This is a genomic window from Xanthomonas sp. LMG 12461, assembly GCF_009192935.1.
GTDB classification, from domain to species: domain Bacteria; phylum Pseudomonadota; class Gammaproteobacteria; order Xanthomonadales; family Xanthomonadaceae; genus Xanthomonas_A; species Xanthomonas_A sontii.
Map to the genome: position 1 here is coordinate 1 of NZ_NQYT01000033.1, position 56,679 is coordinate 56,679.

At 69.0% G+C, this 56,679-nt stretch carries 49 protein-coding genes (1 of these 49 only partly in view); 10 read left to right on the forward strand and 39 right to left on the reverse strand.

The features are described from left to right. Window positions 1-357 precede the first annotated feature (357 nt). The 5 genes from CEK68_RS08915 to CEK68_RS08935 all read right to left on the reverse strand — a co-directional run bounded on the left by CEK68_RS08915 (window position 358) and on the right by CEK68_RS08935 (window position 5,274). Window positions 358-1,872 (reverse strand): hybrid sensor histidine kinase/response regulator, encoded by a 1,515-nt coding sequence (locus CEK68_RS08915; protein WP_043094740.1) that lies wholly within the window; start codon window positions 1,870-1,872, stop codon window positions 358-360. 6 nt (window positions 1,873-1,878) lie between these two features. Beyond that, complete coding sequence (locus CEK68_RS08920) at window positions 1,879-2,319, reverse strand: response regulator (protein WP_010343137.1); 441 nt, start codon at window positions 2,317-2,319, stop codon at window positions 1,879-1,881. Further along, a complete protein-coding gene (locus CEK68_RS08925; RefSeq protein WP_152239171.1) occupies window positions 2,316-4,127 on the reverse strand; it encodes an ATP-binding protein in 1,812 nt (603 codons plus the stop codon). Before CEK68_RS08925 ends, CEK68_RS08920 begins: the two co-directional genes overlap by 4 nt. Window positions 4,128-4,326: 199 nt before the next feature. Further along, a complete protein-coding gene (locus CEK68_RS08930) occupies window positions 4,327-4,671 on the reverse strand; it encodes a hypothetical protein (RefSeq protein ID WP_226975011.1) in 345 nt (114 codons plus the stop codon). A gap of 186 nt (window positions 4,672-4,857) precedes the next feature. Further along, window positions 4,858-5,274 carry a BON domain-containing protein gene (locus CEK68_RS08935; RefSeq protein ID WP_017908374.1) on the reverse strand — a complete coding sequence of 139 codons (417 nt, stop codon included), beginning with the start codon at window positions 5,272-5,274 and terminating at the stop codon, window positions 4,858-4,860. A 144-nt stretch (window positions 5,275-5,418) separates the two neighbouring features. On the opposite strand from CEK68_RS08935, the gene CEK68_RS08940 reads away from it, so the two are divergent. Then, complete coding sequence (locus CEK68_RS08940; RefSeq protein WP_152239172.1) at window positions 5,419-6,459, forward strand: oxidoreductase; 1,041 nt, start codon at window positions 5,419-5,421, stop codon at window positions 6,457-6,459. Window positions 6,460-6,469: 10 nt separating this feature from the next. Here the strand turns inward: CEK68_RS08940 and gnd are convergent, their stop codons facing one another. Continuing rightward, window positions 6,470-7,414, reverse strand: coding sequence for a phosphogluconate dehydrogenase (NAD(+)-dependent, decarboxylating) (gnd, locus tag CEK68_RS08945; RefSeq protein ID WP_152239173.1), 945 nt, complete (start codon window positions 7,412-7,414; stop codon window positions 6,470-6,472). Between the two features lie 69 nt (window positions 7,415-7,483). Then, on the reverse strand, window positions 7,484-8,794 hold the full coding sequence (locus CEK68_RS08950) for a hypothetical protein (protein WP_152239174.1): 1,311 nt from the start codon (window positions 8,792-8,794) through the stop codon (window positions 7,484-7,486). A gap of 184 nt (window positions 8,795-8,978) precedes the next feature. Between CEK68_RS08950 and CEK68_RS08955 the strand changes: the two genes are divergently transcribed. Beyond that, a complete protein-coding gene (locus CEK68_RS08955; RefSeq protein ID WP_152239175.1) occupies window positions 8,979-9,869 on the forward strand; it encodes a TIGR01777 family oxidoreductase in 891 nt (296 codons plus the stop codon). 137 nt (window positions 9,870-10,006) lie between these two features. Here the strand turns inward: CEK68_RS08955 and CEK68_RS08960 are convergent, their stop codons facing one another. The 6 genes from CEK68_RS08960 to CEK68_RS08985 form a co-directional block, all read right to left on the reverse strand. Next, window positions 10,007-10,375: a glycine zipper 2TM domain-containing protein gene (locus CEK68_RS08960; protein ID WP_026143726.1), complete on the reverse strand. Its 369-nt coding sequence runs from the start codon at window positions 10,373-10,375 to the stop codon at window positions 10,007-10,009. 131 nt (window positions 10,376-10,506) lie between these two features. Beyond that, on the reverse strand, window positions 10,507-11,241 hold the full coding sequence (locus CEK68_RS08965; RefSeq protein WP_152239176.1) for a DUF2242 domain-containing protein: 735 nt from the start codon (window positions 11,239-11,241) through the stop codon (window positions 10,507-10,509). Window positions 11,242-11,366: 125 nt separating this feature from the next. Further along, the gene (locus CEK68_RS08970; RefSeq protein ID WP_152239177.1) at window positions 11,367-12,416 is read right to left on the reverse strand and encodes a DNA methyltransferase; all 1,050 of its coding nucleotides are present in this window, start codon (window positions 12,414-12,416) and stop codon (window positions 11,367-11,369) included. After that, window positions 12,409-13,515 carry a hypothetical protein gene (locus tag CEK68_RS08975; RefSeq protein ID WP_152239178.1) on the reverse strand — a complete coding sequence of 369 codons (1,107 nt, stop codon included), beginning with the start codon at window positions 13,513-13,515 and terminating at the stop codon, window positions 12,409-12,411. The genes CEK68_RS08970 and CEK68_RS08975 overlap by 8 nt, the downstream gene beginning before the upstream one ends. 9 nt (window positions 13,516-13,524) lie before the next feature. Continuing rightward, window positions 13,525-14,949 (reverse strand): nicotinate phosphoribosyltransferase, encoded by a 1,425-nt coding sequence (locus tag CEK68_RS08980; RefSeq protein ID WP_152239179.1) that lies wholly within the window; start codon window positions 14,947-14,949, stop codon window positions 13,525-13,527. A 61-nt stretch (window positions 14,950-15,010) separates the two neighbouring features. Further along, window positions 15,011-16,066 (reverse strand): bifunctional nicotinamide-nucleotide adenylyltransferase/Nudix hydroxylase, encoded by a 1,056-nt coding sequence (locus CEK68_RS08985; RefSeq protein WP_017909091.1) that lies wholly within the window; start codon window positions 16,064-16,066, stop codon window positions 15,011-15,013. 285 nt (window positions 16,067-16,351) lie between these two features. Here CEK68_RS08985 and CEK68_RS08990 point away from each other — a divergent pair, with 285 nt between their 5' ends. Beyond that, complete coding sequence (locus CEK68_RS08990) at window positions 16,352-17,350, forward strand: arabinogalactan endo-1,4-beta-galactosidase (protein ID WP_152239180.1); 999 nt, start codon at window positions 16,352-16,354, stop codon at window positions 17,348-17,350. A gap of 86 nt (window positions 17,351-17,436) precedes the next feature. Then, window positions 17,437-18,318, forward strand: coding sequence for an endonuclease/exonuclease/phosphatase family protein (locus CEK68_RS08995; RefSeq protein WP_152239181.1), 882 nt, complete (start codon window positions 17,437-17,439; stop codon window positions 18,316-18,318). A 451-nt stretch (window positions 18,319-18,769) separates the two neighbouring features. Here CEK68_RS08995 and CEK68_RS09000 read toward each other — a convergent pair whose 3' ends face one another. After that, entirely contained in the window at window positions 18,770-19,669 is a 900-nt protein-coding gene (locus CEK68_RS09000; protein ID WP_152239182.1) for a LysR substrate-binding domain-containing protein, read from the reverse strand. An 86-nt stretch (window positions 19,670-19,755) separates the two neighbouring features. Between CEK68_RS09000 and CEK68_RS09005 the strand changes: the two genes are divergently transcribed. Then, window positions 19,756-20,499 (forward strand): sulfite exporter TauE/SafE family protein, encoded by a 744-nt coding sequence (locus CEK68_RS09005; RefSeq protein ID WP_193314143.1) that lies wholly within the window; start codon window positions 19,756-19,758, stop codon window positions 20,497-20,499. A 181-nt stretch (window positions 20,500-20,680) separates the two neighbouring features. Here the strand turns inward: CEK68_RS09005 and CEK68_RS09010 are convergent, their stop codons facing one another. From CEK68_RS09010 to CEK68_RS09025, 4 genes are all read right to left on the reverse strand, one after another. Beyond that, window positions 20,681-22,858, reverse strand: coding sequence for a carboxy terminal-processing peptidase (locus tag CEK68_RS09010; RefSeq protein WP_043094714.1), 2,178 nt, complete (start codon window positions 22,856-22,858; stop codon window positions 20,681-20,683). Between the two features lie 232 nt (window positions 22,859-23,090). Continuing rightward, entirely contained in the window at window positions 23,091-24,101 is a 1,011-nt protein-coding gene (gene lipA, locus CEK68_RS09015) for a lipoyl synthase (protein WP_043094712.1), read from the reverse strand. A 22-nt stretch (window positions 24,102-24,123) separates the two neighbouring features. After that, entirely contained in the window at window positions 24,124-24,831 is a 708-nt protein-coding gene (gene lipB / locus CEK68_RS09020) for a lipoyl(octanoyl) transferase LipB (RefSeq protein WP_150409630.1), read from the reverse strand. Further along, window positions 24,819-25,097 (reverse strand): YbeD family protein, encoded by a 279-nt coding sequence (locus tag CEK68_RS09025; protein ID WP_017908125.1) that lies wholly within the window; start codon window positions 25,095-25,097, stop codon window positions 24,819-24,821. The genes lipB and CEK68_RS09025 overlap by 13 nt, the downstream gene beginning before the upstream one ends. Window positions 25,098-25,430: 333 nt before the next feature. On the opposite strand from CEK68_RS09025, the gene CEK68_RS09030 reads away from it, so the two are divergent. Further along, window positions 25,431-26,486 (forward strand): lipid A deacylase LpxR family protein, encoded by a 1,056-nt coding sequence (locus CEK68_RS09030; RefSeq protein ID WP_152239184.1) that lies wholly within the window; start codon window positions 25,431-25,433, stop codon window positions 26,484-26,486. Window positions 26,487-26,680: 194 nt separating this feature from the next. Here CEK68_RS09030 and CEK68_RS09035 read toward each other — a convergent pair whose 3' ends face one another. From CEK68_RS09035 to CEK68_RS09130, 20 genes are all read right to left on the reverse strand, one after another. Then, complete coding sequence (locus CEK68_RS09035) at window positions 26,681-29,449, reverse strand: zeta toxin family protein (protein ID WP_152239185.1); 2,769 nt, start codon at window positions 29,447-29,449, stop codon at window positions 26,681-26,683. Continuing rightward, window positions 29,446-29,787: a hypothetical protein gene (locus tag CEK68_RS09040; protein ID WP_152239186.1), complete on the reverse strand. Its 342-nt coding sequence runs from the start codon at window positions 29,785-29,787 to the stop codon at window positions 29,446-29,448. Before CEK68_RS09040 ends, CEK68_RS09035 begins: the two co-directional genes overlap by 4 nt. An 88-nt stretch (window positions 29,788-29,875) precedes the next feature. After that, window positions 29,876-30,208: a zeta toxin family protein gene (locus tag CEK68_RS09045; RefSeq protein ID WP_152239187.1), complete on the reverse strand. Its 333-nt coding sequence runs from the start codon at window positions 30,206-30,208 to the stop codon at window positions 29,876-29,878. Next, window positions 30,205-30,546: a hypothetical protein gene (locus CEK68_RS09050; RefSeq protein ID WP_226977819.1), complete on the reverse strand. Its 342-nt coding sequence runs from the start codon at window positions 30,544-30,546 to the stop codon at window positions 30,205-30,207. The genes CEK68_RS09045 and CEK68_RS09050 overlap by 4 nt, the downstream gene beginning before the upstream one ends. A 41-nt stretch (window positions 30,547-30,587) precedes the next feature. Further along, a complete protein-coding gene (locus CEK68_RS09055; protein WP_152239188.1) occupies window positions 30,588-31,388 on the reverse strand; it encodes a zeta toxin family protein in 801 nt (266 codons plus the stop codon). Further along, window positions 31,385-31,738, reverse strand: coding sequence for a hypothetical protein (locus tag CEK68_RS09060; protein WP_226977820.1), 354 nt, complete (start codon window positions 31,736-31,738; stop codon window positions 31,385-31,387). Before CEK68_RS09060 ends, CEK68_RS09055 begins: the two co-directional genes overlap by 4 nt. A 310-nt stretch (window positions 31,739-32,048) precedes the next feature. Further along, entirely contained in the window at window positions 32,049-33,260 is a 1,212-nt protein-coding gene (locus CEK68_RS09065) for a D-alanyl-D-alanine carboxypeptidase family protein (protein WP_152239189.1), read from the reverse strand. 149 nt (window positions 33,261-33,409) lie between these two features. Beyond that, window positions 33,410-34,897, reverse strand: a complete 1,488-nt coding sequence (locus CEK68_RS09070; protein WP_152239190.1) for a septal ring lytic transglycosylase RlpA family protein — start codon at window positions 34,895-34,897, stop codon at window positions 33,410-33,412. Continuing rightward, window positions 34,894-36,030 (reverse strand): lytic murein transglycosylase B, encoded by a 1,137-nt coding sequence (mltB, locus tag CEK68_RS09075; protein ID WP_017914484.1) that lies wholly within the window; start codon window positions 36,028-36,030, stop codon window positions 34,894-34,896. The genes CEK68_RS09070 and mltB overlap by 4 nt, the downstream gene beginning before the upstream one ends. Window positions 36,031-36,226: 196 nt before the next feature. Continuing rightward, on the reverse strand, window positions 36,227-37,618 hold the full coding sequence (locus CEK68_RS09080) for an NAD-dependent succinate-semialdehyde dehydrogenase (RefSeq protein WP_152239191.1): 1,392 nt from the start codon (window positions 37,616-37,618) through the stop codon (window positions 36,227-36,229). 65 nt (window positions 37,619-37,683) lie between these two features. Beyond that, window positions 37,684-39,090: an NAD(P)(+) transhydrogenase (Re/Si-specific) subunit beta gene (locus CEK68_RS09085; RefSeq protein ID WP_152239192.1), complete on the reverse strand. Its 1,407-nt coding sequence runs from the start codon at window positions 39,088-39,090 to the stop codon at window positions 37,684-37,686. A 4-nt stretch (window positions 39,091-39,094) separates the two neighbouring features. Next, complete coding sequence (locus tag CEK68_RS09090; protein ID WP_017909700.1) at window positions 39,095-39,409, reverse strand: NAD(P) transhydrogenase subunit alpha; 315 nt, start codon at window positions 39,407-39,409, stop codon at window positions 39,095-39,097. A 3-nt stretch (window positions 39,410-39,412) separates the two neighbouring features. After that, entirely contained in the window at window positions 39,413-40,552 is a 1,140-nt protein-coding gene (locus CEK68_RS09095; protein ID WP_152239193.1) for an NAD(P) transhydrogenase subunit alpha, read from the reverse strand. 274 nt (window positions 40,553-40,826) lie between these two features. Beyond that, window positions 40,827-42,257 (reverse strand): glycosyl hydrolase family 28 protein, encoded by a 1,431-nt coding sequence (locus tag CEK68_RS09100; RefSeq protein WP_152239194.1) that lies wholly within the window; start codon window positions 42,255-42,257, stop codon window positions 40,827-40,829. Further along, the gene (locus tag CEK68_RS09105) at window positions 42,254-43,594 is read right to left on the reverse strand and encodes an AcvB/VirJ family lysyl-phosphatidylglycerol hydrolase (RefSeq protein ID WP_152239195.1); all 1,341 of its coding nucleotides are present in this window, start codon (window positions 43,592-43,594) and stop codon (window positions 42,254-42,256) included. The genes CEK68_RS09100 and CEK68_RS09105 overlap by 4 nt, the downstream gene beginning before the upstream one ends. Before the next feature lie 325 nt (window positions 43,595-43,919). After that, the gene (gene rodA, locus CEK68_RS09110; protein WP_017911558.1) at window positions 43,920-45,026 is read right to left on the reverse strand and encodes a rod shape-determining protein RodA; all 1,107 of its coding nucleotides are present in this window, start codon (window positions 45,024-45,026) and stop codon (window positions 43,920-43,922) included. Next, window positions 45,023-47,083: a penicillin-binding protein 2 gene (gene mrdA, locus CEK68_RS09115; RefSeq protein WP_017911559.1), complete on the reverse strand. Its 2,061-nt coding sequence runs from the start codon at window positions 47,081-47,083 to the stop codon at window positions 45,023-45,025. The genes rodA and mrdA overlap by 4 nt, the downstream gene beginning before the upstream one ends. A 1-nt stretch (window position 47,084) precedes the next feature. Next, window positions 47,085-47,570, reverse strand: coding sequence for a rod shape-determining protein MreD (gene mreD, locus CEK68_RS09120; protein ID WP_010343694.1), 486 nt, complete (start codon window positions 47,568-47,570; stop codon window positions 47,085-47,087). Continuing rightward, window positions 47,567-48,679, reverse strand: a complete 1,113-nt coding sequence (mreC, locus tag CEK68_RS09125; protein ID WP_152239196.1) for a rod shape-determining protein MreC — start codon at window positions 48,677-48,679, stop codon at window positions 47,567-47,569. The genes mreD and mreC overlap by 4 nt, the downstream gene beginning before the upstream one ends. Window positions 48,680-48,849: 170 nt before the next feature. Beyond that, on the reverse strand, window positions 48,850-49,896 hold the full coding sequence (locus CEK68_RS09130; protein WP_010343692.1) for a rod shape-determining protein: 1,047 nt from the start codon (window positions 49,894-49,896) through the stop codon (window positions 48,850-48,852). A 260-nt stretch (window positions 49,897-50,156) separates the two neighbouring features. Between CEK68_RS09130 and CEK68_RS09135 the strand changes: the two genes are divergently transcribed. The 4 genes from CEK68_RS09135 to CEK68_RS09150 all read left to right on the forward strand — a co-directional run bounded on the left by CEK68_RS09135 (window position 50,157) and on the right by CEK68_RS09150 (window position 56,196). Further along, window positions 50,157-51,089: a carbohydrate kinase family protein gene (locus CEK68_RS09135; RefSeq protein WP_017911561.1), complete on the forward strand. Its 933-nt coding sequence runs from the start codon at window positions 50,157-50,159 to the stop codon at window positions 51,087-51,089. Window positions 51,090-51,636: 547 nt separating this feature from the next. Next, on the forward strand, window positions 51,637-52,107 hold the full coding sequence (locus tag CEK68_RS09140) for a hypothetical protein (protein WP_226977821.1): 471 nt from the start codon (window positions 51,637-51,639) through the stop codon (window positions 52,105-52,107). A 43-nt stretch (window positions 52,108-52,150) separates the two neighbouring features. Further along, on the forward strand, window positions 52,151-53,896 hold the full coding sequence (locus tag CEK68_RS09145) for an XVIPCD domain-containing protein (protein ID WP_152239197.1): 1,746 nt from the start codon (window positions 52,151-52,153) through the stop codon (window positions 53,894-53,896). A gap of 317 nt (window positions 53,897-54,213) precedes the next feature. Beyond that, on the forward strand, window positions 54,214-56,196 hold the full coding sequence (locus tag CEK68_RS09150) for a sigma-54-dependent Fis family transcriptional regulator (protein WP_193314144.1): 1,983 nt from the start codon (window positions 54,214-54,216) through the stop codon (window positions 56,194-56,196). A gap of 444 nt (window positions 56,197-56,640) precedes the next feature. Here the strand turns inward: CEK68_RS09150 and CEK68_RS09155 are convergent, their stop codons facing one another. Next, window positions 56,641-56,679 carry the 3' end of a TonB-dependent receptor gene (locus CEK68_RS09155; protein ID WP_017912441.1) on the reverse strand. 2,358 nt of this gene lie beyond the right edge of the window, so the window shows 39 of its 2,397 coding nt (coding positions 2,359-2,397); its start codon lies beyond the right edge, outside the window; it ends in the stop codon at window positions 56,641-56,643.

A 56,679-nucleotide genomic window follows, 5' to 3' on the forward strand; every position in this document is an offset into this window, starting at 1 on the left:
GGGATTGGGGAATCGGGATTCGGGATTCGCAAAAGCGGGTTTCTGGGAACTGACACCGCGCGCTCAGAGCATCGCTGCGCTTCGCGCGCGAAGCGGAGACGGCCGTTGCTGTTGCCTCCAACGAATCCCGAATCCCGACTCCCGAATCCCCGCTTCACAGTGAAAGGCCGGGATTAGGGAGTCGGGATTGGGGATTGGCAAAAGCGGATTGCTAGGACTGAAACAACGCGCTTAAAGCGTTGCTGCGCCTCACGCGCGAAGGGGCCGAGGCTGTTGCCCTAAGCGAATCCCGACTCCCGACTCCCCAATCCCCGCTTCACAACGAATCCCCAATCCCGACTCCCGAATCCCAGCGCCTCAACCACTCTCAAGGGCATGCGCCACCGCGCGGAACACGCGCTGCATTTCCAGCGGCTTGCGCAGGACGTGCACGGCGATGTCGGCGGGGAAGTGGTCGCGCTCCAGGGTGGTGCCGGTGTCCTCGAGCACGATCGCCGGGCCCTGGTAGCCCAGGTCCTGCAGCGCCAGCAGCAGGCGTACCGCCGACAGCAGGATGATGTCGCTGTCGACGATCACCAGGTCCGGCAGACCGTGCTCTTCGACGTCGCGCAGCGCGGCGGCGCCGTCGGACGCCAACTGCGGACGGTAGCCCTGGCTGGACAGCGCATTGCCGAGCAGCGACAGCCGCGTGGCCTCGCCGTCGACGAGGAGCACGCGCTGGCCCTTGCCCATCGGCAGCGACGGCTCCGGCTCGAACGACGGCACCGGCGCGCGCAGCGGGATCAGCAATTCGAAGCAGGTGCCCTGGCCCGGCGTGCTGTCCACGCCGATCCGGCCGCCGTAGCTTTCGACGATGCGCTTGCACGAGATCAGGCCCAGGCCGGTACCGTCCGGCTTGGTGGTGAAGAAGGGGCTGAACAGCCGCGCCTGGGTCTCCGCGTCCATGCCCATGCCGCTGTCGCGGACCAGGATGCGCACCTGCTCGCTACCGTCGGCGCCGATCGCCGGCGCCGCCGAGAAGCTCAGCTGGCCGCCGTCGGGCATCGCCTGGATCGCGTTGAGGCCGAGGTTGAGCAGGCACTGCTGCAGTTCGGTGTAGTTGGCTTCGATCGACAGCGCCGGATCGGCCACGTCCGCCTGCAGCGTGACCCGCTCCGGCAGGCTGCTCTTGAGCAGCATCTGCACCGCCTGGAACAGCTCGGCGATGCGCACCGGCTCGCTGGGCGTGCGCGAGCCGCGCACGAACGAGAGCATCGACTCGGCCATCTCGTGGCCGCGCCGGCCGCACTCGGCGATGACGTCGGCCAGGTGCCGCAGTTGCGGATCGTCGCTGCGACCGACGATCAGTTCCGGCACGATCAGCAGCGGCTGCAGGATGTTGCGCAGGTCGTGGCTGAGCCCGGCGGCGAGCAGGGCCAGGCTCTCCAGCCGCTGCGCGCGCATCAGTTCGCGCTCCACCCGCTGCCGCTCGCGCTCGGTGCGGGCCTCGCGGATCGCCCGCGCCACCGCCGACGGCAGGCGGGTCGGGTTGTGCTTGATGATGTAGTCGTTGGCGCCGTCGCGCAGCGCCTCCACCGCGGTCTCCTCGCCGATGGTGCCGGAGACGAAGATGAAGGGCACGGCGTTGCCGTCCTCGCGTACCACCCGCAGCGCCTCGTGCCCGGAGAACCCGGGCATGCTCAGGTCCGACAGCACGATGTCCGGCGCGAACTCGCCCAGCGCCTCGCGCAGGGTCGGCTCGCTTTCCACGCGGCGGAAGGTCGCCTCCAGGCCGGCGTCCAGCAACTGGTCGGACAGCAGCTCGGCATCCTCCGGCGAATCCTCGACCATGAGGATCCGGATCGGGCCAAGCCTGGGGCCGGTGGTGGGCATGCGCGCTTACTCTTTGTCCGGCGCCTGGTTGATCAGCGCCCAGAAGGTGCCCAGGGTCTTCACCGCGGTGAAGAACTGGTCCACGTCCACCGGCTTGACCACATACGCGTTCACGCCCAGATCCCAACTGCGGGCCAGGTCGCTTTCCTCGCGCGAGGACGACAGGATCACCACCGGCAGGCGCTTGAGCGACTCCTCGCTGCGCACCAGCTTGAGCACTTCCAGGCCGTCCATGCGCGGCATCTTGATGTCCAGCAGCAGCACCGCCGGCAGGCCTTCCTCGCGGTCGGCATAGGCGCCGCGGCGCAGCAGGTAGTCCATCGCTTCCACGCCGTCCTCGACGTGCACGATGGGATTGGCCAGACGCGCGTCGCGCAACGCATCCACCGCCATTTCGGCATCGGCGGGGCTGTCTTCGGCAAGCAGGATGGTGCGGATGGCGGTCATGCGATGAACTCGGTAGTGGGCGCTTCGGGCGCCGGGGGCAAGACGAAATGGAAGGTGGCGCCCTGGTCGGGGGCGGACTCGGCCCAGATATGGCCGCCATGGCGGGTCAGCACGCGGCGCACGCTCGCCAGGCCGATACCGGTGCCGGAATACTCGCTGGCCTTGTGCAGGCGCTGGAACACGCCGAACAGCTTGGCCGCGTAGGTCATGTCGAAGCCGGCGCCATTGTCGCGCACGCTGAAGTGATGGCTGCCGTCCGGCTGCACCTGGTAGCCGACCTCGATCTGCGCGACCTCGCGCTTGGCGCTGTACTTGACCGCATTGCCGAGCAGGTTCAGCCACAGCTGGCGCATCATGTTTTCGTCGGCGACCAGGATCGGCAACGGCGCGATGCTCCATTCGATGCGATGCCCGCTGTCGCCATGGTCGGACTGGTAGTTGGCGTCGAGCACCGAACGCGTCTCCGCCACCAGCGACTGCATGTCCACCGCCTGCAGGCGCAGCGCACTGCGGCCCAGGCGCGAGTACACCAGCAGGTCGTCGATCAGCGAGGCCATGCGCCGCGCCGAGGTGCCGATCACCTCCAGGTAGTGCCGGCTCTTCTCGTCGGCGCCATCGCCCAGGTGCCGCACCAGCTTGTCGGCGAAGCCGGCCACGTGGCGCAGCGGCGCGCGCAGATCGTGCGAGACCGAGTAGCTGAACGCCTCCAGTTCGCGATTGACTTCGGACACCTGCTCGACCTTGCCCTCCAGCTGCCGGTTCAGCTCCTGGATGCGCTGTTGCGCGGTTTTCTGCAGGGTGATGTCGCTGACCGTCATCAAGACCACTTCGTCCTCGCTGTCCGGCAGCGGCATGCGCCGCGCATTCAGCAGCATGGTCCTTCGTACGCCGTCCGCGCCAAGCTGTTCGTGCTCGAAATCCCACAATTCGCGTCCGCGCAGCAGCACGTCGGCCAAGCGCTGCACGATCACCGGATCCTGCCAGACGCCGTCGCCGACGTCGGCGAGCAGCTTCGGCGGATCCGCCAGGTCCATGCCGTACAGTTCGGCGAAGGCGGTGTTGTGCATCAGCATCCGCTGCCCGTTGTCGAGCAGCACGATCGGCTCGCGCACGGTCTGCAGCACCGCCGCGGCGCGGCCGTTGGCGCGCAGCATGTGGCGCTCGGCATCCAGGCGCCGGCCGATCTGCCGTTGCAACAGCCAGATCACCAGGCCCAGCAACAACAGCTGCACCACCAGCGAGGTCCAGCTCATCATCGAGGCGAGCATGCGGCGCTGCTCGGCGTCGGCGGTCCGCTCGCTCAGCAGTTCGTCCTCGCGCCGCTGCAGCTCGGCGATCAGGCCGCGCACTGGATTGTCGGCGGTCATGTCCTGGATCAGCGCGCGGATCCGCTCCGGATCGCGGGTCTGCGCGATCCGCTCGGCGATCAGGCCGCGTCGCTCCAGCGTGCTCTGCAGGCGGCCGACGCGGATCTGCTGGTCCGGGTTGTCGCGGGTCAGCTCGGCCAGGTGCGCCAGCGTCGGCTGCATCGAGTTGCGCGCCTGCTGCAGGCGCGCGGTCAGGATCGGCGACTGCACGCCGTGCGACATCGCCATCGCCGCCGATTCCATGTCGCGCATGTCCGCTTCCATCGCGTTCAAGGTGGCGGTCACTTCCTGGCTGTGGCCGACCCAGTCCGCCGCACGCAGGGTGCTGGCATTCATCTGCCGCAGCAGCAGCGAGGGCAGGATGACGATCAGGACGACGGCCAGCGCCAGCAACGGCAGCCGCCAGCGGTCCCAAGCATCGTGTTTGGCGATGGTCTGCATAGCTGGTGCGTCAAAAGAAGGAACGGCTGCGGCCATCGCGGGCGCGCATTGTCGCCCATCTTCCCCGGCAGCAGATGAATTGTTCAGCGGAAGCGCGACACCCCGATCGCGGTACCTGCAAGGACTCTATCCCAGGCCGCGCGCACGACGAAACGGGCGGCCTGCGGCCCCCCGCGGGAGTGCCACGCGCGCGCCGCGCTCAGGGCCGGCGCGCCGGGGGCGGAATGGAACCGGCGGTGGCGCCGATCAGGGTCCAGGCCGGCATGCCGGCGCGGACCAGCAGGAAATCGGCGTGGCTGCGCAGGCGCCGGCGCTCGGATTGGCTCAGGCCCTGATCCAGTTCCTGCATCAGCACGGAGAACGCCGGCCAGAACCCGGTGTCGTCGTGAAACGTGGTCAACAGCATGCTCAACTGCGCTTCCAGCCGGCGCACCGCCGGCAGCAGCAGTGACGGCTGCGCGCCATGGCCGGACAACGCGGCGCCCAGCGCCTCGGCAGCCGCGGCCGCGTGCCCCGCAGCCGGGTGGGGTTGGGTCTCCAACATCGCGCGTGATCCGTTGACGAACATGAAGGCATGATGTCTGAGCGGGTGTCAATGCGACGCGAAATGCGATTTCCGTCGCGAATTTGCCCCCCCAAAAAAAACGCACCCCGCAGGGTGCGTCGCAGACCGGCTGTCGCGGGTGGGGCGCCTCGTCGCATCCCCACCCGCGGCGGCGGATCGCAATGCTTACTTCTTGGCGGCGGCGCTGACCTTCAGGTCGGCCGCATCCACCTTCTTGACCCCGTCGATCTTCTTGGCGACCGCCACGGCCTTGTCCTTCTCGGCCTTGGTCGCGACCGCGCCGGACAGCTTGACCGTGCCGTTGACGGTGTCGACCTTGATCTCGGTGCCCGACACGTTCTTGGTGGCCAGCAGATCGGCCTTCACCTTGGTGGTGATCCAGGTGTCGGTGACCGGCTCCTTGGAGTCGTGGCGAGTCGTGTCATGGGCCATGGTGTCGTGCTGCATCGTGTCCTGCTGGCCCATGGTGCCGTGGTCCTTGGCGCTGGTGGCCTGGCCGGCTGCGAACGCCTGGCCCGCGCCGAACGCGAAACCGGCCACCAGGGTGGCGCCAAGCAGGGTGCGTGCATTGATCGTCTTCATCGTGTCTTCCTCCGCTGAATGTGCGCGCAGTCTCCGCCAGGCCGTCGTACAGGCGGCGTGACCGAAGAATCGCCGCAGCGTGAATGCGCAATCCGCCCACGCAGCCCAGGCGATACTGGCGTCCCGCCGCTGCTGCCTGCGCCCATGTCCGACTTCAATCTCGCCCTGCTCGGCTTCGGCTACGTGGGCCGCACCTTCCATGCGCCGCTGATCGCACACACGCCCGGCCTGCACCTGCACACCGTGGTCTCGCGCCAGGCCGAGGCCGTGAACGCAGCCTGGCCGCAGGCGCGCGTGGTCGCCGATGCGGCGCAGGCCTTCGCCGATCCGCGGATCGATGCGGTGGTCATCGCCACGCCCAACCAGACCCACGCGCCGCTGGCGCTGGCTGCCCTGGCCCAGGGCAAGCACGTGCTGGTGGACAAGCCATTCACCCTGGACGTGGCCGAGGCGCAGCAGGTGCTCGACCAGGCGCAACGCGCCGGCCGCATCGTCAGCGTGTTCCAGAACCGGCGCTGGGACGGCGACTTCCTCGGCGTGCGCGCCTTGCTGGAGGCGGGCACGCTGGGCGAGATCGCCGAGTTCCATTCGCACTTCGACCGCCACCGTCCGCAGGTCGGCGACCGCTGGCGCGAGCACGCACTCCCCGGCTCGGGGCTGTGGTTCGACCTGGGGCCGCATCTGCTCGATCAGGCCCTGCAACTGTTCGGGCCGCCGCAGGCGTTGCAGGCCGATCTGGCGCTGCAACGTCCCGGCGCGCAGACCGTGGATTACGTGCATGCGGTGCTGCGCTATCCGCGGTTGCGCGTGGTGCTGCATGCCGGTTCGCTGGTCGCCGCCAACGGCCTGCGCTTCGCGCTCCACGGCAGCGGCGGCAGCTACGTCAAGCACGGCCTGGATACGCAGGAAGCGCAGTTGCGCGCAGGCGTCGCGCCGGGCGCGCCCGGCTGGGGCGAAGATCCCCTGCCCGGCCAGTTGCGCCTGGTCGGCGCCGACGGCACGCACGCCGTCCAGACCCTGCCCGCGCCGCGTGGCGATTACCGCGACTGCTATGCGGCCTTTCGCGAGGCGATCGCAGGTCGCGCACCTGCGCCGGTGGATGCGGCGCAGGCGCTGGCGGTGATGCGGCTGCTGGAGGCAGGCGTGCGCAGCGCCGCCTCCGGCTGCAGCGTCACGCTGGACTGAGCGCCAGGCCTCAGGCCGGGCGCGTACCGCCCGGCGCGGGCGCGTCGCCGCCCTCGTGCTTGATCGCATGGCCGCCGAACTGGTTGCGCATCGCCGCCAGCAACTTGTCGGCGAACGAATCGTCGTCGCGCGAGCGCAGCCGCTCCAGCAGCGAGAGGGTGATCACCGGCGCCGGCACGTCCAGGTCGATCGCCTCGGCCACGGTCCAGCGGCCCTCGCCGGAGTCCTGGACGAACGGCGCGATGCCGGCCAGGGTCGGGTTGTCGCCCAATGCATCCGCGCACAGGTCCAGCAGCCATGAACGCACCACGCTGCCCTGGCGCCAGACCTCGGCCACCTGGTGCAGGTCCAGCGCGAACTCCTGCTTGCGCCCCATCAGCGCGAAGCCTTCGGCATAGGCCTGCATCATTCCGTACTCGATGCCGTTGTGGACCATCTTGGTGAAGTGGCCGGCGCCGCTGGGGCCGACATGTCCCCAGCCGGCATCGGCGGCCGGCGCCAGGGTCGCGAACACGTCGTGCAAGCGCTGCACCGCGGCGTTGTCGCCGCCGATCATCAGGCTGTAGCCCTCGCGCAGGCCCCACACGCCGCCGCTGGTGCCGCAGTCGACATAGGCGATGCCGTGCGCGGCGAGTTCGCCGGCGCGGCGCATCGAATCCTTGTAGTAGGAATTGCCGCCGTCGATCACCACGTCGCCCTTGCCGAGCAACGGCAGCAACGTGGCCAGGGTGTCGTCGACGACCTTGCCGGCCGGCACCATCAGCCACACCGCGCGCGGTGCCGGCAACGCCGCGATCAGCGCGGCCATGCTGTCGACCGCGTCGACCCCGCGCTGCTGCGCCGCGCTGCGCGCGGCCTCGCCCAGGTCGAAACCGACCACGCGATGCCCGCCGCGCACCAGCCGCTCGGCCATGTTGGCGCCCATCCGGCCCAAGCCTACAAGTCCCAGTTCCATGCGTCGTTCCCGGTTCGAAAAAAGGAGGGTTAGGGTCTCACGAAGCGGCGATGCCGACGTGACGCGCAGCTAAGGCGCCGATGCGGCGGCAGGTGCCGGCGGCGGCGTTTGCGCACAGTCGTGCAGTTGCAGGTCGCGCCAGCGCTGGTACAGCGTGGTGTGCAGGTTATGCAGGGTCAGCTCGATCGCGAACGGCGTGCGCGGATTGCGATCCAGCAGCCGCACCACGTGATAGCCGATCGGCTTGACGCCCTTGGGATGCACGTAGACCTGAAAGCCCCGGTAGAACGGATCGTCGAGCAAGGCGTCGAGTTGCGCGAGCACCGCCTGCTGCGCCGGATCCAGGCGTGCGCGCAGTGCCGGGTCGCGCTCATACAGCAGGCGCTCGAAGCGTTCGCGGCCCGGGCCGCGCAGCGCCCGCGCCAGCTCCCAGATGCGGCGGTTCTGGGCGTCGTAGTAGGCGAAGCCACCGTGCGCGCGCAAGGCCGTGGCGGCCTCGGCGCTGACCGCGGCGACCACGAAGTTCTCGGCCTGGTTGTTGATGTCGTCCAGGTAGCGGCGCTCGAACACGTGCACGATGTAGCCAGGCGCACCGAGGAAGGCCGCACGGCCGCGCCGCGCGGTCCTGGCTGCCTTGCCGTCGGCGAAGAACTCGCCGGCGTGCGCGCCGAGCAGGATGCTGTCGGTGTCGTGCAGGGTCAGGAAGGTGCCGATCGACAGCTCGTCGGCGCTGAACGCACGATCGAACGCCGCGTCGCCATACAGTTCGCGCTGTGTGGCCAGTTGCGCGATCTGCCGGCCGACGCCGCATTCCGAACGCACATGGCCGCTGTAGAACGCCTCGATCGCCTGCGCATTGCCGCCTGCCGGGCGATAGCCGCGGCCGAAGCTGCGGAAGCGCTCCCAGCCTTGCGCGTGCGCGCCGCGCAGGCCGAAGCCGATCCAGCCCAGTTGCAGCGCCGAGAAGCGATAGCCGGGATTGTCCTGCAGGCGTGCGACCGCGCGCGTGGTGGCCGCCCCCAGTTGCAGGAAGTAGCCGCACTGCGTGGCCGGGGTGTCCAGCAAGGCACGCAAGGCCTGCTGCCGTTGCGCGTCGTTCCAGGCCGCGGGCAAGGCCGCCTGCAGATCGCCGTGCGCCTGCGCCTCGGCCAGCGAACCGCGTTCGCAGGGTGCGCCGGCGGCGATCTGCGGCTGCGCCGCGCTGGTCGTGCCGATGCGCCAACCGAGCCGCTCCAGCAGTGCGGCCAGGCAAGCCGCGCTGGCCTGGTCGGCCGGCGCTGGCGCGGCCGTGGCCGCGGCACTGGCCAGCAGCGCGGCCAGCAGGAGACCGACGCCGCGGCGAAGCCGCGGCGGGCAAGCGAACCTCGATGGTCGGATCATGGAGCGGACATCGCGAACAGGAGCTTCCGTTGGCCACGTGGCGGCGGCGCCCGCGCAGCGTGCCGCCTCGCCCGTGCAGGCGTCGCGAAACACAGCGCCGCGGCACCGACACCCCCGGCGTTCACTCTTCCGCCATGCCCGGCGCACCTACACTGCGGCTCCCTTGGCGCAAGCGATCCCCTGCATGCACGTGCTCGTTACCGGAGGCACCGGATTCATCGGCCGCGCGCTGTGCCCGGCCCTGCTCGACGCCGGGCACCGGGTCAGCGTGCTGACCCGCGACCCCGCACGCGCGGCGCGCCTGTTGCCGGCGGTGCAGGTGCTGGACGATCTGCAGCGCGCCGCACCGGCCGATGCGGTGATCAATCTCGCCGGCGAACCGCTGACCGAAGGCCGCTGGAGCGCCACCCGCAAGCGCCGCTTCCGCACCTCGCGCATCGGCACCACCCGCGACCTGCTCGACTGGATGAGCGGACTCGACGCCGCGCAGCGCCCGGGCTGCCTGATCTCCGGCTCGGCGATCGGCTACTACGGCGACCGCGGCGACGAGGTCCTGGACGAAACCAGCACGCCGGGCGACGACTTTGCCGCCCAGCTCTGCCGCGACTGGGAAGCCGAAGCGCTGCGCGCGCAGGACCTGGGCGTGCGCACCAGTCTGGTCCGCACCGGCGTGGTGCTGGGCCGCGACGGCGGCGCGCTGGCGCGGATGCTGCTGCCGTTCCGCTTCGGCATGGGCGGGCGCATGGGCGATGGCCGCCAGTGGATGAGCTGGATCCACCGCGACGATCAGGTCGGGTTGCTGCTGTGGCTGCTGCAGCAAGGCGGCGAAGGCGCCTACGACGCCACCGCGCCGGCGCCGGCGACCAATGCCACGTTCGCGCAGCAACTCGCCGCGACCCTGCATCGTCCGGCGCTGCTGCCGATGCCGGCGGCGGCATTACGCCTCGGCTTCGGCGAGATGGCCGAGCTGTTGCTGGGCAGCCAGCGCGTGCTGCCGACACGTGCGCAACGCGAGGGTTATGTGTTCCGGTATCCACAGTTGGACGCGGCGCTGCGCGATCTGCTCGCCGATTGAGCCGCCGCGGCGCCGAATCGCGCAACGTCGCAACCGGCACCCAAAAAAACGCCCCGGCGGAGGCCTCCGCCGGGGCGTGCTGCATCAGGTTGCCGGGTCGGCGTCAGGCACCGACCGACACGATGCGGTCGCGCGACTCAATAACGCTTGCAGACGGTCTCGACCACGCGATTGCCATTGGCCTGCTGACGCTGGCCCTGGATGTAGCGGCCGGTCGCACCGCCGGCGACCGCGCCACCGACGGTGGCCAGCTTGCGGCCATCGCCCTTGCCGATCTGGTTGCCCAGCAAGCCGCCGATCGCCGCACCCGCCAGGGTGCCGCCGATGCGGTCCGGATCGGTGCTGTTCTTGCGCACCGCGACCTTCTTGCAGTGCACGCGGGTGCCGTCGCTGAAGCGGCGGCCGGCGTCCTCGGGACCGTAGTGACGCTGCGCCTCGGCCAGCGGCGCGGCGGCCGTGGCGATGGCGAGGACGGAAAGACACAAGGCGGATTTGAGAGTGTTCATGCTGATTGCTCCTGGGTGGCGGAGCCGATGCACAAGCACCGCGCTCTCGACGGGCGCCACCTTCTCACCGGATTCGCGAATGGTTCGTGAAGCGAAATCGGCCGCATTCAGCTTGTGTAGCAACGCCTGAATCAGTCGGCGCCGCCAGGCTCGCCGCTCGGAGGCGCGGTCGCGACGGGCGGCTGCGCCGCAGTGGCGGCCGCGGGTGCCGGCGGCGGCGTGGGCGCTGCGGCGGGCGGCGGAGTCGGCACCATCGACGCTGCAGGTACAGGTGCGGGCGCTGCCGGCGCCGGCGCCGTCACCGCCGCGGACGGATGCGCCGACGGCTCCGGTGCCGGCTTGCTCTTGGGCAGGTACTCGCTCATCAGCTGGAAGAAGCGCTTGTAGAAGTCGCCGTCCTGCACCGTACTGCTGGCCACCCGCACCATCGAATCGTCGCTGCTGCCGATCGGCAGGGACACCGAGCCGAGCACGCCGACGCCGACGCTGGCCGAGGTCGGGCTCTTCTTCAGCGCATAGCGGTCCTGCAAGGCACTGACGAACACCCAGGATTCGTCCTGCCCATGCGCGACGCAGGACACGCGCAGTTCCAGTTGCTCATGCAACTCGTCGCTGGGCTGGAAGTTCTTGGTGCCTTCCACCGCATCGGCGGTGGCCTTGGAGACCACGTAGCCCTGGCTCAGCAGCGCGCGCCGCGCCGATTCGCAGGCCTGCGCCGGCTGCACCGGGTAGTTGCGCGAATAGGTGTTGTCGGAATTGAAGGTCTCTTTCACCAGGCCGTCCTGCTTGCGCGCGAAACAGCCGCTCAGGCCGATCGCGATCAGCGCGAGCGCGGGAATGGCGAGAACCTTGGAGGGAGCGGACATAGGCCGTTGACCGGAGAGAGGGAACCGCGGCAAAGGATAGCCGCAAGCGCGTGGGCGCGGCCTTGACGCCACCGCGGCCGCTCATCCCGCGGTTAGCGAGATGGGCGATCTGCGCCGCCGCCGCGTCAGGCGGCGGCGGGTTCCAGCGCCAGGTCCACGCGCAGCAGGCCGCCGTGGCGATCGCGACGTTCGGCGCGCAGGTAATGATGGGCGTCGAGCAGTGCCAGGGTCGGCGGCACCGCCAGCGGCTCGCCCCACAGGCTCAGCAGGAAGCCACGCGCGCGCAGCCAGTCGAGCAGCCGCAGCAGGCCGTCCAGGTCGCGCGGCAGCAGCAGGTCGACGTCGCCGGGCAGGCGCGGCGCCGCCGCCGGATCGGCCAGCCAGCGCGGATAGCTGCCGTACAGCGCAAAGACGAAACCGTCGGCGTGCAGCGCCTCCAGCAACTGCGCCGTACCCGCCAGGTCGATGCGCTGGCGCCGGTGCTGGAAGATCAGCGCGTACTCGTGGCTGCGGTCGCTGCGGGTGTCGCCGGGCGCCAGCGGCTGCGCGGTCTCGCGCGGGTAGCACAGCACCCGCTCGGGACAGGGCGCGAACAGGCTGCCCAGGATCCGCGCCAGGTCCCAGGCCTGCGGCACCGTGGCCGCGCCAAGTTGGACGTTCTCCACCATCGCGATGCAGAAGCCGTCCTCGCGCAGGTGGCGGCGGACTCCATGGAACACCGCGCGCAGGCCGTGCAGATAGGCGGCGTAGTCGGCACTGGCGTAGAGCTGGTCGGGCCCCGCCTCAGCCGGCCAGGCACAGCCGAAGTACGGCACGTTGGTCAGGCACAGGTCCACCGGCGCGGATGGCGCGCAGTACGGCAAGCTGCCGTCCAGCACCTCGGCGTGCAGGCCCAGCCGCTGCAGCCGTTCGCGCGCCAGCCGCGCACGCGCCGCGTCGATCTCCAGGCCGATGCCGTGGCGCCCTTCCAGTTCCGCCGCGAGCAAGGTGCTGCCGAAGCCGCAGAACGGATCCAGCACACGCTCGCCCGGCGCGCTGAAGTGGCGCACGAACGGACGCATCTGCCCGACCCAGCCGCAGTCGCGCGCGCCCAGCGGATCGCGCTGGCGCAGGTCCTCCGGCAGCCGATGTTGCGGCGGATCCGGCTGCGGCGTCCACCAGCTGCGGCTATCCATGCGACGCCCGCCACAGCAGATCGCGGTCCGGCTGCCAGCCGGCGCACAGCCGGCCGTCGGCGAAGAACACCAGCTTGTAGATGTCGCCGCTGCCGTGGCGCGCGTGCATCGCCCCGTAGTCGGAGGTCTCGAACACCACCTCCATGCCGTCGGCGGTGGCCAGGCGCAGGTTCCAGAAGTAGTAGCCCTCGGTGATCTGCAGCGGCTGCAATTCGCGCCACCACGGCGCGGCCATGCAGGCGCCGAGCACCTGCTCCACCGCGACCCGCGCCTGAGTGAGATAGCGTGCGGTGCCGCCATCGCGGTAGCCGTCGCCGAGCCGGGAGAATTCGCGGAAGATCACCGTACGTGCCCCGCAGGCACGCGCCCAGTCCAGGTAGGCCGCGACGCCGTCGGCATCGGCGATGCCACCGTGCTGCAGGATGCACACCAGGCGCAACGGCAGCGCTTCGGCGATGCGTTGCGCAGTGGCGACGAACACGTCCGCATCGGCGATCGCCTCGCCGGGGCGGAAACGCATGATCGCATCGTTCTGCGCTTGCTGCGGATGGTGCCGCGACAGCTCGATCCACGACAGACCGAAGCGCTGCAAGGCCTGCAGCAGCGCATCGCCATGGCCGCGGGCAAAGCCAGCACCGTTGCTGTACAGCACCCGCTGCTCGACCAGCAAACCCTCGCGCTCGGCCGCATCCAGGGTCCGCAGCAGCTCCACGAACCAGGCTTCGTCGTCGGTCATCTCCAGCCCCGACAGCGAGTGCGACAGCGGCAGTCCGCGCAACTGCGCCAATGCCTGACGCAGTTGCGCGAAGTAGTCCGGCGGCGGCCGCAGGCTGGCCGCGGCGGTGCCGCCGGCCTGCGGCCGCAGGGTTTCCGAGCAGAAACGGCAGCGCGCCGAACACGGCCGCACCGATGCGTAGGGAGTGAAGGTCACCGGCTGCGCGACGCGGTAGTCGCGTGCGCCGATGCGCTGCTGGCGCCAGCGCGAGGCATCCGCCGCGGCCGGCACCCGCCATTCCAGGTGCGGGGTGCTGGCGCGCAGCGCAGCGAACAGGGGCGAGCCGCCGCTCAACGGCGGCGGACTCGACAGGGACGCATGCATGACCGCCTCCTACAGGCGCGCGGCGTTCGCGCGCTCGCGTACCTCGGCGAAGGTCCAGTCGTGCAGCAGGCGGCCGTTCTCCCACACGGTGACCATCGCATCGTCGTAACCGGCCGGGCCGGCGACCGCTTCGGCCGACACCGCGTCTGGCGCCACCGGCTCGGTGCGGTAGCTGCCGTACTCGCGGTGCCGCAGCAGACGCATGCGCCCGCGCTTGCTGAGCTTGCCCTTGTCGGTGACCGGATCCTTGTACACGTCGATCCAGCGGCCGTCGACGCGCGCGGCCGAGCACTTCAACGCGAACTTCTGGGTATCGCGGTCGAGCCGTTGCAGCAAGGCGCCACCCATGCCGAAGGCCAGATTGTCGGTGGCGTAGCCGGCGCTGGTGATGCGCTCCAGGATCGCGCGGATGCTGGTCGGGTTGACCCCGTCGCCCTGGATCACCCGCACGTGGTTGAGCACCTTGTAGCCCTTGCCGTTGACGCTGTGACCGAAGGCCTCGTCGAGCAGTTCCAGGCACTGGTGCACCACCGCCACCGGATCGCCGGAGTCCGGGCGGATCACCACGGTGGCGCCGGAGGCGATCACCTCCTCGCGCAGCGTGGTGCCCCAGTGCTCGCGGATCGCGTGGAAGATGTCGTAGCTGTCCGACACCACCGCGACCACGCCGCCGGGCTTGCCGAACTGCCTGAGCATGTTGCGGTAGGCCTCGACCTCGCGCTCGCGGCCCCAACTGGTGATGGTGCTGTGCTCGGCGGCGGGGATCGAATAGCCGGCCATCGGCTCGTGGTAGTGCGCGCGCGCCAGCAACAGCCCGGACACGGTGTCGGTGCCGAGGAAGTTGACCAGGTGCGCCGCACCGCCGATCGCCGCCGATTCCAGGCTGGACACGCCGCGCGCACCGAAGTCGTGCAGCTTGAACGGCAACTGCCCGTCCGGATCGTCGCTGGTGCGCTCCAGGAACTGGCGGATGGTCTGCTTGGCGTGCCAGCTCACCGTGGCCACGGTCACCGGGTACCAGATGCGCAGCAGCAGCGTCTCCAGGTACGACGGTACCCAGTAGGCCTGCGCGTCGGTGGACTCGATGGTCATCAGCGCGTTGTGGGTCGGCACCACGCTGCCCTCGGGCACGGCGCGGATGCGGATCGGCAACTGGCCGCCGAGGCGGTCGACGATGTCGCGCCAGCCCGCTTCGTTGAACGGCTCGCCGTGCGCGGCGAACAGGTCGCGCGCCTCGTCGATGTCGGCATGGGTGACGGGGCGGCCCAGCGCCTCCTTGAGGATCGACTGCAGACCGAAGAACACGGTGCGGTCGTAGACGCCGCCGCGTGATTCCACGTAGAAGAACGTGGCGTCGGTGCCGGGCGGGTACTGCAGCCAGTGGCTGGCCTTGTAGCTGTCGGTGTTGAGCAGCAGGTTGTTCAGGCATTGCATGACGGAAGCTCCTTCGCGTCTGGGAAAGCCGGCGGTCTGTCCGCCGGCCGGGAAGGCCGCGTCAGCCGCGGCCGAGGAAGAATTCGAGCAGGTGCAGATGGTCTTCGAACAGTTTCGGCCCCATGCCCAGCACTTCGCTGACCGGCACCCAGCGCGCCTTGTCGGCGTCGTCGCCGCCGCGCACCTCGGGCAGTTCGCCGAACACGAACTCGAAGTGGAAGGCGTGGGTGATGGTGCGCCCGCGCAGGCTGCGCTCGGGGTGGTCGAACACGTGGCGGTTCTTCAGCGAGCCCTTGAGCACCGGCACCGGAATCTTCAGCCGGGTCTCCTCGCGCAGTTCGCGCAGGCAGGCGTCGAGGATGCTCTCGTGCTGGCCGACGAAGCCGCCGGGCAGCGCCCACAGGCCCTTGCCGGGGGCCGCGCGGCGGCGCACCAGCAGCACGTGCCCGGAATGCACCACTACCGCATCGGCGGTGACGAAGGTCGGCGGATACGGCGCCTCCTTCCAGGCGGCGCGGTACTGCTCGATGAACTGGTACTCGGCGAGCAGTTCGGCATACGAGGGCGAGTTCTTGCGGAACGCCTCGAGCATGTCGAACACCGGCGTCGGCACGTTGCCGCGCAGCATCAGCAGCGCGCCGTGGAAATCGATGCTGCCGGCCTCGAACAGGTAACGGCGCAGCTCGGTCGCCGACAGCGTCTCGGTGTGCTGCACGTCGACCAGCGGCCACTGCGGGAATTCGCGCAGGTAATAGCTGCTGGCGTCCTTGTCCATGCCGATCAGGCCGATCCGAGCCTCGGCGCTGCCGCCGTCGCTGCGCACCGCCTCGGCCACCGTGGACTGCACCGCGGCGATCCACTGGCTTTCGTTGTACAGATGGTCGCGCAACGGCCGCAGGATCAAGCGCTCGCCGGCGCCTTCCAGCGCGGCCTGGATCATCACGCTGCGCTCGGCAACGGTCCAGGGATTGCGGATGGTACGAGGGGTCTCGGCCGAGCCGATCAGGAAGATGAGTTTCTGACCACGTGCGAGGGCGTGGCGGGCAACGGCGGCGTGGCCGTTGTGGAAGGGCTCGAAGCGCCCGATGAACACGAGATAGTCGAACTCCATGAGCATCCCTCACGGTTGGGTGAATCGCCGCGGGTCTGTCCCTTGGCGTGAGCGGAATGCTACGCCGATGCCGCATCGCGTCAAGTGACGCACCGCGCAGATTCATCGGCCATCCAGACAGCGCTTGCGGACGTCGCGACAGCACCGCTGCAGTGCAGCGCGCGTCGCCGTGACGATCGCGCTAGCCTCGTGCGCGCCGCGGCTGCGGGGGACGGCCCGGCACGTCGCGGCGCCCACTCCTCGGGGCCGCATGACGCCCCCCTTCCCTCCTTCCATCACCGCGAGAATCGCATGAACCGATCGAGCAAGCGCGTGTCCGCCTGGCTGCTGGTGTTGTTGCTCGCCTGTCTGTGCGCGCCGGCCACGGCGCAGACCTTCGCCAAGGGCGCCGATGTCAGTTGGATCGACCAGCAGGAGAGCAGCGGTCGCGTATTCCGCAACGCCTCCGGCACCACCACCGATTTCTTCTCGCTGCTCAAGGGCACCGGGGTCAACGCGATCCGGCTGCGCGTGTGGGTCAATCCGCAGGGTGGCTGGAACGACGGCGCCGACACGCTGAACATGGCCAAGCGGGCCAAGGCGCAGGGCATGCGCATCCTGATCGACTTCCACTACAGCGACAGCTGGGCCGATCCCGGCAAGCAGACCAAGCCGGCGGCCTGGAGCAACCACGACTTCGCCACCCTGGTGAAGGACGTGTATTCGCACACCAGCGGCATCCTGTCCTATCTCAAGTCCAACGGCATCGACGTGAGCTGGGTGCAGGTGGGCAACGAGATCAATAGCGGCATGCTGTGGCCGGACGGCAAGACGCCCAACTTCGGCAACCTCGCGCAACTGATCAACAGCGGCTACAACGCCAGCAAGTCGGTCTACCCCAATGCCAAGGTGATCGTGCACCTGGCCAACGGCCACGACAACGCGACCTTCCGCTGGTTCTTCGACAGCCTCAAGTCGGCCGGCGGCAAGTGGGACGTGGTCGGCATGTCGCACTACCCGTCCCCCAATGCCTGGCAGAGCGCCAACACGCAGATCGCCAGCAACATGCAGGACATGGTGGCGCGCTACGGGTCGGACGTGATCGTCAGCGAGGTCGGCATGGACTGGCAGCAGGCCGCGACCACCCGCGCGATGCTCGCCGATCTGCTGAGCAAGACCCGCGCGCTCGGCAGCCGCGGCCTGGGCGTGTTCTATTGGGAACCCGACGCGTATCCGGGCTGGCAGGGCTACACGATGGGTGCGGTCGACAACAACGGGAAACTGACCCAGGCGCTGTCGGCGTTCAACTGAGCACCTCGCGGCAGGCGCGCCACGCGGTGGTCACCGACACCACCGCCGTGCCACCATCGCGTGCTCCGCTCCTGTCGAGATCTGCCATGTCGCTGTCGCTGTCGTCCGCGCGCAAGCTCGCGCTTCCTCTGCTGCTGGTGCTGAGCGCGTGCATCGCGCCAGCGCAGGCGCGCACGCCCGCAACGCCCGCCGCGCCGGCCCCGCTCAAAGTAATGAGCTTCAACGTCCGCGTGCCGGTCGATACCGACGGCGACAAGCGCTGGGACGTGCGCCGCAGCGCGATGGCCGCGCTGATCCGCGCGCAGCACCCGGATGTGTTCGGCACACAGGAACTGGTCCAGCGCCAGGCCGACTACCTGGCCGCGCAACTGCCGGAGTACCGCTGGTTCGGCCCCAGCCGCGACGGCAAGGACGAAGGCGAACGCATGGGTGTGTTCTACGACAGCCACGCGCTGAAGCTGCTGGACTCGGGACACTTCTGGCTGTCGGACACGCCGGAGGTGATGGGCAGCATCAGCTGGGGACATCCGCTGCCGCGCATGGTCAACTGGGGTCTGTTCGAGCGCATCGGCGATGGCCGCCGTTTCTACCTGTTCGACACCCATCTGCCCTATCGCGACGAGGACGAAGCGGCGCGCGCCAAGGGCGCGGCGCTGATCGTGTCGCGGCTGAAGGCGCTGCCGGCGGACGTGCCGGTGGTGCTGACCGGCGACTTCAACACGGTGCCGGACTCGCCGACCTACCGCACCCTCACCGCCAGCCTGGCCGATGCGCGCACGCAGGTGACGCAACCGCAAGGCCCGGAAGCGACCTTCCACGATTTCACCGGCCACCCGGACCGGCGCATCGACTGGATCCTCTCGCGCGGGTTGAAGGCCACCGACTACGCCACGCTCGACGCGCGGCCGCAGGGCCACTGGCCGTCCGACCATTTTCCGGTAATCGCCACGTTCGCCTGGCCGCAGTGACGCGCGTGGGCCTGCGGCATGGACCGCAGGCCCACGAACGGGAGCGGTCCCTATCTGTTCGGTATCAGCCGCGACGCGCATGACGCGAAAGGCCTTGGCGTGGCTGACCAAGGCCGCATCGAGCGCTGCAAGACAGGCAACACTTCCGGCAGAGCCAACGCAGAAGCGCGTGATCCGCGCAGTTCTTCCGTCGCAATCTCGCACCGGAAAGCATCCGGCTCCGGCAGCAGTCGGGACTGAAGTCCCTCCCACAGCAAGCAACTGCGCTGACAGAGGGGGCCGTGCGTCCGCAGGAGCAGCTTCAGCCGCGACACGCGTCACCGGGGAACAGCCGTCGCAAGCGATCCCGAACAGCGTAACAAGGCCCGCGCCTGCCAGTTAACGCTGCCTCGCTGCACCATTGCGCAAGCGCATCGTCAGAGGCGTCGGTCGTGCGCCAGCCGACTGATCCTCAGGCCGCAGGCGCCGCATGCGCGCACAGCCAATCCAGGACCTGCTGCACTGGCGGCGACGGCGCCGGTGTCGGTCGCCAGACGATCGACAACTGGCGCAGCGCCCACGGCTCCTGCAGCGGCACCGCGACCAACTGCGCGCGCACGCTGACCCGCTCCAGCGCCGCCTGCGGCAGGATCGCCACGCCGGCGCCGCGCGCCAGCATGCGGCACAGCGGTTCGATGCCGTGCACCTGCGCGCGGATGCGCAGCTGGCCACCGGCACGCGTGGCATGGGTCCGCAGATGCTGCTGCAGTGCGCTGTCCTCGGCCATGCCGAGCAACTGCGCCTGCAATACCTCCGAGAACCGCAACTGCGGCGCCTGCGCCAGCGGATGCGTGGCCGCGGCCACCAGCACCAGCCGATCCTGCCGAAACGGGCGCGCCTGCAGGCCCTGCAGATCGGCGTGATCGGCGATCACCGCCAGGTCGGCGCGTTGCTCGCGCAGCGCGTCGGCCGCGGCGACGCTGCCCTGCTCGCGCAGCGCCAGATCGATGCGCGGGTGCGCCACCAGGAACTCGGCCAGCAGCTCCGGCAACCATTCCGACAGCGCCGCGGTATTGGCCAGCAGGCGCACGCTGGTGGGGTGGCCGCCGGCGTACTCGCCCAGTTCGCTGCGCATCGCCTCGGCCTGCCGCAGCAACTGCCGCGCGTGCCGCAACAGCGCGGTGCCGGCCGCGGTGAGGCCGACGCCACGCGGGCCGCGCGCGAACAGCGCGACGCCGAGCTGCGTCTCCAGCGCGCGGATGCGTGCACTGGCGGCGGCCAGCGACAATGCCGCGCGGTCGGCGCCGGCGGTGATGCTGCCGGCTTCGGCCACCGCCAGGAACAGCCGCAGATCGGTGAAATCCAGGTGCATCGGCGCTCCCGCCTTCGTCGTTGCCGAAGTCTGCCTGAAGCATTCGCGCATTGTCCGGCCGCCGCGGCGCGCCGATGCTGGATGCCATGGACACCCTCGCACCGCATCTGCTGCCGATCGCCCTGGTCTTCCTGCTCGCCGGCGGCGTCAAGGGCGTGGCCGGCATGGGCCTGCCGACGGTGGCGATGGGCCTGCTGGGACTCTGGCTGACGCCGACCGAGGCCGCGGCGCTGCTGGCGCTACCGTCGCTGCTGACCAACCTGCAACAAGCCTGGGGCGCAGGCACCGGCGCGCTGCTGCGGCGACTGTGGCCGCTGCTGGCGTGCATCGTCGCCGGCACCTGGGGCAGCGCCGGCGTCCTCGCCGAAGCGGACCCGCGGCTGGCGCGCGCCGGCCTGGGCGCGTTGTTGGCGCTGTACGCCGTGCTCGGCCTGAGCCAGTGGCAGGCACGCCTGTCGCCCTCGCAGGCGCGCTGGGCTGGGCCACCCGTGGGCCTGGCGACCGGATTGCTGACCGGCGCCACCGGCGTGTTCGTGTTGCCGGTGCTGCCCTACCTGGTGGCGCTGGATCTGCCGCGGGAGGCGCTGATGCGCGCGCTCGGCAGTTGCTTCGCCGCGGCCACGCTTGCGCTGGCCGCAGCCCTCGTCGCGCACGGGGCATTCCCCACCCAGGCGCTGGGTCCGTCGTTGCTGGCGCTACTGCCCACTGCCGTGGGCATGTGGCTGGGCACGCGACTGCGCCAACGCATCTACGCCAGCGCGTTCCGCCGCGTGTTCTTCCTGACCTTGCTGGCACTGGGCCTGCACCAGGTGTGGCAGGCACTGGGCTAGGGCGTGTCGTCGCGACGACGCGGGATGTGGGAGCAACCTGATCGCGAAATTACCCTCCTACCGGGCAAGCAGAATCCGCCTGCCCGTGGCGGAAACGAGAGATGCCATGAAGCCGCTCCCACAAAAAACGCGCCACCGCTGGGCGATGGCGCGTTGGCTTTTGCGACGCTAGCGCGCGGGCTCAGTCGGCCCAGCGCCCCGGGCCGGTGGACTGCGGCAGCACCTGCACCGACAGCGGACGGTCCTTCTCCAGCAGGTTGACCGCATCGCTCAGGATCGAGGCCGATTCGCGCAGCAGCGGATCCGGGCGCTTGTCGACCAGCTTCTCGCGCGCGGCGTCCTTGACGATGTCGCGCTCGTTGCCGGTCAGGCCGTCGTCGCTGCTGTCGTCGGCCAGCGGATCCAGCGGCAGGCCGAGCTGCTTGCGGATCTCCTGGCGCTGCTTGCGCTGCGCGTCCTGCTTCTCACGCTCGGCGCGGCGCTCGGCCTCGTTGAGCACCACGTACTTCTTCGCCGCCTCGGTGCGGAACTGGCGCACGTCCTCTTCCCACCACTGGAATTCCTTGTCGTTGGCGATGCGCGTGGTGTGCAGCGCCTCCAGCTTGGGCAGCAGCGGCGCGAAATTGCCGTACTGGGTGTGCGGCACCGCGGCGATGCGGCTCCAAGGCAGCGCGTTGTCGTAGGTGCTTTCGCCGAACTCGGTGGCATCGACGCTGGCCGGGAAGGCGATGTCCGGCACCACGCCCTTGTGCTGGGTGCTGCTGCCGCTGACGCGGAAGAACTGGGCGATGGTCAGCTTGACCTGGCCGAAGCGGTCGGTCTCGTTGGCCGGCCAGCGGTCCAGGTCGACGATGTTCTGCACCGTGCCCTTGCCGAAGCTGGTCTCGCCGATGATCAGGCCGCGGCCGTAATCCTGGATGGCGCCGGCGAAGATCTCCGAAGCCGAGGCCGAGCCGCGGTTGATCAGCACCGCCAGCGGGCCGTCCCAGGCCACGGCCGGGTTCTGGTCGCTGTTAACGGTGACGCGGCCGCCGGATTCGCGTACCTGCACCACCGGGCCCTGCTCGATGAACAGGCCGGTCAGCTCGATCGCCTCGTCCAGCGAACCGCCGCCGTTGTTGCGCAGGTCCAGCACCACGCCGTCGACCTTGTCGGCCTTGAAGCCGGCCAGCAGCTTGGCCACGTCGCGGGTCGCCGAGGCATAGTCCTTGGCGTTGCGGCGGCGGCCTTCGAAGTCCTGGTAGAACGCGGGCAGCTTGATCACGCCGATGCGCCGCGCCGGCTCGCCGTCCTTCGCAGGCAGCTCGATGGTCTCGCCCTTGGCGGCCTGTTCGGCCAGGCGCACCTTCTGCCGGGTCAGCAGCACCTGGCGATGCTTGCCGTCCACGCCGGCCTCGGCGGGGATGTACTCCAGGCGCACCTGGGTGTCCTTGTCGCCACGGATCTTGGCGACCACGTCGTCGATGCGCCAGCCGATCACGTCCTCGACCGGGCCGCTCTTGCCCTGGCCGACGCCGACGATGCGATCGCCCGGCTTGAGCGTGCCGTCCAGCGCGGCCGGACCGCCCGGGATCACCTCGCGGATCACTACCAGGTCGTCCTGCTTCTGCAATTGCGCGCCGATGCCTTCCAGCGACAGCGACATCTGCTGGTTGAAGTTCTCGGCGGTGCGCGGGGTGAAGTAGTCGGTGTGCGGATCGACCGTGTTGGTGTAGGCGTTCATGAAGAACTGGAACACGTCCTCGCTCTTCAGTTCCTTCACCGAGTCGTCGAGGTTGGCGTAGCGCTTGTCCAGGGTCTTGCGGATGTCCTCCGGCTTCTTGCCGGCGAGCTTGAGCCGCAGCCAGTCGTTCATCACCGACTTGCGCCACAGCGCATCCAATTCCTGGTCGTCCTTGGCCCACGGCGCATTCTTGCGGTCGTACTCGAACTTCTCGTCGCCGTCGAAGTTGAAGTCCTGCTTGAGCAGCTTGCGCGCGTAGGCGATGCGCTCGTCCACCCGTTGCCGGTACACGGCAAAGATCTGGAACGCCGGTTCCAGCTGGCCGGAGGCGATGTTGGCGCCAAGGTTGTTCTGGAAGCTGGCGAACTTGTCGACGTCGGCCTGGGTGAAGAACTGCTTGCTGCCGTCCAGGGTCTCCAGATACTTCTTGAAGACCTCCTTGGAGGTCGCCTCGTCGAGGGCGCGCGGCCGGTAGGCGTAGCGGCTGTCGGAGAGCAGGCCGTACACCAGCTTGGCGGTGGTGGCCTGGTCGGCGGTGGCAGCGGCCGGCAGGGCGGGCGCATCGGTACGGGCGAACAGCGCCAGCGGTGCGGTCAGCGCAAACGCCAGCAGGAAGGCGGAAGCTTTGAATTTCATCTGGGGACTCTCGGCACCAGGCCGTCAGGGGGGCAGCACATCGCGTGAGACAACACGACAGTGACGCAAGTTGCAGGCCGTGTCACCTGTTCATGAAGCAGACTAGCTGCCGGCTTGCGCAGAAATGTGAACGCTGCCGGTGCGAGCCGCGCGGACGGTCGCTTTGCGGCGACGAACGTGCGTCGTCGCCGCGCACAGGCGCGATCGACGACGCGGCTCAGGAGGACGCGATTCAGGCGGCGACGCCGGCGCCGGCCGCCTGGCGATCGGCGTGATAGGACGAGCGCACCATCGGACCGGAGGCCACGTGGCTGAAGCCCAGCGCGTTGCCGTACTCCTCCAGCGCCTTGTATTCGTCCGGCGTCCAGTAGCGCATCACCGGGTGGTGATGGGCGGTCGGCTGCAGGTACTGGCCGATGGTGACCATGTCCACGTCGTGCGCACGCAGGTCGCGCAGGGTCGCCTGCACCTGCTCCAGGGTCTCGCCCAGGCCGAGCATGATGCCGGACTTGGTGGCGATCGCCGGATGCTGCGCCTTGAACTTCTTCAGCAGGGTCAGCGACCACTGGTAGTCGGCGCCGGGACGCACGTTCGGGTACAGGTCCGGCACGGTCTCGATGTTGTGGTTGAATACGTCCGGCGGATTGGTCGCCAGGATCTCCAGCGCGCGGTCCATGCGGCCCTTGCCGCGGAAGTCCGGGGTCAGGATCTCGATGCGGGTGGTCGGCGCGGCGACGCGGATCGCACCGATGCAGTCGGCGAAATGCTGGGCACCGCCATCGCGCAGGTCGTCGCGGTCGACGCTGGTCACCACCACGTACTTCAGGCCCATGTCGGCCACGGTCTGCGCCAGGCTGGCCGGCTCGCCCGCATCCGGCGGCTTGGGCCGGCCGTGTGCGACATCGCAGAACGAGCAGCGGCGGGTGCAGACCTCGCCGAGGATCATGAAGGTGGCGGTGCCGTGGCCGAAGCACTCGTGGATGTTCGGGCAGCTGGCCTCTTCGCAGACGGTGACCAGGCGGTTCTCGCGCAGCTTGGCCTTGAGGTTCTGCACCGCATTGCCGGAGGGAATGCGCACGCGGATCCACGACGGTTTGCGCAGCACCGGCGCATCGGCGAACTGCACCGGCGAGCGCGCGATCTTGTCGCCGCCCAACTGCTTGACGCCGGTCTGCAGCGGCGCGGGCGCGCTGTCGCCGGAAAGGACCTGCAAGGGAATGGAGCGTGCGCTGGGCTGGGTCATGGCGTAGTCGGCGGGCAGGCGGTCAGGCCGCGTGCGTGAGCGAAAGATCGGGCAAGGCGTCGAGCGGCTGCAGGGTCAGCCCGAACTGGCGCGCCAGTTGGGCCAGCAGGACCGGAGTGACCGCCTGCATGCCGGAGGGACCGCCCAAGTCTAGCACCGCGGTCACCTGCAGGCCCTGGTAGCCGCAGGGATTGATCCGGTGGAACGGCTCCAGGTCCATCGCCACGTTGAACGACAGGCCGTGGAAGGTGCAGCCGCGGCGCACGCGGATGCCGAGCGCGGCGACCTTGGCGCCGCCGACGTAGACGCCCGGCGCGCCGTCGCGGCGTTCGCCGAGGATGTTCCATTCGTCGAGGGTGTCGATGATCGCCTGCTCGATCCGGCACACGTAGTCGCGCACGCCGATGTGCAGCCGGCGCAGGTCCAGCAGCGGGTACACCACCAGCTGGCCGGGGCCGTGATAGGTGACCTGGCCGCCGCGATCGACCTGCAGCACCGGGATGTCGCCCGGTGCCAGCACGTGTTCCGGCTTGCCGGCCTGGCCGAGGGTGAACACCGGCTCGTGTTCGACCACCCACAGTTCGTCGGGGGTGGCCTCGTCGCGCGCGTCGGTGAAGCGCTGCATCGCCCGCCACACCGGCTCGTAGGGCTGGCGGCCGAGCTGGCGGACGCCGCACGGTGGCAGCGTCGGTGCCGGCGCCACTGGCGCGTCCCCGGCTACAGCGTCCACTTCACTTCCGGGTGTTCGCGCAGCGCCTGATGCGCGGCGTCGTACTGGGCGCGGTCCACGGCACGGAAGGCGATGCGCACCGACACGTACTTGCCGTTGGACGAATGCTTCCAACTGACGCGCTCCTCCATCACCTCCACGCCGGCCGCGGCGAGCAGGCGCGGCAGTTCGGCCTCCAGGCCGGTGTTGGCGGTGCCCATGGCGCTGAGTTCGAACACGCCGGGGAACTGGAAACCGTGATCGGGGTTATCGGAAGTGATGTCCATGTCCGCATTATCGGGCCGGCGCCGGGCAAACCCAAGGCCGGGCCGAGGTGGACGACAGCAACCCGGGCCTGCCGGCCGCATGCCAGGCACCGGTCTGGCGCGGCCACGCTGCCTCGGCATGCGACTACCTGCACGGGTCATTGCGCACCATCGCCTTCACGCGACAAGAGGGCGAATGGGACAGACAAACCCAAACGGACGAATTTGTCCGATACGGCACTTTTGCCTATCCTTCACCGCACGGGCTGCGTTCATGGTCCGGGATGTCGCCGGCATCGACTGCCTGCAGGCGGACATCGCCGCTCACGCCTTTTCCGACCAGAGACGCCGCCCATGCCGTCGCCCCGCCCGCTTGTCCCGCTGGCCATCGCCCTGGCCTTCGCCTCGGCCCCGGTCGCCGCCACCACGCAATGCCCACACGACACCCTGGAAGCGACCGCGCCCACGGTCAACGTCCGCGTCGACAACGACCTGTTCGGCGGCGCCGGCCAGGACCAGGGCTATACCAATGGGTTCGGCCTGATCATCGTCTCGCCGAACCTGCGCGACTACACCGACGACCCCTGCCTGCCGCGGCTGGCGCGGGCGGCGAACCGCGCCCTGACCTGGCTGCAGCCGAACAGCGACTTCACCCAGCGCAACATGACCTTCGCGGTCGGGCAAGCGCTGTTCACCCCCACCGACAAGACCCGCCGCGACCTGATCGAGGACGACCGCCCCTACGCCGGCCTGTTGCTGATGAACATCGGCTACAACGCGCGCAACGACGACCGCCTGCGTACCACCCAACTCACCCTGGGCCTGATCGGCCCGTCGGCGCAGGGCAAGCAGGTGCAGGATGCGGTGCACGCCCTGCTCGGCGACGCCAAGTTCCAGGGCTGGGACAACCAGTTGCACGACGAACCGGTGTTCCGCGTGCTGCACGAACGGCTGCGCCGCTGGTCCGGCGACGGCAGCCGCGACGGCTGGGGGTGGGACGCGATCAGCCACTGGGGCGGCGCGCTGGGCACGCTGGACACCCACGCCAATGCCGGCATGGAACTGCGCCTGGGCTGGAAGCTGCCGGACGATTTCGGCAGTTCGCCGCTGCGTCCCGCCGGCGAGAACGTCGCCCCGCCGGCCGACAGCGTCGGCAGCGGCTGGTCGGCGCATCTGTTCGTGACCAGCGATGGACGCTGGGTCTTGCGCGACATCACCCTGGACGGCAACACCTTCCGCGACAGCCACAGCGTGAAGAAGCGCCCCTTCGTCGGCGACGCCGGCATCGGCCTGGCGGTGATGCGCGGCAAATGGAAGTTCGCCCTCGCCCGCTACTGGCGCACCCGCGAGTTCGACCTGCAGCGGCAGACGCCGGTGTTCGGGAGCTTTACGATCAGTCGGAGGTTGTGAGCGGCGGCATGCGGCGGGAGCGGCAAGCGCATTGAGCGATGGCACGCGTCAGCGCCAAGACGGTACATCGCCCCACAATAATCGGCAAGCTTGCGAGTTCGGCGCAGGATGCTCACCACCCGCCGGAAGCGTGATTTTCATGCAGTGGCATCCGACCTGCACGCGCGGTCCGCAACCAGGCGAACGGGCCAACCTCACCCCATTGCAGGCCCGTTCTTGCCGCCAGGCCCTTCCTGCTGCCGTTGCTGCGCCTCCAGCGCCAATTGCTGCTCGCGCTGCTGATTGAATGCCTGCGCCTGCTGCACCGTGTCCTGCATCGGCGCGACCGGTTGCGCCACGTCGGTCGCGGCGCGGAAGCCAGGGGTCGTGCCCGCTACCCACAGGTTGTCGCCGGCCATCAGCACCCGGTCGATCTTGCCCGCATCGGCGATCCCGGCCTGCTTGGCGCCGAGCACGGCCTGGGCCACGTGGTCGTCGCCGATATGCGCCGGCACGTCCTGGCGGATGCGCGCGAACATCGCCTGGTCGGCCGCCGACAGGGCCGCAACGCCCTGCGTATGCGCGGCGCTGCGCTCGGCCGCGGGCGCCTGGCTCACCAGGTGCGGCGAGCGCAGTTGCGCCCACTGGTTGGCGTAATCTGCCATCTCCCCCGACTGCGCCGCCGCCGGATCGACCTTCACCATCTTCGGCGCCGCGAAGGCGCTGTCGCGCTGCAGCCCCTGCACCTGGCCGTCGGTGCTCATCGTCACGTTGGTGAAGCGCAGCCCTTCGCGCTCGCCCTTGACCAGCAGCGCCGCGGCCACCTTCTCGCTGTGCGGACCGGAGCCGATACCCTGCCCTGCTTCCATGTAACGCACTTCGCGCAGTGTCCGCGAGAACTCGGTGTGGCCGGGGTGGGATGGATCGCGCAGGTCGCCTGCCCGAGGTGGCATTGCGGGCGGCGCGGCGGGAGCGACGGGGCGGGCGGGTTCAGCGGACCACGCAGGCTCCCGCTGGGGCGCTGGGGCATCGGGCGCCACTTGCGGAGACACAGACGAGGGCTCCCTCGTCTGATCGCGCGATCGCTCGGCCGCCAGCGCTTTCACCGATGTGTAGGTGGCCTCCAGTTCGTCTCGCAGATTGCCGGACGCCTGGCGCGTGCCCAGCCAACCCTCGCGCGTCCACTGACCTTCTGCATCGCGTGTGTAGACATGCCCATCCGATCCCGGCTGGACCTGCGGGCTGTCGCGTGCCTGGGTCACCGCTTCGGGAACCGGACCATAGCGATCCCAACCCGCTTGCGCATGCAGCTCGGTGTAAGCGGCCGCGATCGCCGCCGGCGAACGTGACGCGTTGTAGGCCACTACCGACTGCGCGAAGGCATCCAGGGCAGCGGCCTTCTCAGGATCGGCGCGGTCGCGAACCGTATGCATCACGTTGCGCTCCAGCAAGCCATCGGCGACCTGCCGGGTCCATTGGCCGCTGTGCCCATCGCGCTCCCAGGGCGCCTCGCGCAGGCTCGGCCGATCGCTGGCGTCTGCCGGGACACGGTAGGGATCGATCGGCACGTCCGGCGTGGCCAGGCGCAACTGCACCGCGCGGCTGGCCGCCTTGAAGGTCAGCTCGTCGGCGATCTGCGGCGGTGCGGTCTCTTGATAGGTCACGGAGAGGCCGTGATCGCCGAAAGCGTCCACCACCGTGCGGGTCCAGCCCTTGTCCGGCGCCTTCGGATCGAAGCTCCAGTCAACGCCGGTGCGATCGGTCTGATTGTTGATGCGGCGCTGCTCCAGCCATTGCACCGCCTCGTTGGCCCCCATGGCGCCGACCACGCCACCCGCCAGCCCGGTCAGCACCAATCCTGGCCCGGTCTCCACGCCCGCCACCGCGCCGATCTGCGCGCCCAGCGCTCCCCCGGCCCAGCCGCCGACGTTGCGTGCGCCGAACTGCAGCAGCTGCGCCTGCGCGCCGACGGCATTACCTTGCGCCTGCAACTGACCGACGCTGCGCCCGGTTTCGGCGGCGTCGTAGACCGTGGCAGCAGCGCCAAGTATGCCCATCCCGCGTATTGCCACCGGCTTGACCCGCACATTGAAGTCCACCGTGTGCGCGGCGGCCGCGTGCCGCTCCACGCCTTCCACGACCTGCAACTGCGCGCGCTCGGCGAGCAACTGCGCGGCCGTCCCCGGCGCCACGTTGGCGTTGTGCGGCAACTGTTCGGGCAGTTCGGCGTGCCAGCTGCGCTGCCCCTGCCAACCGGCATTGACGCCACGCGTCACCGCCGGATCCTGCAGGCGCGCCTCGCGCGCCTCCCTCAACACCTGGCCCGCTGCGCGCGTATCGTGCCGGCTGTCGTAGAGTTCGACGCCTTCGCGGTTGAACAAACGGATCGGCGCCGTGGTCTGCTGCTGCACGATCTCAAGGCTGGCGGGCAGCTTGTCGTAGATGACATCGCGTGCGCCTTCGGGTACGTAGCGGCCGTGGCCAAGCGTATCCAAGGAATTAGAAAAGCGATTGTCCACACCAAATTCGCTCTCGAGTTTATGTGCCGCCATCGCCCGCACCTCCACCTCATAACCGCGGGCCTGCAAGTCCTTGATCAGCCCGGCGCTCCATTCGCCATTGCTGAGCGTGGTATCGAAGATCAGGTTCTTCTTGCCATCGACCGTAGCCTTGAGCAATTCCTCGGCCCATTGGCTGGCATCGGGATGGGTGAAGCCGGACCAGGTGTAGGGGTGGGCGTCGCGAAAGTCGCTGACTTGCGGGTGGAATTCTCGCAGTTTATCTGGGTCGACCTTGACTACATTCCAGTCGAGTTCACGCTCAGCCATCTCGGCGAGACTGCCTTTTCCGGCGCCTGGCTGTCCAGCCAAAATGACAGCCCTCGGATGCTGAAAGGAAGATTTTTCAGACAATCCGCTCTTAGGAATTATTTCCTCGCCCAAAATCCTTTCATGCTCACCACCTGGAAGTTGACCATCACTCATAAGGCACCCCCATTCCGCTCAAAGTAAGCATGCAAATCAGGCATTCCACCCATATTAAACAAGGCAGATCCGACAGCAAAATCCTTTCTCTTTGCATTTTCTATAACCAACGGATCGCCGCCAGCCTTAGCATTTTTGAGTTCCTCACGCGCCTCTAAGATGAAAGAGCCAAGCGTGTCCTGCAGAATCCACACCGCACCATCAAATGGCATCAGAGGATTTGGATTTTTACAGTAATTATCAAGCACATTTTGAAGTTTCTGAATTTTTTCCGGGTATTCCCCAAGTATTTCTTGCAGCTTCTGCGGCACGGGAGGGCTGGAGGGCAAGGTCTTCATGCTGCACATCCTTGGAAGATTTTTCTATTGAACAGACGCACCTTTGACTAAACACCCTTTCGCCGTCTAACGCGGCATCGAGATCAGCTTATCTAGCATCGGCCTCGAACTGGCGCAACCCTTGACTGGCATCGGGATGGGTGAGGCCGGACCAAGTGTAGGGGTGGGCGTTACGGAAACCATTGACTTGCGGATGAAATTCACGGAGCTCATCGGGATCGACCTTGACTGTATTCCCGTCGAGTTCACGCTCGGCCATATCGGCGAGGCCACCTTTGCCAGCACCGGGCTGTCCCGCGAGGATAATTGCCTTAGGTCGATCTTGCGAAGTAGCCTCCAGAAACTGCTCACGCGTGAGAATGTCCTGTCTAAATATTTTCTTGTGCGTTTCGTCATCCAGACAGTTGTCCTGAGATTTCATCCGACGCTCTCCTTATTTTCGTCGAAATAGTCTTTAAGCTCATGCAATCGACGCAGCTGACTTGCATGCAGCATTAATCTCACCTTTTCCTCGGCCTTCCGGATTATCTCAGGATCACCAGCGGACTCAGCGACCTTCAGTTCATCACGTGCTTCTGATATGAAGGAAGTGAGTACGGCCTCAAGCCTCCATATTGCCTGATCAAATACAGGGACTCCTTGCTTTGGATTTTCAACCAATCGATTAAGTGCCCCCTGCAACTCATCCAAGTATTGGGGGTAGTCCTTGAGCATCTCCCGCAACTTCTGCGGTACGGGAGGCGGAGGTAAGGTCTTCATGCGACACATCCTTGGTGAAGTGGCATATCGATCGGAATACGCTACAGACTACTCGCGTTGTGCGGCAACTGCTCGGGCAGTTCGGCGTGCCAGCTGCGCTGCCCCTGCCAACCGGCATTGACGCCACGCGTCACCGCCGGATCCTGCAGGCGCGCCTCGCGCGCCTCCCGCAACACCTGGCCCGCTGCGCGCGTATCGCACCGGCTGTCGTAGAGTTCGACGCCTTCGCGGTTGAACAGACGGATCGGCGCCGTGGTCTGCTGCTGCACGATCTCAAGGCTGGCGGGAAGCTTGTCGTAGATGGCATCGCGCGCGCCTTCGGGTACGTAGCGGCCGTGGCCTCGCTGATCCAACAACCGCGTGAATCGCTGATCCACGCCAAGCTCGCTCTCCAGCTTGTGCGCTGCCATTGCCCGCACTTCCACGTCATAACCGTGGGCCTGCAAGTCCTTGATCAGCCCGGCGCTCCACTCGCCATTGCTGAGCGTGGTATCGAAGATGAGATTCTTCCGGCCATCGACCGAGGCCTTGAGCAATTCCTCGGCCCATTGGCTGGCATCGGGATGGGTGAGGCCGGACCAGGTGTAGGGGTGGGCGTTACGGAACCCATTGACTTGCAGATGAAATTCACGAAGCTCGTCCGGGTCGACAAGAACCACATCATTGCGCATTTCATCGCGCGCGGCTCTGGCAAGCCAGCCCTTTGCAGCTCCCGGCTGACCAGCCAAGATGACCGCGTTAGGGCGCTCCAGCGATGACCTCCCATCAAAATCTCTGAGGACATTCTCCTCAAAGATCCTGCGATGCTCCGCCGCATTCAATCGAAAATCTTCGCCGCTCACGACAAGATCTCCTTGTGCGCCTGGAAATAGGCCAAGATCTCATTTAAATCGGACATACCACCATTACTGAACCTTGCATGCAGCATCAGGCTAACCTTTGCCTCGGCTTTCCTGATGGCCTCGGGATCACTAGAAGACTGCGCTACCTTGAGCTCATCACGCGCTTCTGAGATGAAGGAACTCAGTGCGCCCTCAAGACTCCATATGGCCTGCTCGAACAAAGGAGTGCCATGGAGAGGCTTGGCAACCACATCATTGAGCGTTCGCTGCAATTCATCCAAGTATTGAGGGTAGTCCTTGAGCATTTCCCGCAGCTTTTGCGGCACAGGGGGCGGGGGTAAGGTCTTCATGCGACACATCCTTGGCGAAGTGGCATATCGATCCGAATACGCTACAGACCACTCGCGTTGCGCAGCACTGCTCCGGCAGGTTCGTATGCCAGCTGCGCTGCTCCGCCAACCGGCATTGAGGTCGCTCATGATCGCAGGTCCATGCAGACGCGCATCGTGCGCCTCCTGCAACACCCGGCCCACTGCACGCACACCGGTAAGACGTCGCGGCCGAAGCCGCTCCCACGCAAAACGAGGAACGGCAGCACACATCCCTGCCACGGCTCCAATCACAAAAAAGCCGGCATCAGCCGGCTTTTTCGCGAGGAACTTACTCCGATTCCCACCACATCCAGAAGCTGTCCCACAGGCGCTTGAAGAAGCCGGCCTCGTCGACCGCCTTCAGCGCCACCAGCGGGGCCTGCGCCACCACCTTGCCGTCCAGGCTCACCTTGACCGTGCCGATCTGCTGGCCCTGCTTGATCGGGGCCTCCAGGGTCTTGGGCACTTCGATCGCCGGCTTCAGTTCGTTGTAGCGGCCGCGCGGCACGCTGACCAGCAGCGGCTGCGCCACGCCCAGCAGCACCTGCTTCTCGGTGCCCTTCCACACGCGCTGCTGCGCGACCTGCTTGCCCGGCTCGTACAGGCTGTGGGTCTCGAAGAAGCGGAAGCCCCAGTTCAGCAGTGCCAGGCTGTCCTCGGCGCGCTGCTTCTCGGAACTGTCGCCCATCACCACCGCGATCAGGCGCTGGTCGCCGCGCTTGGCCGAGCTGAGCAGGCAGTAGCCGGCTTCGGAGGTGTGGCCGGTCTTGATGCCGTCCACGCTCGGGTCGCGCCACAGCAGCAGGTTGCGGTTGGGCTGGGTGATGTCGCCGACGCGGAATTCCTTGATCTTGTTGTACGCGTAGGTTTCCGGATAGTCGCGCACCATCGCCCGGCCCAGCAGCGCCAGGTCGTAGGCGGTGGTGTAGTGGCCTTCGGCCGACAGGCCGTGGGCGTTGACGAAGTGCGAGCCGGTCATGCCGATCTTCTTCGCATACTCGTTCATCAGCGACGCGAAGGCTTCCTCGCTGCCGGCGGTGTGTTCGGCCAGCGCGATCGCCGCGTCGTTGCCGGACTGGATCGCCATGCCCTTTTCCATGTCTTCCAGGCGCGCGGTCTTGTTGACCGGGAAGCCGCTGTAGCTGCCGTCGGTGCCGGCGCCGCCCTCGCGCCAGGCGCGCTCGCTGAGCATGACCTGGTCGTCGCGGGTGATCTTGCCCAGCTTCAGTTCGGCCGCGATCACGTACGAGGTCATCACCTTAGTGATGCTGGCCGGGGCCACGCGTTCGTGCTCGTTCTCGCCGGCCAGCACCTGGCCGGTGGCGTAATCCATCAGCACCCAGGACTTGGAGACGGCCGGCTTGGGCGCGGGCGGGATCGCCACGGTGGCCGGAGCGGCGGCAGCGGCGGCCGGCGGCGCGGGAACCGGACCGGGCGTCTGCGCGGAAACCAGGCCGACGGCGAACGTGGCCACGGCAGCGACGGCGAAGCGGAATTTCATCTAAAACGACTCCTGGCGGGCCCGAAGGCCGATGGAAAACGCGACATTGTAGGCCGAGCCGGCGCCCGGGCAGGCGCGGCGCTGGCACGCGCGCGAACCGGCGTTAAGCCATCGGCGCACCGAACGCCCGCCGTGGCGGGCACGCCGCCTCAATCCTTGACGATCTGCGGCCGGCCGAAACCGAGACCGGCGATGCGCGTGGCCAGTTCCGCGGCGCGCCCATGGTCCTCGGCCGCCACCCGCAGCCGCCACAGGGTGCGGCCACCGGAGACGATGTCGCTGATGCTGGCGCCGACGATGCCGGCCGAGGCCAACTGCGACAGCGCGCGGTTGGCGTTCTCGCGGCTGGCGAAGCTGGCCACCTGCAGCAGGATGCCGAGCGGCCCGCGCGCGCTGTCGTCCTCGCGCGGCGCGGCGGCGCTGGCGACCGGTGCGGGAGGCGCTGCCGGCGTCGCCACTGCGACGGTCGGGGCGGCCACGACGGCGGTCGCCGCGGCAACGGGCCTGGTCGTCGCGGTGCCGCGGGATCCGCGCACCGGGGTGCTCGCCGCGGCCACGCTGGGCGCGGGCGTGGCCGGCTTGCCGGTGGCCACGCGCACGCCGCGCGACTTCATCCAGGCGTCGAAACGATCGGCATCGCCGACCCGGCCCGGCGCGTCCTGCACGCGATAGCGCCAACGCTCGCCTTCCGGCAGCGCCGCGGCCGTGGCGGTCGCCGCGGCGGCGGTAGGCGCGACCACGGCAGCCACCGGCACGGCACGCGCCGGCGTGGTCGCGGCGGCGGCCACGCGGCCGCCGGCCGAGTCGGCCGACGTCGCCGGCAGGGTCTTGACCAGCTTGTCCATGTCCGCCGCGCGCCGCACCGCCGCGGGATCGCGTGTGGCGGTGGCGGTGGACGCGCTGGCCAGCAGCGTCGCCGGGCGCCGGCCGGGAGTGCGCCGTGCCAGCAGGTCGCCGTTGTCGGCCGGGGTCAGGCCGCGCACTTCCACGCGGCCGGTGCCCTTGCCGGTGATGCCGAGCTTGACCGCCGCCGCGTAGCTCAGGTCGATCAGCCGATCGTCGTGGAACGGGCCGCGGTCGTTGATCCGCACCACCACCGACTCGCCGTTGTCCAGGTTGGTGACCAGGGCGAAGCTGGGCAGCGGCAGGGTCTTGTGCGCGGCGGTGAACGCGTACATGTCGTAGACCTCGCGGTTGGAGGTCAGCCGGCCATGAAACTTGCTGCCGTAGTACGAGGCGGTGCCGCGCTCGACGTAGCTGTGCGGATCGTCGATGACCACGTACTCGCGGCCCAACACCATGTACGGGGAGCGGTTGCCGATCGCCGAGCGCGGCTCGTCGGTGACCAGCGGCTCGGGAATGCAGGCGACGTTGGGCACGTAGTCCGGGGTGCTGTCGCGCACGCCGGGCGCATACAGGCCGCCGGCGGTGTAGTTGCCGCGCTTGGACGGATCTTCCTTGGCCGGCGCGTAGGGCGAGGTCGACGGACAACCGGTGGCGACGTGCGCCGGCCCCTTGCCCTCGACCCGGATGCCGGGCCCGGCGCCGCCGGCGGTCTTCTTCGGGGCGCTGCTGCAGGCGGCCAGCGCCAGCACAGCGACGACGGGAGCGATCCGGAGCAGCGCGTTCGGGTTCATGCCGGGGGTAACTCCTTGCCGGCGATGGCCTGGGACAGTTGGTAGACGGCCATCGCGTACATCTTGGAATTGTTGTAGCGGGTGATCGCGTAGTAGTTCTGGAAGCCGAGCCAGTACTGCTTGCCGGCGCTGCCGTCGAGCGTGATCGGCGTGGCGCCGCCAGCGGCTGCCGGCACCGGCGCGGTCGGCGTGTAGCCGCGCGCGGCCAGGTCGGCCAGGGTGTAGGTCGGCGTCCAGTCGGTCGGATTGAATTCCTCGGCGCCCGGGCGCAGCGTCGCCGGCACCGCGACCACGCCGTCGCGCACCCAGCCGCCCTTCTTCACGAAGTAGTTGGCGATGGACGAGAACGCGTCGTCGTAGTCGGTGAACAGATTGCGCTTGCCGTCGCCGTCGCCATCGACCGCGAACTGCCGGTAGCTGGACGGCATGAACTGGCCCAGGCCCATCGCGCCGGCGTAGCTGCCGATCAGGCCGGTGATGTCCAGGTTCTCCTCGCGGGCCAGCGCGAACAGTTGGCCGAGCTCATCGCGGAAGAACAGTTCGCGGCGCACCTCGCGCTCGAGCTTGGCCGGATCGCCGCTGCGCGGATAGCGGAACGCCAGCGTGTACAGCGCATCCAGCACGCGGTAGGAGCCGGCGTTCTTGCCGTAGCTGGTTTCCACGCCGATGATCGCGACGATGACCTCGGCCGGCACGCCGGTGCGCGCCTGCACCCGCTGCAGTTCGTCGCGATGCGTGGCCAGGAACGCGCGGCCGCCATCGATGCGCGCCTGGCTGATGAACATCGGCCGGTACTCGCTCCACGGCTTGACCCGCTCGGCCGGGCGCGACATCGCCGCGACGATCGCATCCTTGAACTGGGCCTGCGCCAGGGTCGCCTCGATCTGCGCCGGATCCATGCCGTACCTGGCCGCGGTGTCGCGGACGAAGTTGGCGCGGGCGACCTCGAACGGGACCGGGGTCAGGTCCACCGGTGGCGCCTGCACCACTTCCGGCGCGGCCTCGGCCGGCGGCGCCGGACGCGGCGCAGGCGGCGGCGCGCTGGCCTGCGGCGGCGACGGAGGCGCCTTGGGCTGGGTCGCGCATGCGACCAGGCCAAGCGTGAGCAGGCAAATCAGCGAGCGTCGGATCATGCCGGCAGACTAACAGATTCAAGATGAATTTCTACCAATAACGCCATGAAACAAAAGAACTTTGCCCCAGGTCAAGTGCGCCCGCAGCATGACCTGCCGGCATGCACCGGGCACGCGCCCCGACCCGGGCGTGGCGACGGCACAAAAAAGCCGCCGGGGTTGCCCCCGGCGGCCTGGCCTGACGCATGGCGCCCACTCAGAACGGCGCGTCGATGTCGACCACGTCGATCAGCTTGTGATTGACGAATTCCTTGATGCCCAGCCCGATCAGTTCGCGCCCGTAGCCGGAACGACGCACGCCGCCGAACGGCAGGTCGGCCTTGACCATGGTCGGGTGGTTGACGAACACCATGCCGGTGGAGATGCGCCTGGCCACCGCCACGCCGCGCGCATCGTCGCCGGTGAACACCGAGCCGCCCAGGCCGAACGGCGAATCGTTGGCGATGCGTACCGCGTCGTCCTCGTCCCGGGCGCGGAACAGCATCGACACCGGGCCGAAGAATTCCTGGTGGTAGGCCGGGTTGTCCGGGGCGACGTCGGTGAGGAAGGTCGGCTGCACGAACGCGCCATGCACCGGCACCGGCGGCCCGACCTCGGTCGCGGTGGCGCCGTGCCTGACCGCCTCGGCGATCTGCCGCTTCAGGTCGTCGGCGGCGCCTTGCGAAGACAGCGGCGCCAGGGTGGTCGCCGGATCCATCGGATCGCCGGCCCGCAGCGCCGCCACGCCGGCGCGGTAGCGCTGCAGGAATTCCTCGTACACCTCCTGCACCACGATCATGCGCTTGGACGACACGCAGACCTGCCCGCCGTTCCAGTGGCGGCCGAACACCGCCCACTTCACCGTCTTCTCCAGCGGCGCATCGTCCAGCACCACGAAGGCGTCGGCACCGCCCAGTTCCATGGTCGACTTCTTCAGTGCCTTGGCCGCCTGGGCCGCGACGATGGCGCCGGCGCCTTCCGACCCGGTGAGCGCCACGCCGTGCACGCGCGGATCGTTGAGGATGGTTTCCACCTGGCCGCGGGTGGCGTAGAGATTGGCGAAGGCCCCGGCCGGCAACCCGGCTTCGGCCATCAGCGCTTCGAACTTGGCCGCGCACTGCGGCACGTTGGAGGCGTGCTTGAGCAGCACGGTGTTGCCGGCCGACAGTTGCGGGGCGATGATCCGCGCGATCTGGTAGTACGGGAAATTCCACGGCTCGATCGCCAGCAGCACGCCCAGCGGCTCGTGCACCACCATCGCCCTGCCCTCGGCCGGATCGGCCACCGGCAGATGCTCCGGCGCCAGCAAGCGCTCGGCGTTGACCGCGTAGTACTCGAAGATGTCGGCCGACAGCCGCACCTCGGCTTCGGCCTCGCCGATCAGCTTGCCCATCTCCAGCGTCAGCAGGCATGCGTACTCGCGGGTGTTGGCGCGCAGCAGCCGCGCCGCGGCATGCATCACCCTGGCGCGTTCGGCGAACGGGGCCTGCTTCCATTGCTGGAACGCGGCGTCGGCGGCATCGATCGCGGCCAGCACCTGCGCATCGGTGGCCTCGGGGAAGCTGGCGAGCAATTCGCCGGTATAGGGATTGCGGGTGGCATAGGTCATGGTGGTGTCCTCGTGGAAGGTCGGAAAGCGCCGGACGCCTCGCGCCGGCGCGGGAAGCGGTTGGGTCAGGCGGCCAGTTCCTTCACCGCCTGCACCATGCGGTTGAGCACCGCGGCGGCGTCGCCGTAGACCATGTCGCAGTTGTCGCCGTAGAACAGCAGGTTCTCCACGCCGGCGTAGCCCTTGCCCTGGCCGCGCTTGATCACGTAGACCTGATGCGCCTGGTCGGCGTTGAGGATCGGCATGCCGTAGATCGGCGACGCCTTGTCGGTGCGCGCCGCCGGGTTGACCACGTCGTTGGCGCCGATCACCAGCGCCACGTCGGTGCTGGCGAAGCTGTCGTTGATGTCCTCCATGTCGTAGATCAGGTCGTAGGGCACCCCAGCTTCGGCCAGCAGCACGTTCATGTGCCCGGGCATGCGCCCGGCGACCGGATGGATGGCGAACTTCACGTCGACGCCGGCGGCCTGCAGCAGCTTCACCAGCTCGTACAGCCGCCCTTGCGCCTGCGCCACGGCCAGGCCGTAACCGGGCACGATGATCACGCTGGAGGCGTAGCGCATCGACGTCGCCGCATCGCCCGGCTCGACCGCGGTCATGCGGCCCTGCACGTCGCCCTGCGCGACCGCGGCGCCGTCGCCGAAATTGCTGAACAACACGTTGCCCAGCGAGCGGTTCATGGCCTTGGCCATCAGCACGGTCAGCAGGGTGCCAGCCGAGCCGACCACCATGCCGGCGATCATCAGCGCCGGGTTCTGCAGGGCGAAGCCTTCCAGGCCCACCGCCAGGCCGGTGAAGGCGTTGTACAGCGAGATCACCACCGGCATGTCGGCGCCGCCGATCGGCAGCGTCATCAGCACGCCGAAGCCCAGCGCGGCAATGAAGAACGCTGGCGCCGCCCAGGCGCCGCCCGTGCCGGTGACCACCAGCGTGCCGAGCACCAGCGCGGCCAGGAACACCGCAGCATTGAACGCGCTCTGGCCCTTGAACCGCCACGCGGTGTCGATGCGGCCATCGAGCTTGGCCCAGGCGATCACCGAGCCGGACAGCGAGATCGCGCCGATCAGCGCACCGAGCACGGTCACCGCCAGATGCAGGCCGCCCTGCTGCGGCTGCCGCGCGGTCAGCGCGACCGCGGCCACCGCCGCGGCGGCGCCGCCGCCCATGCCGTTGTAAAGCGCCACCATCTGCGGCATCGCGGTCACCGCGACACGGCGGCCGCTGCGCCAGGCCCAGGCACCGCCCAGCAGCAACGCCAGCAGCGCCAGGGCCAGGTTGGTCAGCGCGTGCGGACGCGCCGCGGGCTGCAGGTCGGCGAGATAGCCGAAGGCGGCGGCCACCGCCACCAGCATGCCGATCCCGGCCAGGACGATGCCGCGCAGCGCGGTCACCGGCGAGGACATGCGCTTGAGGCCGAGGATGAACAGCAACGCGGCGGCGAACCCGCTCAATTCCACCAGTAGCGAGAGCATGGCGCTACTCCTTCGCGGCCGGCGCGGCGCTGGGCTTGAACATCGCCAGCATGCGGTCGGTGACCACGTAGCCGCCGGCGGCATTGCCGGCGCCCAGCAGCACGCCGACGAAACCGATCGCCTGGCCGGCGACGGTGTCGGCATTGAACAGCGCGTGCATCGCGCCGACCACGACGATGCCGTGGACGAAGTTGGACCCGGACATCAGCGGCGTGTGCAGGATCGACGGCACCTTGCCGATCACTTCGTAGCCGGTGAACGCGGCCAGCATGAACACGTACAACGCGATCAGCCAGCTCATCGACAGATCGAGGGACATGACTCAGGACTCCTTGGTGGGAACGGGCGCGGCGGCCGGCACCGGTGGGTGGCAGAGGCGGCCGTCATGGGTGAGCGCGGTGCCGGCGACCACCGCATCGTCGAAGTCCGGCGCCAGTGCGCCGTCGCGCACCAGCAGGTCGAGCAGCCCCAGCAGGTTCTTGGCGTACAGCTCGCTGGCGTGCTGGGCCAACGCCGAAGGCACGTTGCGCGGGGCGACGAGGGTGACCGGTCCGACCTCCACGGTCTGCCCCGGCACGCAGCCTTCGCAGTTGCCGCCGCTGTCGGCGGCGAGATCCACGATCACCGCGCCGGGCTTCATGCCGGCGATCTGCTCGCGGTCGATCAGGATCGGCGCGGTGCGCCCGGGCACGTTGGCGGTGGTGATGATCAGATCGGCCTGCTGGATGTGCTGGGTCAGCACCGCCGCGGCCTTGGCCCGCTCCTCGGCGCTGAGTTCGCGCGCATAGCCGCCCTCGCCGCGTGCGTCGATGCCGGTGTCGACGAAGCGCGCGCCGACCGACTGCGCCTGCTCGCGGGTTTCCGGACGCACGTCGTAGCCTTCGGTGATCGCGCCTAGCCGGTGCGCGGTGGCCAGCGCCTGCAGGCCGGCCACGCCCAGGCCCATCACCAGCACGCGCGCGGCACGCAGCGAACCGACCGCGGTGGTCATCATCGGCAGGATGCGCGGCAGATGCACGGCGCCGAGCAGCGGCGCGTAGTAGCCGGCCAGTGCGGCCTGACTGGACAGCACGTCCAGCGCCTGCGCGCGGCTGATGCGCGGCACCGTCTCCATCGCGAAGGCGGTGATGCGGCGTTCGCACAGCAGCTCCAGCAGGCCCGGCAGCTTGGCCGGGTACAGCATCGCGATCAGCATGCTGCCCGGGCGCAGCGCCGCCACCGTGCGCAGCGATGGCGCCTGCACGGCCAGCAGCAGGTCCGCACCGGCCACCACCTCTTGCGCATCGTCGAGCACGGTGGCGCCGGCATAGGCCGCATCCGGCAGTCGCGAACCGCTGCCGGCACCAGCCTGCAGGCGCAACTGCGCGCCCAACTTGGCCAGCTTCGGCAGCACCGCGGGCACCATCGCCACGCGGCGCTCCTCGGCCTGTTCTTCCCTCAGGACTGCAACAGTGAACGCCATGATCGCGGCTCGCTTGGAGGACGCGTGCACTGTGCGCGCCGGCCGACGCGCGGGCATTGATCCGGATCAAGCGCGCTGCCGCATCACGCGCAAAAGAACGCGCGCGATGTCCGCAGCTAGGCGGCGGAACGCTGCGGTGTGACAGGGCGATGGCATCACGTGCGGACGATTGCAGTGCGTGGCGGCGCACGCCATCAAAGCCGCAAGACGCGGGCACCGACCGCTCGCGCCACGCGGGCGCGCGCCGGGTGGCTGCCGGCGTTGCGCGCGCGGGCTACAGGGCCGGGAACACCGGCGCGCTGCTGCAGGCTGGAATCGACCCGGCGAGCGTGGTCGCATAGGTCGAGGCCGCGCTGCTGTCCTCGCTCAAGCGCAGGTCGGATTGGTCCACGCCGATGCGCGCATTGCTGGCATGCAGCGTGGCGACATCGGCGGCCACGTGCGCCAGCACCAGCTCGAGCGGTGTCGCGGCGCTGTAGCCCTGCACCGTACTGCCCTTGCCGGCGGGCGTGTCCTGCGCGCGCAGTCCGTCGACCACGATCCCGGCGAAGGTCGGCACGCTGCCGCTGCGGCTGCCGCCGTGGTCGTGGCCGTACTGCGGTGTGATCACCAGGGGCTTGGCCACATCGAACAGGCAGGTGTTGCGGTAGAGCACGTCGCGCACCGGTCCGCCCTTGGCCAGGCCGGTCTTGATGCGCAGGCCGTTGTTGTCGGTGGCGACGATGCCGTCGGCGTCGTGGCCGACCAGGCGATTGCCGTCCACCAGCACGTTGCCGACGCCGTACATCACCTCGCTGCCGATGGAGATGCCGTGGGTGCCGTAGAAGCGCGAGTCGCGCACGGTGATGTCGGCCGAGCGCGCCGCGCTGGTCTTGATCGCGATGCCGTCGTCGCCGGCCATCACGTCGTTGTCGGCCAGCGTCGCATTGCGCACGCTGTCCAGATCCAGGCCGTCGGTGTTGGGGCTGTTGGCCGGCGCCCTGACCCGCACACCCCACACGGTGACGCCGTCGCCGCTGTGCACGAAGACGTGGAAGTACGGCGCATTGACCAGGTTGACGTGGTAGAGCTGCAGATCGGCGACGTCCTGCGCGCGGATCAGGTCGGGCGCGTTCTGGGTCTGGCCGGCGGCCTTGGCGCTGCGCGCGAACTGCCACCAGCTGTCGCTGCCGCCGAGCATCGGCAGGTCGCCGCGGCCGTCGATAGTGCCCTGGTGGCCGGCGCCGTCGCGCACGCCCATCACCCCCAGGCTGCGCCCCTGCAGGGCGATCAGCGCGCGGCAGCCGCCGCTGCGGGCCGCGGCCTGGCCGCAGGCGTTGCGGCCGGGCACCTGGTAGTCGGCGGGCCGACGCGAGGCGAACAGGGTCACGCCGCTGTCGATCGCCAGCGTGGTGTCGCTGCGTATCGTCAACGGTCCGCTGAGGAAGGCGTTGCCGCTGCCGGCGCGCAGCAGCACCGCGCCGTGCGCGCCGGCGGCGCAGCGGTCGAGCGCGGCCTGGATGCGCGCAGTGTCCGGCGCGCTGCGCTCCTGCGCGTCGGTGAAGCGGCGCTGCTGCGCCTGCAGGGTGGCGTCCAGCGCCATACACACCGGCGGCAAGTGCGGTTCGACCACGTGGCGGGAATCGCCGGTCGCGGCAGCGCTGACGAACGCAGCGGCGGCGAGGACGCCGCCGGACACCAGCGCGACGCGCACAGGCTTGCTCATTGCCGGAGCGCGGCGTGCGACGGCGGCAGCGTGGCGGCGGGCGACGCCGCGGCGGCCGCAGGACGCGGCTCCGGCAGCTCGGCGACCGGCAGGCGCACGTCGGCGGACAATTGCTGCCAGCGGTCGTCGACGATCGTCGCCAGCCCGGCCGGGTGTTGATCGAAATGGTGACCACCGTGCAACACCACCACCTCCGCTCCGCGCGCGCGCAATTGCGGGCAGAGCGTATCTTTTTCCTTGTCGCCGTACACGCACAGCAACTGCGCCGCGGGAATGCGCGCCAGTTCCGGCTGCACCGGCAGTGCGTCGTCGTCGTCGCCGAGGTTGAGCCAGCCGCGCACGCGGATCTGGAAATCGGCCTTGTGTTCCAGGCCCAGCAACGCGACCAGGCCGACCTGCTCGCGCTGCGCCGGCGGCAGCCGGTTGACCATGAACGGCAGGGTGGTGGCGCCGAAGGAATAGCCGACCAGCAGGATCTTCTGCGGACGCCAGCGCTGCTGGTAGTAGGCGATGACCCGGCTCAGGTCGGCGCTGGCCCGCGCCGGCGGCTTGGCCCGCCAGAAGTAGCGCAGACTGTCCCAGCCGACCACGGCGATGCCGCGGCGCTGCAGCGCTTCGGCCATGCCCTTGTCGATGTCGCGCCAGCCGCCGTCGCCGGACAGCACGATGGCCAGCGGTGCGCCCGGGGTCGCCGAGGGCAGCTCGGTCAGCGGCAGATCGTCCAGCGCGCCGCCACGGCCGCGCGCATGCAGATGCGCGGCGACCCGCGCGGCCAGCGCGGCATCCACGCCGCCATCGGCCGGCGCGGCCACGGTGTCGACAAAGCCCTGCGCAGCGGTCGCGGCGGCGGTGCCGGCACAGACCTCGGTGGGTGCCGGCGCCACGCCGATCGCGCCTCCCAGGGTCGCGGAGGGCGCCGCGCCGACGATGCGCGCGGCCAGGGTCGCGGCGGTGCCGGTGCCGGCCAGCACCGGCAGGTAGTAGCTGTCGCCGTGCAACTGCCGCTGCAGCCGCCGGCTCAGCCGTTCGGCGTCGTGCCAGGCCTTGTCGCAGCCGTGGCCGCCACGGCGCAAGTGCTTCAGATAGCGCTGGCCGTCGACCACCGCGACCAGCGCGCCGCTGGCGGCGATGCGCCGCGCGGCGTCCTGCCGCTGCGCCGGGCTGCCGCTGGCCAGCAGGATCACCAGGCCCTGCGGCGCCCCCTGCGGATGCACCAGGGTCGTGCGCCCGTAGCCACGGGCGTGCAGCGCCCCCGGCGGAAAGTAATAGCGCAGCAGTGCATAGCCGCTCAGGCCCAGCACCACGCTCGTCAACAGCAACACGCGCAGGAATTTCATCGACACGCATCCATCCCGGCCAACGCCGAGCCTCTGGACAACCACGGGAACGACGAGGCAGCGGCGGACGACGCAGACGGCTGGGCCGGAGCCCGGATCGGCGGATGCGCTGCGGAGGATGCCTCGGCGATGTGGGCTGGGATGGATGCGCGGGGTCGCACCTGCCTACCCGGAAGTTCCTGCACACCTGTGGGCCGGGGGGAGCGGCGCGCGTCACGTGGCATCGACGCGCATTGTGCGGATGCACGACATGCGCCGCAATAATGCCGTCACCTGCCTGCAAGGTTGCGGTTAAGCCAGCGCGCCTGGAACGCCGTGCGCTGGTTCAGTAGCCGTGCACCGGACGGTGCGCCTTCACCGCCATCACCAGGCCCAGCCCGGCCAGCAGCGACACCGCCGAGGTGCCGCCGTAGCTCATCAGCGGCATCGGCACGCCGACCACCGGCAGCAGCCCGGAGATCATGCCGCCGTTGACCAGCACGTAGACGAAGAACGCCAGGCCGGTGGCGCCGGCCAGCAGCCGCGAGAAGGTGTCGCGCGCCTGCGAGGCGATCCACAGGCAGCGCCCGATCACGATCAGGTACAGGGTCATCACCGTGGCCACGCCGATCCAGCCGAACTCCTCGCTGAGCACGGAGAACGCGAAGTCGGTGGTCTGCTCGGGAATGAAGTTCAGGTGCGACTGCGAGCCCATGCCCCAGCCCTTGCCGTGCAGGCCGCCGGAACCGATCGCGATCTTGGACTGGATGATGTTCCAGCCGGCGCCGAGCGCGTCGTTCTCCGGGTTGAGGAACATCATGATGCGGTCCTTCTGGTAGGGCCGCAGCAGCCAGAGCCAGGCCACCGGCGCGGCCGCGGCGACGCCGCCGACGGCGATGCCCACCCACCACCACGGCAGGCCGGCCAGCAGCAGCACGAAGCCGCCGCTGGCGGCGATCAGCACGCCGGTTCCGAAGTCCGGCTGCAGCATGATCAAGGCGGTGGGAATGCCGATGATGACCGCGCTGACCAGCACGGTCGGAATGCGCGGCGGCAGCGGCATGCGGTGCAGGTACCAGGCCACCATCATCGGCATGCTGATCTTCAACAGCTCGGCCGGCTGCAGGTAGAACACCTTCAGGTCCAGCCACTGCCGCCCGTACTTGCCGGTGCCCAGCACGAACACCGCCAGCAGCGGCAGCATCGACAGCGCGTAGATCAGCGGGGTCCAGGCGCGCAGGCGCAGCGCCGACACCCGCGACAGGCTCCACATCGCCGCCGCACCGATGGCGAACCGCGCGCCCTGCGCCATCACCAGGTGCATGCCACCGGCGCTCTTGAGCACCGCCAGCCCCATCGCCATCAGCGCGCCCAGCGCCAGGCACAGCGGCCAGTCCAGGGTACGGGTGAAGCGGCCGCCGATCTCGACCAGCCAGCGCAGGAAATCCTTCATCGCTCGTCCGGAATCTCGTCGGGGATCGCCGGCGCTGCGGACTGCAGCGGTACCACCGCCGCATCCACCTCGGCCTGGCCGATCAGCACCGGGCGTTCGCCGGCGGCCAGGGCGACCGCATCGGCGGCGGCGCGCGAGCCGGGATCCTCGGCGTAGTACAGGTGGCTGCCGAAGGCGGTGGCGCCGCGCAGGCTGTCCAGCGGCTCCACGCCGGGCGGCAGCCGGCCGAGCAGCCAGGCATCGAAGATCTTGCGCGCGATCGGTGCAGCGGTGCTGGCGCCGTAGCCGCCGCCTTCCACCGCGATCGCCAGGGCGATGGTCGGCCGCTCCGCCGGCGCGAAGCCCTCGAACAGCGAACGGTGGCGCAGGTGCATCGGCAGGCTGCGCGGATCGACCGCCGCCAGTCCCTTGCGGCTGACCACCTGCGCGGTGCCGGTCTTGCCGGCCATCTGGTAGGGCGCGCCGACGGTGATGGCATAGCCGCTGCCGCCCGGGCGCATGGTGTCCATCATGCCTTCGCGCACCGCCTGCAGGTTGCTGGGATTGTCGCTGATCGGCTTGCTCGGGCCCGGCTGCACCGGCGCCCAGGGCTGATCGAAGGCCTGGCGCGTGGCCATCACCAGGTGCGGCGTGCGCAGTTGCCCGTCGGCGAGGCCGGCGACGCCGCGCACCAGTTGCAGCGGGGTCACCTTCCAGTCGCCCTGGCCGATGGCGATGTTGACCGTGTCGCCGGGGTACCAGGCTTCCTTGCGGCTCTTGGCCTTGTACGCCGGCGAGGGCACGATGCCGCCGGTCTCGCCGACCAGGTCGATGCCGGTGGGCACGCCGAAGCCGTAGCGGGTCATGTACTGGTCGACCTTGGTGATGCCCATGTCGATGGCCAGCTTGTAATAGTAGGTGTTCACCGACTGCGCGATCGACTTGCGCAGGTCGGTCCAGCCGTGGCCGCCGCGGTGCGAGTCGCCCCAGCCGCGGCTGACCCCGGGCAGGTAGAACATGCCGGTGGAGAGGATCTTGTCCTCCGGGCGGCGGGTGCCGCTGTCCAGGCCGGCCAGGCCCATGAACGGCTTGATGGTGGAGCCGGGCGCCACGCCACCCAGCACCAGGCGGTTGAACTGCGGCCGCGACGGGTCGCTGTTGAGCGCCTGGAAATCGGCGTGGGAAATGCCGTTGACGAACAGGTTGGGGTCGTAGGACGGCAGGCTGACCATCGCCAGGATCTCGCCGGTGCGCGGATCGATGGCGATGGCCGAGCCCTGGTAGTCGCCGAACGCGGCGACCATGGCGCGCTGCAGGTCGGCGTCGATGGACAGGCGCAGGTCGGCGCCGGACTGCGCCGGCACCCGGCCGACGGTGCGGATCGCGCGGCCCTGCACGTTGGTCTCGACCTGCTCGTAGCCGACCTTGCCGCGCAGTTGCTCCTCGTAATAGCGCTCCAGCCCGGACTTGCCGATGTGGGTCAGCGCCGCGTTGCCCTCGCCCAGCGTCTCCAGGTCCTTCTCGTCGATGCGGCCGACGTAGCCGATGATGTGCGCGAACAGGTCGCCGTAGGGGTAGTGCCGGGTCAGGTAGGGTTCCAGCTCCACGCCCGGGAAGCGCCAGCGGTCCACCGCGAAGCGCGCCCGCTCCTCTTCGCTGACACGCAGCTTCAGGGTGATCGGACGAAAGCTGCGGCTGGCCTTGCGCGCGGCCTGGAAACGCTCGATGTCTTCCGGCGACAGCGCGATGACCTTGCCCAGCTCGGCCAGCAGCGCGTCCATGTCGGCGACCTTGTCCGGGGTCACGTCGAGCCGGAACGCGGGCACGTTCTCGGCCAGCAGGCGGCCGTTGCGGTCGTAGATCATGCCGCGTCCGGGCACCACCGGCCGTGGCTTGATGCGGTTGGCGTCCGAGCGGGTGGCGTAGATGTCGTGGTCCAGCACCTGCAGCTTGAAGTACCAGGCGCCCAGGCCCAGCAGCGCCAGCAGCACGCACAGGAAGCCCAGCGCGGCACGGCGCCGGAACTGCTCGGCCTCGGCGTGCGGGTTCTTCTGCGCGCGGCGCGGATGCAGGGCCATGCTACTTGCTCCGCCGGCCCAGCCGCAGCGCGTCCAGCAGCACGAACAGCGGCGGCCACAGCGCCATGCCCAGCAGCGGCGCCCACCAGTAGTTCCACGGCAGGGTCGGCTCGCCGACGGCCAGGTGCACCGCCGCGGCGACGATGCGGTCGTTGACCAGCAGGCCGCCGATCGCCAGCGCCTGCTGCGACATCGGGAAGAAGCGGATGCGCGCACGGAAGCGCTGCAGGATGAAGCTCAGGATCACCAGGCGCAGCGCCTGCTCGCCCAGCACCCCGCCGTACAGCAGATCGGCGAGCACCCCGACCGCGAAGGCGAAGCCCAGCCCGACCTTGTCCGGCGTCTCGATCACCCAGTACGCCACCACCAGCGCCAGCCAGTACGGCCGCAGCGGCTGCACCACCAGCGGCAACGGCATCAATCCCAGCAACAGCGCCACGATCACGCTGACCGGGAGCACCCAGCCTTTGCTGCGCAGGCGGCTCATTGGCCCGTCTCCTTTGGAGCCGGGCGGGAATCGGGATTCGGGAATCGGGAACCGGATGTCGCGCGTGCCGGCTTGGTCGGCGGTGGGGTGGCCGCGTTGCCGGACGGGTGCGCGTTCGGCGATGTCGAGGCGGCGGCGCCGGTTGCGGGGGCTTGCGTCACGCCCTGCGCCGGCTTGGCGTCACCGCTTTGTGCGGCTCCAGCCACGGGCGAAGCTCCTTCCGCTGCCGCTGCCGCTGCGGCAGGCGTCGCCAATTCCCGATTCCCGATTCCCCACTCCCTGCTCTTCAGCAACAACACATCCCGCCCGCGGTCCAGCTTCGCCGCCGGCTTCAGCTCGCCGACCAGGAAGGCGTGGGTGTCGTCCGGGCGCAGGGCGGAGATGGTGCCGACCGGGAAGCCGGCCGGGAAGCGGCCGCCCAGGCCGGAAGTGACGATCTCGTCGCCCACCTCGACCCCGGCGCTGAGCGGGATGTCGCGCAGTTCCAGGCTGCCGCCGCGGCCGTAGACGATCAGGCGCACGCCGTTGCGCGCCACCGTCACCGGCACCGCGTGGTCGGGGTCGGTCAGCAGCAGCACGGTGGAGTGCAGCGGGGTCACCGCGATCACCTGGCCCATCAGGCCGCCGGCGTCGATCACCGCCTGGCCGACGTGCACGCCGTCGCGGCTGCCGGCATCGAGCACCAGGCGCTGCCGGGTCGGGTCCAGGTCGATGTCCAGGATCGGCGCCAGTTGCACGTCCAGGCCGCGGCGCTCGGCCACGCCCAGCAGTTCGCGCAGCTGCGCGTTGTCCAGCGCCGCGGTCTGCAGCCGGGTCAGGCGCGCCTTGGCGATCAGCAGTTCGTTGCGCAACGCGCGGTTTTCCTTGACCAGCTGCGCGTGGCTGGCCGCGTTCTCCTGCACCTGCGACCCCAGCCGTCCTGGCAGGCCGGCCAGCGCCCAGATCGGCTGCACCAGCACCGTGGCCTGGCTGCGCAGGCGGGCCAGCCAGTCGGCCTGCGCGTCGAGCACGATCAGCACCAGCGCCAACGCCAGGTAGGCCAGCAGGCGCGGCGTGCTGGCGGATTCGCCGGGGCGGGCGGTGACGGGAGGACCGGCGTAAGGAGGCACGGGTTAAAGCCGGGAATGGGGAATCGGGAGTGGGGAATCGGAAAGCAACGGCGCGCTCCCGGCGCGATCGGGCCGGGGCGCGGATACGGCGGTGAACGCGGGCACTGGGGCATCGGTGCGGATGGGGCATTCGATTCCCCATTCCCCATTCCCGATTCCCAGCCTCACCATCACTCCGGCGCGAAGAACTCGTTGCCGTGCATGTCCACCAGTTCCAGCGCACGGCCGCCGCCGCGGGCCACGCAGGTCAGCGGATCGTCGGCGACCTGCACGTGCAGGCCGGTTTCCTCGGAGATCAGCCGGTCCAGGTCGCGCAGCAACGCACCGCCGCCGGTCAGCACGATGCCGCGCTCGGCGACATCGGCGCACAGTTCCGGCGGGGTCTGCTCCAGCGCCAGCTTGACCGCCGAGACGATGCCCGACAGCGGCTCGTGCAGCGCTTCCAGCACTTCGTTGGAGTTGATCTTGATCATCTTCGGCACGCCCTCGGCGAGGTTGCGGCCGGAGATCTCCATCTCCTGCACCACCGCCTGCGGATAGGCGCAGCCGATCTCCAGCTTGATCCGCTCGGCCGTGGCCTCGCCGATCAGCATGCCGTGGTTGCGGCGCACGTAGTTGGTGATCGACTCGTCGAAGCGGTCGCCGCCGATGCGCACCGACTGCGAATAGACGATGCCGTTCAGCGAAATGACCGCGACCTCGGTGGTGCCGCCGCCGATGTCGATGACCATCGAGCCGCGCGCCTCGGTGACCGGCATGCCGGCGCCGATCGCCGCGGCCATCGGTTCCTCGATCAGGTACACGTCGCGGGCGCCGGCCTCCTCGGCCGATTCCTTGATCGCGCGGCGCTCCACCTGGGTGGAGCCGGCCGGCACGCACACCAGCACGCGCGGGCTGGGGCGCAGGAAGCGCGACTTGTGCACCTTCTTGATGAAATGCTTCAGCATCGCCTCGGTGTAGGTGAAGTCGGCGATGACGCCGTCCTTCATCGGGCGGATGGTGGTGATGTGGCCCGGCGTACGGCCGAGCATCTGCTTGGCCTCGGCGCCGACCGCAGCGACCGAGCGGGTGCCGCCGATCGCCCGGTCCTGGCGCACCGCGACCACCGACGGTTCGTTCAGCACGATGCCCTGGCCACGCACGTAGATGAGGGTGTTGGCCGTGCCCAGATCGATGGACAGGTCGTTGGAGAACATGCCGCGGAGTTTCTTGAACATCGGGGGATTGGGTCCTGGGGCGCGCGCCGTCGCCAGAATGGCGAAAAAATGGGCAGAAAACGAAGTCCGCTAGCCTAGCAACCCGCCTGGGTGCGGGCAAGGAAAATTCTCGCTAAAACCACGCGTTGCGTGGTATCGGCGGGACCGCGATGGATCGTGGTTCTGGCCCTGCCGGGCCGCAGCCGTTACCCTTTGCGCCGCGGCGACCCCGCCCCTCGCCCGCCTGAATGCGGGCTCATTCCTCCGCCAAGGCCTGCCCGATGTCTGCACTGATCTGTGGTTCTCTCGCTTACGACACCATCATGGTGTTCCCGGACCAGTTCAAGAACCACATCCTGCCGGACAAGGTGCACATCCTGAACGTGTCGTTCCTGGTGCCGCGGATGCGCCGCGAGTTCGGCGGCTGCGCCGGCAACATCGCCTACAACCTGCACCTGCTGGGCGGCCACCCGATCCCGATGGGCACCGTGGGCCAGGACTTCGGCCCGTACCGCGAGCATTTCCAGGCGCTGGGCATCGACCTGTCGCGGGTCAAGGTGATCGAGGAGCTGTTCACCCCGCAGGCGTTCATCACCACCGACCACGACAACAACCAGATCACCGCGTTCCATCCGGGCGCGATGATGCGCAGCTACGAGAATCACGTGAAGGACGTGCCGGGCGTGACCCTGGGCCTGGTCGGCCCGGACGGGCGCGAGGGCATGATCCAGAACGCCGAGGAGTTCAGCGCCGGCGGCGTGCCGTTCATCTTCGACCCCGGCCAGGCCATGCCGCTGTTCAACGGCCCGGAGCTGCGCCAGTTCATCGAGCAGGCCGACTACGTGGTGGTCAACGACTACGAGTCCAACCTGCTGCAGGAGCGCACCGGCTGGAACGAGAAGGACATCGTCTCGCGCGTGCAGGCCTACATCACCACCCAGGGCCCCAAGGGCGCCCTGGTCCACACCCCCGAGAAGACCTACGACATCCCGCCGGCGCACGAGCGCCGCGTGGTCGACCCCACCGGCTGCGGCGACGCCTTCCGCGCCGGCCTGATCTTCGGCATCCAGCGCGGCTGCGACTGGCTGACCATCGGCCGCATGGGCAACCTGATGGGCGCCCTGAAGGTCGAGCACCCGGGCACGCAGAACCAGCGCTTCGACTTCGACGAATTCAACGACCAGTTCAAGCAGCAGTTCGGTTACGCGTTGTAAGGCTGGGGCACTACCGGCGGAACGGCAGCGTCGACACCTGGCCATCGCGCTTGCCGGACGCTTACCCGGCGGGCCGCCGTTCCACGACCGATTGCGACGCGGCATCCAGGCTTGCGGCGCCGATCCGGGCGGGGCTAGACTCGGCCGCCCGCGTCGATGGAATGATCGGATGGACACCGCGCCTCGCTGGACCGCCAGGATCCTGGCCGCCGCACCGATCCCGCGTGGACTGCTGCTCTCCCTGTGCTGCGCGGCGACCCTGTGCGCCTGCGGCAACGCCGCCCAGGCACCCGCGAGCGCGACTCCCTCCGTGCCCCCGACCGCCCCCGCGCCTGCCGCGAACGGCCCGACGGCGCCTGCTGCGACGCACGATGCGGCGGCCGCGCAAGTGCCCCCCGGCCACTATGCCACCCAGCCCGGCTGGGGCCAGCTGACCGTGCAGCCCGATGCACGCTTCACCCTCGAAACGCAGAATGTCGATGCCGGTTGCAGCTTCAGCGGCACGCTGCACGGAACCCAGGCCACGGTCGACGACGGCACCTGCACGCTGCAGTTCGCATCCAAGGCAGACGGCGTGGCGGTGTCCGCCACGGCCGGCGCCGAGAGCGCGTGCCGGGAGTACTGCGGCGGCAACGGCAGCTTCGCAGGCGACTATCTGAAACAGGCTGCGACCTGCACGCCTGAAGTCATGCAGCGAACGCGCAAGGCCTTCCAGGCATCCTACGATCGCAAGGACTATGCGGGTGCCGAAGCGGCGCTCGCGCCGCTCTATCGCGACTGCGTGGCGGCCCTCAGCTTCAGCGACGCCGGCGCCATCCGCAACGACTACGCGCTGACCCAGCATAAACTCGGCGACGATGCCGGATGCCGGCAGACGCTGGCGCCCTACCAGGACGATGCCAAGCGCAGCGACGACGCCATCAGCGAGGGCATGACGCCCGCCCTCGTCGACGATTACCTCCGCGTGATCCGCGCCGCACGCACCAACCTCAAGCTCTGCGGAGAAGGCAGAGGCTAACGCGAGCGTCTACAGGGACGACACACCATCGGGGAACAGCGACATGTCCGATCCAAACACCGCCCCCACCGCGGCAACGCCGCAACTCACCGACGCGCAACTCAAGACCTTGGGCTACTTCGCCATCGGCGTGGCCTCGGAAGGCAGCCTGGGTCCCAAGAATGTGGCCTATCACCTGTCGTTCGCCGGATCGGTCGAGGGCAACACGCTCAAGCCGGTGGCCAACAGCGGCTTCAGCATCGGCACGCTGCAGACCGACCTGGGCGCACATCCGGACGTCGTCCCGACGCTGGTGGATGCCTACCAGACATGGGCCGCCCGGCAGACTCCGAGTCTGGCGCTGTCGGAAAACCAAAGAACACAGACGATCTCCGATCTGCAGCGCAATGGCGATGCCATCCGCGCGGACAACGGCCGCGCACCCGATGCAACCGTGCTCAAGAACCTCAATACCTTCCTGGCCTCCGATGCAGGCGTGCAATTCGTACACGATCGCGACCGCACGCAGATCGACCATCTGATGCGCGAAGGCGACGGCAAGAAGGACCCTGGCGGCGCGCTGCACCAATTGCGCCAGACGGAGTTGTACAAGAACGCGAGCCTGGACGACCAGGCCAAGTACGCCACCGTGCTGATGAAGCTGGAGAACCAGGCCGGCAAGAGTCAGTATCCGAAGATCCTCAAGGGCATCAACGACGGCAGCCTCGGCAGCGTCGAGGACGTGGTGAACAAGGTCGACGCGCTGCTGCCGAACAAGACCAACAAGAAAGGCGAGGTGGTGCCCGACTACATCGAGAGCGGCGTCCACCACGCGCTCGCAGGTACCGAGGTGTTCAACAAGCTCCGTGCGGCGCAGCCCGGGAATCCCCTGCATGATGCTTTTGCGGCGGTCTCCGCCGACCCATTGCGCAGCCCGGTCGACCTGAAGGGCGATACCGCCCACGCGGATGCGCTGCATCAGTACAACGCGACCAAGACCCTGTTCCTGCAGAACGGCCAGTCGCCAAAACTGATCGGCGCCCTCGACCAGGACAGTGCGTTCGGCTACAACCTCAAAGGCCGGAACGGCAAGACGGTCGCGCAGTCGTCGAGCCTGTTCGGCGCGGACAACGATGTGGTCGTCTTCGATGGGAACGGTCACGGTACCGCCTTCGTCGGCGGCAAGTGGAGCGCGGTGCAGCGCGACGAGGTCAAGCGCGTCGGCAATGCCGATCAGAGCGTGGATCTTCAACTGCGCAAGGACGGCAAGAGCGAAACGCTGCTGCACGTACCGACCCCGGCGCAGTTGCGCGAACGCAGCGAGCAGCAGCAACCGCAAACGCCTGCGCCGGATCGCGCTCCGGCGTCGGCGCCCGACCCGAACGACGCCAGCCACCGGAATCATGCGCTGCTCGAGCAGATCCGCGAGGGCGTCAGAAGGATCGACCAGGATCTGGGCAAACCGTACGATGCGGCCAGCGAACGCCTGAGCCGCGCTGCGTTGGCCGCTTGCCGGGACAATGGCGGCCCCGGCAACGCGCCGCTGGCGTCGAACGCACTGGAACGGGCCGATCGCGTGGCGCTCACCGAGAAGGGCCATCTGGTGGTGGTCGAAGGTGAACAGCGCGACCCGGCGCAAAAGCGCGCCAGCGTGGATGTGCAAGTGGCGCTCGCCACTCCGGTGGAGCAGTCCGACCAGCGACTGCAGGCCGCGAACCAGGCGATCGACCGCGAACGGCAACTCGCGCAACAGCAGGAATTGGCGCGCGAGCGGGACGCGCCGAGCCGCAACGGCCCGGCACTGGCATAACCCGACTTCGGCCGGGCGCATGCGGCAGCGCGCAGCGCGCCGTCTGCGTAGCGGGCGGTGCGGTGCGGCACTCGATTCGATTCGCCAAGTCGCCGTTCCCACCGCGCGACGGTGGATGCGGATGCACTACGACAGGGCGCTGCCGGGGCGCGGCGTGTCCTGCACGCCCACCGACAGTCATGATGGACGGAGGATCCCAGCGCGACCGGGGGATCGACGGCGGGCGACGCCATCGCTTTGCTGCACTGCGGGTTGAGCCCAGGCCTGGTTTGTGCGTCACTTGCGCAAGGGCCCCTGGGGGGGACGAGAGCGCGCCCATGTCCGAGTCGACTGTCGCCAGCCTCGCGCAAGCCAAGGTCGTCGCACCATCCGCCACCGAGGCCGACTGCGCGCCGCTGGCGCGCATGCGCCATTTCCGCCAGATCGAGTCCTTGCCGCCGGCGCTGGCACGCTCGTGGCGGCGCTGCCTCGACGAGTACGGCCTGGCCCCGGACACCCACCCCTCGCCGATGGTCCATGACGACGGTGAGTTGCGCGAGCGCCAGCAGCGGCTGGAGGCGCTGCTGCGCATTGCCAAGGTGGAGATGGAAAATCTCTACGAACAGATCGCCGGCGGCAGCTACGCGGTGGTGTTCGCCGACACCGAGGCCACGGTCCTGCACAGCGTGCAGGATCCGGCGCTGCTGCGTGCGTTCCGCGAGACCGGGCTGTTCTGTGGCGCCAGTTGGGCCGAACGCTACCAGGGCACCAACGGCATCGGCACCTGTGCGGTGGAGGGCAGTGCGCTGAGCGTGCACCGCGGCGAACACTACCTGGAGCGGCACCTGCCGTTGTCCTGCAGCGGCGCGCCGATCCTGGACCCGCAAGGCCATCTGCTGGCGGTGCTGGACGCCTCCACGCCCGACGCACGCGATACCAAGCTGGTGCAGCGCCATACCGGCGCGCTGGTGCGCATGTCGGCGGCGCAGATCGCCCGCGCGTACTTCCTGGAGCAGTACCGGCATGCGTGGATCCTGCGCTTCCACAGCCGCCCCGAGTTCGCCGGCCTGCTGCACGAGGCGCTGATCGCGGTCGGCGGCGACGGCCGCGTGCTGGCGGTCAACGAGGCCACGCTGGAACAGCTCGGCAAGCCCGACCGTTCGCCACTGGTCGGGCGCGACATCGCCCAGGTGATGCAGCTGGATTTCGACACGCTGGAGCAGCGCGCGCGCAAAGACGCCAGCACGTTGTGGTCGATCCGTTGCGCCTGCCACGGCCGCCGCTTCTTCGCCCTGGCGCAGCCGCCGCGTGCGCGCAGCGCTGCCGGCCGAACGCGCGCCGCGGGCGAGGACGGCCAGGCCGCGCGCGCCAACGATCATGTCGGTTCCGATCCGCGCATGCTGCACAACCTGGACAATGCGCTGAAGCTGGCCAAGCACCGCGTGTCGATCCTGCTGTGCGGCGCCACCGGCACCGGCAAGGAAGAGTTCGCCAAGGCGGTGCACCGCAGCTCGCCCTGGGCCGACCGCCCGTTCGTGGCGGTGAACTGTGCGGCGATCCCGGAAGCGCTGATCGAGAGCGAGCTGTTCGGCTATGCGCGCGGCGCCTTCACCGATGCCGCGCGCGAAGGACGCCACGGCAAGCTGTTGCAGGCCAGCGGCGGCACCCTGTTCCTGGACGAGATCGGCGACATGCCGCTGCCGCTGCAGACGCGCCTGCTGCGGGTACTGGAGGAACAGAGCGTGACCCCGCTGGGCAGCGACCGCGCCGTACCGCTGGAACTGCACGTGATCAGCGCCAGCCACCGCGACCTGGCGCAGATGGTCGGCAGCGGCGGCTTCCGCGAAGACCTGTACTACCGCCTCAACGGCGTGGTGCTGCACCTGCCGCCGCTGCGCGAGCGCAGCGACAAGGCCGAACTGATCCGCACCCTGCTGCGCGAGGAAAGCGGCGAGCAGACGGTGCGCATCAGCGAGGACGCCCTGCACAAGCTGCTCAGCTATGCCTGGCCCGGCAACCTGCGGCAGCTGCGCAACGTACTGCGTACCGCGGCGGTGCTGTGCGCCGATGGCGTCATCCGCATCCCCAACCTGCCGCAGGAAATCGTCGACGCCGACAGCGGCCCGTGCCTGCTCGGCGACGACGCGCATGCCGGCGACGGCATGCCCGGCCGTGTCGCCCTGGACAGTGCCGAGCGCAGCGTGCTGCAACAGCAGCTCGAGCGTCACCGCTGGAACGTCAGCCGCACCGCCGATGCGCTGGGCATCAGCCGCAATACCTTGTATCGCAAGCTGCGCAAGCACGGGTTGGCGACGGCTTGAGTGGTGGCGGCATCGCGATTCAATGGAGTTGTTGCGCGTCGCGAATGAAGCCTCGCCTGTCGGGTCCTGCCATTCGGTAGCGGCGTGAGTACTGTGAGGTATTCGCGTCCCAACCGTTGAGGCGGCTGGAGGACGCCGGGCTTCGATGTCGCGGCTGAAGCCGCTCCACGACAACCGTTTTTACGACAACAGCTTGCGGGTCGCTGAGATCGCACACTGTGGAAGGGACTTCAGTCCCGACTGCGGACGGAGCCGGATAGGTTCCGTCCGAGGTCGCGGCTGACGCCGCTCCTGCAGGAAGCCCTGCGCCGATGAGCAGGCGCTGACCCAGGCAGGAGCGACGTCAGCCGCGCCAGTCGCCCGCGCCGACTGGCGTGCAGCCGTCTTGGACACGGCGGATGGCACGCGCCGAGCGGTGCCACCACACGAACCGCAAACCGCCCGCTAGAAGCGCCAGCGCAAACCGACCTGGTATTGCCGCGG

What these genes read in the sequence shown, in the direction of transcription:
- CEK68_RS09145 (WP_152239197.1), top strand. Translation starts at nt 52,151, where the DNA reads ATGTCCGATCCAAACACCGCCCCCACCGCGGCAACGCCGCAACTCACC.
- CEK68_RS08915 (WP_043094740.1), bottom strand. Translation starts at nt 1,872, where the DNA reads ATGCCCACCACCGGCCCCAGGCTTGGCCCGATCCGGATCCTCATGGTC.
- CEK68_RS09135 (WP_017911561.1), top strand. Translation starts at nt 50,157, where the DNA reads ATGTCTGCACTGATCTGTGGTTCTCTCGCTTACGACACCATCATGGTG.
- CEK68_RS09100 (WP_152239194.1), bottom strand. Translation starts at nt 42,257, where the DNA reads ATGAGCAAGCCTGTGCGCGTCGCGCTGGTGTCCGGCGGCGTCCTCGCC.
- CEK68_RS08985 (WP_017909091.1), bottom strand. Translation starts at nt 16,066, where the DNA reads ATGCTCATGGAGTTCGACTATCTCGTGTTCATCGGGCGCTTCGAGCCC.
- CEK68_RS09095 (WP_152239193.1), bottom strand. Translation starts at nt 40,552, where the DNA reads ATGGCGTTCACTGTTGCAGTCCTGAGGGAAGAACAGGCCGAGGAGCGC.
- CEK68_RS09025 (WP_017908125.1), bottom strand. Translation starts at nt 25,097, where the DNA reads ATGGACATCACTTCCGATAACCCCGATCACGGTTTCCAGTTCCCCGGC.
- CEK68_RS09085 (WP_152239192.1), bottom strand. Translation starts at nt 39,090, where the DNA reads ATGCTCTCGCTACTGGTGGAATTGAGCGGGTTCGCCGCCGCGTTGCTG.
- CEK68_RS09065 (WP_152239189.1), bottom strand. Translation starts at nt 33,260, where the DNA reads ATGAAATTCCGCTTCGCCGTCGCTGCCGTGGCCACGTTCGCCGTCGGC.
- CEK68_RS08975 (WP_152239178.1), bottom strand. Translation starts at nt 13,515, where the DNA reads ATGCATGCGTCCCTGTCGAGTCCGCCGCCGTTGAGCGGCGGCTCGCCC.
- CEK68_RS08965 (WP_152239176.1), bottom strand. Translation starts at nt 11,241, where the DNA reads ATGTCCGCTCCCTCCAAGGTTCTCGCCATTCCCGCGCTCGCGCTGATC.
- CEK68_RS08960 (WP_026143726.1), bottom strand. Translation starts at nt 10,375, where the DNA reads ATGAACACTCTCAAATCCGCCTTGTGTCTTTCCGTCCTCGCCATCGCC.
- CEK68_RS09010 (WP_043094714.1), bottom strand. Translation starts at nt 22,858, where the DNA reads ATGAAATTCAAAGCTTCCGCCTTCCTGCTGGCGTTTGCGCTGACCGCA.
- CEK68_RS08925 (WP_152239171.1), bottom strand. Translation starts at nt 4,127, where the DNA reads ATGCAGACCATCGCCAAACACGATGCTTGGGACCGCTGGCGGCTGCCG.
- CEK68_RS09150 (WP_193314144.1), top strand. Translation starts at nt 54,214, where the DNA reads ATGTCCGAGTCGACTGTCGCCAGCCTCGCGCAAGCCAAGGTCGTCGCA.
- CEK68_RS09070 (WP_152239190.1), bottom strand. Translation starts at nt 34,897, where the DNA reads ATGAACCCGAACGCGCTGCTCCGGATCGCTCCCGTCGTCGCTGTGCTG.
- lipA (WP_043094712.1), bottom strand. Translation starts at nt 24,101, where the DNA reads ATGACCCAGCCCAGCGCACGCTCCATTCCCTTGCAGGTCCTTTCCGGC.
- CEK68_RS09040 (WP_152239186.1), bottom strand. Translation starts at nt 29,787, where the DNA reads ATGAAGACCTTGCCCTCCAGCCCTCCCGTGCCGCAGAAGCTGCAAGAA.
- CEK68_RS08935 (WP_017908374.1), bottom strand. Translation starts at nt 5,274, where the DNA reads ATGAAGACGATCAATGCACGCACCCTGCTTGGCGCCACCCTGGTGGCC.
- CEK68_RS09000 (WP_152239182.1), bottom strand. Translation starts at nt 19,669, where the DNA reads ATGCACCTGGATTTCACCGATCTGCGGCTGTTCCTGGCGGTGGCCGAA.
- CEK68_RS09060 (WP_226977820.1), bottom strand. Translation starts at nt 31,738, where the DNA reads ATGAAGACCTTACCCCCGCCCCCTGTGCCGCAAAAGCTGCGGGAAATG.
- CEK68_RS08950 (WP_152239174.1), bottom strand. Translation starts at nt 8,794, where the DNA reads ATGATCCGACCATCGAGGTTCGCTTGCCCGCCGCGGCTTCGCCGCGGC.
- CEK68_RS08955 (WP_152239175.1), top strand. Translation starts at nt 8,979, where the DNA reads ATGCACGTGCTCGTTACCGGAGGCACCGGATTCATCGGCCGCGCGCTG.
- CEK68_RS09130 (WP_010343692.1), bottom strand. Translation starts at nt 49,896, where the DNA reads ATGTTCAAGAAACTCCGCGGCATGTTCTCCAACGACCTGTCCATCGAT.
- gnd (WP_152239173.1), bottom strand. Translation starts at nt 7,414, where the DNA reads ATGGAACTGGGACTTGTAGGCTTGGGCCGGATGGGCGCCAACATGGCC.
- mreD (WP_010343694.1), bottom strand. Translation starts at nt 47,570, where the DNA reads ATGAGCCGCCTGCGCAGCAAAGGCTGGGTGCTCCCGGTCAGCGTGATC.
- CEK68_RS08990 (WP_152239180.1), top strand. Translation starts at nt 16,352, where the DNA reads ATGAACCGATCGAGCAAGCGCGTGTCCGCCTGGCTGCTGGTGTTGTTG.
- CEK68_RS09005 (WP_193314143.1), top strand. Translation starts at nt 19,756, where the DNA reads ATGGACACCCTCGCACCGCATCTGCTGCCGATCGCCCTGGTCTTCCTG.
- CEK68_RS08970 (WP_152239177.1), bottom strand. Translation starts at nt 12,416, where the DNA reads ATGGATAGCCGCAGCTGGTGGACGCCGCAGCCGGATCCGCCGCAACAT.
- CEK68_RS08995 (WP_152239181.1), top strand. Translation starts at nt 17,437, where the DNA reads ATGTCGCTGTCGCTGTCGTCCGCGCGCAAGCTCGCGCTTCCTCTGCTG.
- CEK68_RS09090 (WP_017909700.1), bottom strand. Translation starts at nt 39,409, where the DNA reads ATGTCCCTCGATCTGTCGATGAGCTGGCTGATCGCGTTGTACGTGTTC.
- mrdA (WP_017911559.1), bottom strand. Translation starts at nt 47,083, where the DNA reads ATGGCCCTGCATCCGCGCCGCGCGCAGAAGAACCCGCACGCCGAGGCC.
- CEK68_RS08930 (WP_226975011.1), bottom strand. Translation starts at nt 4,671, where the DNA reads ATGTTGGAGACCCAACCCCACCCGGCTGCGGGGCACGCGGCCGCGGCT.
- CEK68_RS08980 (WP_152239179.1), bottom strand. Translation starts at nt 14,949, where the DNA reads ATGCAATGCCTGAACAACCTGCTGCTCAACACCGACAGCTACAAGGCC.
- CEK68_RS09080 (WP_152239191.1), bottom strand. Translation starts at nt 37,618, where the DNA reads ATGACCTATGCCACCCGCAATCCCTATACCGGCGAATTGCTCGCCAGC.
- CEK68_RS08920 (WP_010343137.1), bottom strand. Translation starts at nt 2,319, where the DNA reads ATGACCGCCATCCGCACCATCCTGCTTGCCGAAGACAGCCCCGCCGAT.
- CEK68_RS09030 (WP_152239184.1), top strand. Translation starts at nt 25,431, where the DNA reads ATGCCGTCGCCCCGCCCGCTTGTCCCGCTGGCCATCGCCCTGGCCTTC.
- CEK68_RS09105 (WP_152239195.1), bottom strand. Translation starts at nt 43,594, where the DNA reads ATGAAATTCCTGCGCGTGTTGCTGTTGACGAGCGTGGTGCTGGGCCTG.
- rodA (WP_017911558.1), bottom strand. Translation starts at nt 45,026, where the DNA reads ATGAAGGATTTCCTGCGCTGGCTGGTCGAGATCGGCGGCCGCTTCACC.
- mltB (WP_017914484.1), bottom strand. Translation starts at nt 36,030, where the DNA reads ATGATCCGACGCTCGCTGATTTGCCTGCTCACGCTTGGCCTGGTCGCA.
- CEK68_RS08940 (WP_152239172.1), top strand. Translation starts at nt 5,419, where the DNA reads ATGTCCGACTTCAATCTCGCCCTGCTCGGCTTCGGCTACGTGGGCCGC.
- CEK68_RS09035 (WP_152239185.1), bottom strand. Translation starts at nt 29,449, where the DNA reads ATGAGTGATGGTCAACTTCCAGGTGGTGAGCATGAAAGGATTTTGGGC.
- CEK68_RS09045 (WP_152239187.1), bottom strand. Translation starts at nt 30,208, where the DNA reads ATGAAATCTCAGGACAACTGTCTGGATGACGAAACGCACAAGAAAATA.
- CEK68_RS09050 (WP_226977819.1), bottom strand. Translation starts at nt 30,546, where the DNA reads ATGAAGACCTTACCTCCGCCTCCCGTACCGCAGAAGTTGCGGGAGATG.